47 protein-coding genes and 2 riboswitches are annotated in these 53,128 nt (G+C 72.7%); of the genes, 24 read left to right on the top strand and 23 right to left on the bottom strand.

Features of this window, described 5'->3' with window-relative positions; all coding sequences use genetic code 11:
- Positions 1 to 192 precede the first annotated feature (192 nt).
- Entirely contained in the window at positions 193 to 783 is a 591-nt protein-coding gene (locus tag ACFWIC_RS13165; protein ID WP_329952260.1) for a CGNR zinc finger domain-containing protein, read from the top strand.
- A 10-nt stretch (positions 784 to 793) separates the two neighbouring features.
- On the opposite strand, the gene sodX is transcribed toward ACFWIC_RS13165, so the two are convergent.
- Entirely contained in the window at positions 794 to 1,177 is a 384-nt protein-coding gene (sodX, locus tag ACFWIC_RS13160; RefSeq protein WP_380364793.1) for a nickel-type superoxide dismutase maturation protease, read from the bottom strand.
- Between the two features lie 269 nt (positions 1,178 to 1,446).
- Here sodX and sodN point away from each other — a divergent pair, with 269 nt between their 5' ends.
- The 8 genes from sodN to ACFWIC_RS13120 all read left to right on the top strand — a co-directional run bounded on the left by sodN (position 1,447) and on the right by ACFWIC_RS13120 (position 7,991).
- Positions 1,447 to 1,842, top strand: a complete 396-nt coding sequence (gene sodN, locus ACFWIC_RS13155) for a superoxide dismutase, Ni (RefSeq protein ID WP_030392857.1) — start codon at positions 1,447 to 1,449, stop codon at positions 1,840 to 1,842.
- Positions 1,843 to 1,983: 141 nt separating this feature from the next.
- Positions 1,984 to 2,120, top strand: a riboswitch (cobalamin riboswitch).
- Between the two features lie 101 nt (positions 2,121 to 2,221).
- The gene (locus ACFWIC_RS13150) at positions 2,222 to 3,319 is read left to right on the top strand and encodes an iron ABC transporter permease (RefSeq protein WP_355399368.1); all 1,098 of its coding nucleotides are present in this window, start codon (positions 2,222 to 2,224) and stop codon (positions 3,317 to 3,319) included.
- Positions 3,316 to 4,137, top strand: a complete 822-nt coding sequence (locus tag ACFWIC_RS13145) for an ABC transporter ATP-binding protein (RefSeq protein ID WP_380363224.1) — start codon at positions 3,316 to 3,318, stop codon at positions 4,135 to 4,137. The genes ACFWIC_RS13150 and ACFWIC_RS13145 overlap by 4 nt, the downstream gene beginning before the upstream one ends.
- 28 nt (positions 4,138 to 4,165) lie before the next feature.
- A complete protein-coding gene (locus ACFWIC_RS13140; RefSeq protein WP_329952262.1) occupies positions 4,166 to 5,161 on the top strand; it encodes an ABC transporter substrate-binding protein in 996 nt (331 codons plus the stop codon).
- A gap of 79 nt (positions 5,162 to 5,240) precedes the next feature.
- A complete protein-coding gene (locus tag ACFWIC_RS13135) occupies positions 5,241 to 5,624 on the top strand; it encodes a nuclear transport factor 2 family protein (protein WP_355399372.1) in 384 nt (127 codons plus the stop codon).
- Positions 5,625 to 5,633: 9 nt separating this feature from the next.
- On the top strand, positions 5,634 to 6,110 hold the full coding sequence (locus ACFWIC_RS13130) for a GNAT family N-acetyltransferase (protein WP_329883096.1): 477 nt from the start codon (positions 5,634 to 5,636) through the stop codon (positions 6,108 to 6,110).
- 277 nt (positions 6,111 to 6,387) lie between these two features.
- Positions 6,388 to 6,798, top strand: coding sequence for an anti-sigma regulatory factor (locus tag ACFWIC_RS13125; RefSeq protein WP_329883097.1), 411 nt, complete (start codon positions 6,388 to 6,390; stop codon positions 6,796 to 6,798).
- A 164-nt stretch (positions 6,799 to 6,962) separates the two neighbouring features.
- Positions 6,963 to 7,991 (top strand): RNA polymerase sigma factor SigF, encoded by a 1,029-nt coding sequence (locus ACFWIC_RS13120; protein ID WP_329883098.1) that lies wholly within the window; start codon positions 6,963 to 6,965, stop codon positions 7,989 to 7,991.
- A 67-nt stretch (positions 7,992 to 8,058) separates the two neighbouring features.
- On the opposite strand, the gene ACFWIC_RS13115 is transcribed toward ACFWIC_RS13120, so the two are convergent.
- On the bottom strand, positions 8,059 to 8,487 hold the full coding sequence (locus ACFWIC_RS13115; protein WP_380363217.1) for a hypothetical protein: 429 nt from the start codon (positions 8,485 to 8,487) through the stop codon (positions 8,059 to 8,061).
- Positions 8,488 to 8,537: 50 nt separating this feature from the next.
- On the opposite strand from ACFWIC_RS13115, the gene ACFWIC_RS13110 reads away from it, so the two are divergent.
- Together ACFWIC_RS13110 and ACFWIC_RS13105 are read left to right on the top strand one after the other, a co-directional pair.
- Positions 8,538 to 9,509, top strand: coding sequence for a diacylglycerol kinase family protein (locus ACFWIC_RS13110; protein WP_329883100.1), 972 nt, complete (start codon positions 8,538 to 8,540; stop codon positions 9,507 to 9,509).
- 371 nt (positions 9,510 to 9,880) lie between these two features.
- The gene (locus tag ACFWIC_RS13105; RefSeq protein ID WP_014138019.1) at positions 9,881 to 10,132 is read left to right on the top strand and encodes a WhiB family transcriptional regulator; all 252 of its coding nucleotides are present in this window, start codon (positions 9,881 to 9,883) and stop codon (positions 10,130 to 10,132) included.
- Between the two features lie 438 nt (positions 10,133 to 10,570).
- On the opposite strand, the gene ACFWIC_RS13100 is transcribed toward ACFWIC_RS13105, so the two are convergent.
- The 7 genes from ACFWIC_RS13100 to ACFWIC_RS13070 form a co-directional block, all read right to left on the bottom strand.
- Positions 10,571 to 12,091 carry a PAS domain-containing sensor histidine kinase gene (locus ACFWIC_RS13100; protein ID WP_329883101.1) on the bottom strand — a complete coding sequence of 507 codons (1,521 nt, stop codon included), beginning with the start codon at positions 12,089 to 12,091 and terminating at the stop codon, positions 10,571 to 10,573.
- A gap of 539 nt (positions 12,092 to 12,630) precedes the next feature.
- Positions 12,631 to 13,683, bottom strand: coding sequence for an SIS domain-containing protein (locus tag ACFWIC_RS13095; protein ID WP_329952266.1), 1,053 nt, complete (start codon positions 13,681 to 13,683; stop codon positions 12,631 to 12,633).
- Between the two features lie 293 nt (positions 13,684 to 13,976).
- Positions 13,977 to 15,272, bottom strand: coding sequence for an extracellular solute-binding protein (locus ACFWIC_RS13090; RefSeq protein ID WP_329883103.1), 1,296 nt, complete (start codon positions 15,270 to 15,272; stop codon positions 13,977 to 13,979).
- A 458-nt stretch (positions 15,273 to 15,730) separates the two neighbouring features.
- Positions 15,731 to 17,284, bottom strand: a complete 1,554-nt coding sequence (locus ACFWIC_RS13085; RefSeq protein WP_329883104.1) for a glycoside hydrolase family 3 protein — start codon at positions 17,282 to 17,284, stop codon at positions 15,731 to 15,733.
- Between the two features lie 7 nt (positions 17,285 to 17,291).
- A complete protein-coding gene (locus ACFWIC_RS13080) occupies positions 17,292 to 18,119 on the bottom strand; it encodes a carbohydrate ABC transporter permease (protein ID WP_329883105.1) in 828 nt (275 codons plus the stop codon).
- A complete protein-coding gene (locus ACFWIC_RS13075; protein ID WP_355399385.1) occupies positions 18,116 to 19,144 on the bottom strand; it encodes a sugar ABC transporter permease in 1,029 nt (342 codons plus the stop codon). Before ACFWIC_RS13075 ends, ACFWIC_RS13080 begins: the two co-directional genes overlap by 4 nt.
- A gap of 89 nt (positions 19,145 to 19,233) precedes the next feature.
- Complete coding sequence (locus tag ACFWIC_RS13070; RefSeq protein WP_355399387.1) at positions 19,234 to 20,523, bottom strand: extracellular solute-binding protein; 1,290 nt, start codon at positions 20,521 to 20,523, stop codon at positions 19,234 to 19,236.
- A gap of 336 nt (positions 20,524 to 20,859) precedes the next feature.
- Here ACFWIC_RS13070 and ACFWIC_RS13065 point away from each other — a divergent pair, with 336 nt between their 5' ends.
- From ACFWIC_RS13065 to ACFWIC_RS13050, 4 genes are all read left to right on the top strand, one after another.
- Positions 20,860 to 21,660 carry a GntR family transcriptional regulator gene (locus ACFWIC_RS13065; protein ID WP_329883108.1) on the top strand — a complete coding sequence of 267 codons (801 nt, stop codon included), beginning with the start codon at positions 20,860 to 20,862 and terminating at the stop codon, positions 21,658 to 21,660.
- Positions 21,661 to 22,052: 392 nt separating this feature from the next.
- Positions 22,053 to 22,322 carry a DUF3311 domain-containing protein gene (locus ACFWIC_RS13060; protein WP_329883109.1) on the top strand — a complete coding sequence of 90 codons (270 nt, stop codon included), beginning with the start codon at positions 22,053 to 22,055 and terminating at the stop codon, positions 22,320 to 22,322.
- Positions 22,319 to 23,932, top strand: coding sequence for a monocarboxylate uptake permease MctP (mctP, locus tag ACFWIC_RS13055; RefSeq protein WP_329883110.1), 1,614 nt, complete (start codon positions 22,319 to 22,321; stop codon positions 23,930 to 23,932). Before ACFWIC_RS13060 ends, mctP begins: the two co-directional genes overlap by 4 nt.
- A 163-nt stretch (positions 23,933 to 24,095) precedes the next feature.
- Complete coding sequence (locus ACFWIC_RS13050) at positions 24,096 to 24,869, top strand: histidine phosphatase family protein (protein ID WP_380360874.1); 774 nt, start codon at positions 24,096 to 24,098, stop codon at positions 24,867 to 24,869.
- Between the two features lie 66 nt (positions 24,870 to 24,935).
- On the opposite strand, the gene ACFWIC_RS13045 is transcribed toward ACFWIC_RS13050, so the two are convergent.
- Positions 24,936 to 25,982, bottom strand: coding sequence for a helix-turn-helix domain-containing protein (locus ACFWIC_RS13045; protein WP_380518247.1), 1,047 nt, complete (start codon positions 25,980 to 25,982; stop codon positions 24,936 to 24,938).
- Positions 25,983 to 26,413: 431 nt separating this feature from the next.
- Between ACFWIC_RS13045 and ACFWIC_RS13040 the strand changes: the two genes are divergently transcribed.
- Positions 26,414 to 26,908 (top strand): GNAT family N-acetyltransferase, encoded by a 495-nt coding sequence (locus ACFWIC_RS13040; protein ID WP_380518244.1) that lies wholly within the window; start codon positions 26,414 to 26,416, stop codon positions 26,906 to 26,908.
- 114 nt (positions 26,909 to 27,022) lie between these two features.
- Positions 27,023 to 29,281: an acyltransferase family protein gene (locus tag ACFWIC_RS13035; RefSeq protein ID WP_380518241.1), complete on the top strand. Its 2,259-nt coding sequence runs from the start codon at positions 27,023 to 27,025 to the stop codon at positions 29,279 to 29,281.
- A 22-nt stretch (positions 29,282 to 29,303) separates the two neighbouring features.
- On the opposite strand, the gene ACFWIC_RS13030 is transcribed toward ACFWIC_RS13035, so the two are convergent.
- The 5 genes from ACFWIC_RS13030 to ACFWIC_RS13010 all read right to left on the bottom strand — a co-directional run bounded on the left by ACFWIC_RS13030 (position 29,304) and on the right by ACFWIC_RS13010 (position 35,807).
- Positions 29,304 to 30,680 carry a glycoside hydrolase family 113 gene (locus ACFWIC_RS13030; RefSeq protein ID WP_380518238.1) on the bottom strand — a complete coding sequence of 459 codons (1,377 nt, stop codon included), beginning with the start codon at positions 30,678 to 30,680 and terminating at the stop codon, positions 29,304 to 29,306.
- Positions 30,681 to 30,708: 28 nt separating this feature from the next.
- The gene (locus ACFWIC_RS13025; RefSeq protein ID WP_329883116.1) at positions 30,709 to 32,160 is read right to left on the bottom strand and encodes a glycosyltransferase family 2 protein; all 1,452 of its coding nucleotides are present in this window, start codon (positions 32,158 to 32,160) and stop codon (positions 30,709 to 30,711) included.
- A gap of 73 nt (positions 32,161 to 32,233) precedes the next feature.
- Positions 32,234 to 33,052 (bottom strand): hypothetical protein, encoded by an 819-nt coding sequence (locus tag ACFWIC_RS13020; protein WP_329952277.1) that lies wholly within the window; start codon positions 33,050 to 33,052, stop codon positions 32,234 to 32,236.
- Positions 33,053 to 33,224: 172 nt separating this feature from the next.
- Positions 33,225 to 34,697: a glycoside hydrolase family 26 protein gene (locus ACFWIC_RS13015; RefSeq protein ID WP_380518235.1), complete on the bottom strand. Its 1,473-nt coding sequence runs from the start codon at positions 34,695 to 34,697 to the stop codon at positions 33,225 to 33,227.
- A 165-nt stretch (positions 34,698 to 34,862) separates the two neighbouring features.
- On the bottom strand, positions 34,863 to 35,807 hold the full coding sequence (locus tag ACFWIC_RS13010; RefSeq protein ID WP_380518232.1) for a hypothetical protein: 945 nt from the start codon (positions 35,805 to 35,807) through the stop codon (positions 34,863 to 34,865).
- Between the two features lie 506 nt (positions 35,808 to 36,313).
- Positions 36,314 to 36,456, top strand: a riboswitch (cobalamin riboswitch).
- A gap of 184 nt (positions 36,457 to 36,640) precedes the next feature.
- Between ACFWIC_RS13010 and ACFWIC_RS13005 the strand changes: the two genes are divergently transcribed.
- Complete coding sequence (locus tag ACFWIC_RS13005; RefSeq protein WP_380360891.1) at positions 36,641 to 39,067, top strand: ribonucleoside-diphosphate reductase subunit alpha; 2,427 nt, start codon at positions 36,641 to 36,643, stop codon at positions 39,065 to 39,067.
- Positions 39,067 to 40,080 (top strand): ribonucleotide-diphosphate reductase subunit beta, encoded by a 1,014-nt coding sequence (locus ACFWIC_RS13000; protein WP_329883120.1) that lies wholly within the window; start codon positions 39,067 to 39,069, stop codon positions 40,078 to 40,080. The genes ACFWIC_RS13005 and ACFWIC_RS13000 overlap by 1 nt, the downstream gene beginning before the upstream one ends.
- Positions 40,081 to 40,251: 171 nt before the next feature.
- Here ACFWIC_RS13000 and def read toward each other — a convergent pair whose 3' ends face one another.
- The 8 genes from def to ACFWIC_RS12960 form a co-directional block, all read right to left on the bottom strand.
- Positions 40,252 to 40,893 carry a peptide deformylase gene (gene def / locus ACFWIC_RS12995; RefSeq protein ID WP_329883121.1) on the bottom strand — a complete coding sequence of 214 codons (642 nt, stop codon included), beginning with the start codon at positions 40,891 to 40,893 and terminating at the stop codon, positions 40,252 to 40,254.
- An 80-nt stretch (positions 40,894 to 40,973) separates the two neighbouring features.
- Complete coding sequence (locus tag ACFWIC_RS12990; protein ID WP_329883122.1) at positions 40,974 to 41,963, bottom strand: hypothetical protein; 990 nt, start codon at positions 41,961 to 41,963, stop codon at positions 40,974 to 40,976.
- Positions 41,964 to 42,196: 233 nt separating this feature from the next.
- Positions 42,197 to 43,555, bottom strand: coding sequence for an HD-GYP domain-containing protein (locus tag ACFWIC_RS12985; protein ID WP_380364428.1), 1,359 nt, complete (start codon positions 43,553 to 43,555; stop codon positions 42,197 to 42,199).
- The gene (locus tag ACFWIC_RS12980; protein ID WP_380364426.1) at positions 43,552 to 44,985 is read right to left on the bottom strand and encodes an HD-GYP domain-containing protein; all 1,434 of its coding nucleotides are present in this window, start codon (positions 44,983 to 44,985) and stop codon (positions 43,552 to 43,554) included. Before ACFWIC_RS12980 ends, ACFWIC_RS12985 begins: the two co-directional genes overlap by 4 nt.
- Positions 44,986 to 45,309: 324 nt before the next feature.
- Positions 45,310 to 45,714, bottom strand: a complete 405-nt coding sequence (gene rsrA, locus ACFWIC_RS12975; protein WP_329883125.1) for a mycothiol system anti-sigma-R factor — start codon at positions 45,712 to 45,714, stop codon at positions 45,310 to 45,312.
- Positions 45,711 to 46,454 carry a sigma-70 family RNA polymerase sigma factor gene (locus tag ACFWIC_RS12970; protein ID WP_329883212.1) on the bottom strand — a complete coding sequence of 248 codons (744 nt, stop codon included), beginning with the start codon at positions 46,452 to 46,454 and terminating at the stop codon, positions 45,711 to 45,713. The genes rsrA and ACFWIC_RS12970 overlap by 4 nt, the downstream gene beginning before the upstream one ends.
- Positions 46,455 to 46,757: 303 nt before the next feature.
- Complete coding sequence (locus ACFWIC_RS12965) at positions 46,758 to 47,393, bottom strand: alpha/beta family hydrolase (protein ID WP_380363254.1); 636 nt, start codon at positions 47,391 to 47,393, stop codon at positions 46,758 to 46,760.
- Between the two features lie 173 nt (positions 47,394 to 47,566).
- Positions 47,567 to 48,319, bottom strand: coding sequence for an SOS response-associated peptidase (locus ACFWIC_RS12960; protein ID WP_329952283.1), 753 nt, complete (start codon positions 48,317 to 48,319; stop codon positions 47,567 to 47,569).
- Between the two features lie 147 nt (positions 48,320 to 48,466).
- Here ACFWIC_RS12960 and ACFWIC_RS12955 point away from each other — a divergent pair, with 147 nt between their 5' ends.
- The 5 genes from ACFWIC_RS12955 (at position 48,467) to hisN (ending at position 53,005) form a co-directional block, all read left to right on the top strand.
- Complete coding sequence (locus ACFWIC_RS12955) at positions 48,467 to 49,183, top strand: M50 family metallopeptidase (RefSeq protein ID WP_329883127.1); 717 nt, start codon at positions 48,467 to 48,469, stop codon at positions 49,181 to 49,183.
- Between the two features lie 61 nt (positions 49,184 to 49,244).
- Positions 49,245 to 50,576, top strand: coding sequence for a 3-phosphoshikimate 1-carboxyvinyltransferase (gene aroA, locus ACFWIC_RS12950; RefSeq protein ID WP_329883128.1), 1,332 nt, complete (start codon positions 49,245 to 49,247; stop codon positions 50,574 to 50,576).
- Positions 50,577 to 50,592: 16 nt separating this feature from the next.
- Complete coding sequence (gene rsgA, locus ACFWIC_RS12945) at positions 50,593 to 51,648, top strand: ribosome small subunit-dependent GTPase A (protein ID WP_329883129.1); 1,056 nt, start codon at positions 50,593 to 50,595, stop codon at positions 51,646 to 51,648.
- A gap of 131 nt (positions 51,649 to 51,779) precedes the next feature.
- Positions 51,780 to 52,103, top strand: coding sequence for a multidrug efflux SMR transporter (locus ACFWIC_RS12940; protein WP_329883130.1), 324 nt, complete (start codon positions 51,780 to 51,782; stop codon positions 52,101 to 52,103).
- A gap of 104 nt (positions 52,104 to 52,207) precedes the next feature.
- Positions 52,208 to 53,005: a histidinol-phosphatase gene (gene hisN, locus ACFWIC_RS12935; protein WP_329952286.1), complete on the top strand. Its 798-nt coding sequence runs from the start codon at positions 52,208 to 52,210 to the stop codon at positions 53,003 to 53,005.
- Positions 53,006 to 53,128 lie beyond the last annotated feature (123 nt).

The following is a 53,128-nucleotide window of genomic DNA, read 5'->3' as shown; positions in this document are numbered from 1 at the left end:
CCCCCCACCCCCCCCCCCCCCCCCAACGACCCCCCCCGGGACCCCCCCAAGAACAACCCCCCCCCCCCCGAACCCCACCCCCCCCCCCCGGGGGGCCCCGCCCCGCCCCCCCCGGCGGCCCCCCGACGTTTTCCCCGCACAGGTAATAGGCTGGACGCAGTCAGCCCGTTACCAACCCCTGGAAGGACCCCCGTGGAGCTCGCCTCGTACGCCGATCTGGCCGTCCGGCTGGTGAACACCGAGGAGCCCGAGCGCGGCACCGACTCGCTGACCTCGGTGGATGCGGTGCGCGGACTGTTCTCGGACGCGTCCCGGGCCCGCGACCTCGCCGACGAATCCGACCTGCCCCGGCTGCGGGCCGTCCGCACCCGGCTGCGCGGAGTCTTCGAGGCCGCCGCCGAGGGCGACGAGTTCCGCAGCGTCGACCTGCTGAACAGCCTGCTCATGGAGTTCCCGGTCAGCCCGCTGGTCTCCGGCCACGACTACCTGGACGCCGCCGGCCAGCCCCGCTGGCACCTGCACCTCGCCGACAACTCCCCCACCGCCACCGCGCACTTCAGCGCCGTCGCCTGCATGGGCCTGGCCGTCCACCTGACCGAGACGGGCGCCGACCGGCTCGGCATCTGCCAGGCCGCACCCTGCCGCAACTCCTACCTGGACACCTCGACCAACCGGTCCCGGCGGTACTGCTCCGACCGCTGCGCGACCCGCGCCAACGTCGCCGCCTACCGGGCCCGCAAGCGGCTGGAGGCCCAGGAGGCCGCCACCGCCGGCCAGGGCTGAGGGCCCGGACCTACGCCCGGCTCCCCCGGATCTCCTCCGGGCGGACCCAGACGCCGCAGCGCCGGGCCAGGCCGGGGATCCGGGCCAGCGGGGTGGAGAGCAGCAGGCGCTCCAGCCCGCGGCCGGGGGCCAGCCAGGCCGGGCGCGGGCGCAGCCGCAGCAGCACCCGGCCGAGCACCAGCTCGTCCGGGACCGCGCCGTAGCTGCGGCTGTCGCTGTCGACCGGCCGGTTGTCGGAGAGCAGCCACCAGCCCTTGGGGCGCCGGGCGTCGGCCCGTTTGACCACCAGCAGGTCCTGCTGGAACGGGTGACGGAACACCACCACCGCGCCCGGCCTGATCCGTGCTCCGTACCGGACCAGCAGCTGGTCCCCCTCCCGCAGCGTCGGCACCATCGAGTCGCCCGCCACGTCGATCAGCCCGAACGGCGCGCCGCCCCCCGGGGTGCCGTCCTCCGGTTCCGCGCTCCGTGCCACGACTCGTCCTCCCGGCTCGCGCCCGCGTCCTCGGCTCCCAAGTCTGCCGTACGGACCGTCACCCGCCGGTGTCCGGATTGGCCGGGTTCCGGCTCGGCCTTTTGCCCTAGGCCCGCCGCCCGATCGCGAAACCCCGCGACCGGCGGGGTAATCTCGGCCGCGGGAAGACGATCTAAGGAAGGACTCCCATGTTCTCTCGTCTGTTTGCACCGCGTGCCACCGCGCACGCCCACTGCGACCTGCCCTGCGGCGTGTACGACCCCGCCCAGGCGCGGATCGAGGCCGAGTCGGTGAAGGCCACTCAGGAGAAGTACCAGGCCAACGAGGACGCGCACTTCCGCGCCCGCGCCGTCATCATCAAGGAGCAGCGCGCGGAGGCCGTCAAGCACCACATCTCGGTGCTCTGGAGCGACTACTTCAAGGCCCCGCACTTCGAGAAGTACCCGCAGCTGCACCAGCTGATCAACGACACCCTGAAGGCCGCCTCGGCAGCCAAGGCGTCGACCGACCCGGCCACCGGCCAGGCCCTGCTCGACCTGATCGCCGAGGTCGACAAGATCTTCTGGGAGACCAAGCAGGGCTGACCCCCGGTCAGCACCCCTCGGCCGCCCCCGTCCGCACCGCCGGACGGGGGCGGCCGTGCGTTCTCCGCGGGTCGGGCCCCGCCGCCGCCCAGGCCCGCGTCCGCGGCCTGCCCGGGCGGTCCGCGTCCGCGCCCGCCCCGGTAAGGGTTACCTGACCGGAGCGCTTGTTATGCTGCCTGGGCGTCCCGAGGGGAAGCCGGTGCGAATCCGGCGCTGACCCGCAACGGTGAACGGTGCCCCGCACCGTGAGTCCGACCGCCCCGGGGCGCCGACCTCCCGACAACTCGCCGTGGACTGCGAGGGGATGCCGCCCCGGCGTACCCTCCGCCCGGACGTGCCGCCCCGCGCCGCCCCGGCCCGAGGCGAAGGCGCGCCGCTTGTGAGCACCACCGCCACCGCACCCCCGATACCGGCCGCCGCGCCGCCCGCGCCCGGGACACGCCGGACACCCACCGCGCCGCTGGCCGCCGGCCTGGCCGCGGCCCTGCTGCTCTCGCTGGTCTGCGCCGTGGCGGTGGGCTCCTCCGGACTCGGCTGGGCCCGGGTGCTGCGACTGCTCGGCGCCGGCCTGACCGGCGGCCGGCTGGAGGCCGACGAGGCCGCCGCCTACGCGATCGTCTGGGAGATCCGGCTGCCGCGTGCCGTCCTCGCCGCCGTGGTCGGCGCCGGACTGGCCGCCACCGGGGTCGCGGTCCAGGCGATGGTCCGCAACGCGCTGGCCGACCCCTTCGTGCTCGGCATCTCCTCCGGTGCCTCGGTCGGCGCCAACGCCGTGCTCATGCTGGGCGCCTTCGCCTCGCTCGGCGTCTGGGCGCTCTCCGTCTCCGCCTTCGGCGCGGCCCTGCTCGCCATGGTGCTCGTCTACCTGACGGCCCGTACCGCCTACGGCCTCACCCCGCTGCGCCTGGTGCTGACCGGCACCGCGATGTCCTACGGCTTCTCCGCCGTCACCGCGCTGATGGTGTTCGCCGCCGCCCGCGGCGAGGCCGCCCGCTCCGCCATGATGTGGCTGCTCGGCAGCCTCGGCGGGGCCACCTGGGGCTCGGTGCCGATCGCCGCCGTCACCGTGCTCGCCGGACTGACCCACCTGATCTGCTCCGCCGGGCGGCTGGACGCGCTCGCGATGGGCGACGAGACGGCCGCCTCGCTCGGAGTCGACCCGGACCGGCTGCGCCGCGAACTGTTCGTCGTGACCGCCGCCGTCACCGGCACGGTCGTCGCGGTCAGCGGCGCGATCGGCTTCGTCGGGCTGATGGTCCCGCACGTGGTGCGGATGCTGGTCGGCGCCGGCCACCGCCGGGTGCTGCTGATCGCGCCGCTCGCCGGGGCCCTGCTGCTGGTCTGGGTGGACATCGTCTCGCGCACCCTGCTGGCCCCCGCCGAACTTCCGGTCGGGGTGGTCACCGCGGCTCTCGGGGTGCCCTGCTTCCTGCTGCTGATGCGCCGCCGCGGCTACTCCTTCGGAGGTGGCCGATGAGGGCCGTCCGCACGACCGTCCCCGACCTCACCGCGGACCCCGCCCTGGACCTCGCCGTCGACCGCGTCTCGGTCGAGCTGGCCGGCCTCCGGCTGGTCCACGACGTCACCCTGACCGCCGCCGCCGGGCAGGTGGTCGGCCTGGTCGGACCGAACGGCAGCGGCAAGTCCACGCTGCTGCGCTGCGTCTACCGGGCGCTGCGGCCCGCCGCCGGGGCCGTCCGGCTGGGCGGCGAGGAACTGCACGCGCTCACCGCGCGCGAGGCCGCCCGGCGGGTCGCCGCGCTGCCCCAGGAGCACTCCGCCGAGTTCGACTTCACCGTGGCCGAGGTGGTCGCCATGGGCCGGCTGCCGCACCGGCGCGGCCCGGCCGCCGGGCCCGCCGCCGGCGACGGCGAGCGGTGCGCCGCGGCGCTGCGCCGGGTGGGTGCGGCCCACCTCGCCGAACGGGGCTTCCTGAGCCTGTCCGGCGGCGAGAAGCAGCGGGTGCTGATCGCCCGCGCGCTGGTCCAGGAGCCGAAGGTGCTGGTGCTCGACGAGCCCACCAACCACCTGGACATCGCGCACCAGTTGGAGGTGCTGGCGCTGGTCCGGGAGGCCGGGCCGACGGTACTCACCGCGCTGCACGACCTCAACCTGGCGGCCGGCCACTGCGACCTGCTGTACGTGGTCGCGGCCGGGCGGATCGTCGCCTCCGGACCGCCCGCCGAGGTGCTCGAACCCGGACTGCTCGCCGAGGTGTTCGGGGTCCGCGCGACGCCCGTCCGGCACCCGGGGACCGGCGCCGTCCAGCTGCTCTTCGACCGACTCGCCAAGTGACCCCCCGTTGATCCAGCAAGGAACCGCCATGCGTACCAAAGCCGTTGCCGCCGCCGCCCTGCTCGCCCTCGCCCTCACCGGCTGCGGCGCCGAGATAGCCCCGAGCGGTGACGGCGCCACCGCCTCCGCCCACTACCCGGTGACCGTCCGCAACTGCGGCACCGAGCTCACCTTCCGGCAGAAGCCGGCGCGGACGGTGACCAACGACGTCGGCATCACCGAGCTGATGCTCGCGCTCGGGCTGGAGGACCGGATGGCCGGCTACGTCATGCCGGACGACAAGGGCGACGTCGAGAAGGTCGCCTGGAAGGACGGCTACCAGCGGACCACCTGGCTCTCCAAGAAGCAGATCACCAAGGAGATCGCGCTGGAGGCCAAGGCCGACCTGGTCTTCGCCGGCTGGCACTACGGCTTCGACGACGCGAGCGGCGTCACCCCGCAGGCCCTGGCCGACCTGGGTGTCGCCTCCTACGTGCTCAGCGAGTCCTGCCGCAGCGGCAAGGGCCCGGAGCGCGGCGTGATGGCCCCGCTGGACGCGCTCTACACGGACCTCGCCAACCTGGGCGAGATCTTCGACGTGCGGGACCGGGCCGACAAGCTGATCGCCGAGTTCAAGACCCAGGTGGCCGCCGTGCCGGAGCCGGCGTACCGCCCCGGCGTGTTCCTCTACGACAGCGGCGAGGACAAGCCGTTCACCTCGGGGAGGTTCGCGGCGCCGGAGGAGATCATCTCCAAGGCCGGCGGCCGGAACGTGACGGGCGACGTCGCCGACTCCTGGACCACGGTGGGCTGGGAGAGCGTGGTCCAGCGCGACCCCGAGGTGATCGTGATCAACAACTACGGCACCCCGGACGCCGAGGCCAAGCGGAAGTTCCTGAAGACCTTCCCGCCGCTGGCCGGCGTCTCCGCCGTCCGCAACGACCGGATCTTCGTCCTGGACTACGTCGACCTGGTGGAGAGCCCGCGCAACCCGGCCGCGATCACCGCGCTGGCGGCCTACCTGCGGACCGTGCCGGCCCGCTGAACCACCGCCCCTCCGGCCGGTTCCGCCGGGCGTACGCTCGAAGGTACGAGCCGACGGAACCGACCGCAGGAGCGAGCACATGACCGCCATGGCCGCACCGCCCGCCTTCGACACCGGAGCCCTTCGCCAGGGCATCGAACACGCCGACGCCGCGGCCCTGCTGGCGCTCTACGCGGACGACGCCGAGGTCCGCGTGGTCGACCGCACCACCCAGCCCAGCCACCCCCTGGTCATGCACGGCCGGGACGAGATCGGCGCCCTGCTGGACGACCTCTACGGCCGGCAGACCACCCACCGGCTGGAACAGGTGGTGCTCCAGGACGACCGCCTCGCCTTCCTGGAGTCCTGCCGCTACCCGGACGGCGTCCGGGTGCTGGTCAGCTCGGTCGCGGACCTGCGCGACGGGCGGATCGTCGACCAGACCTCCGTCCAGGCCTGGGACGAGAACGAACCGGCCCAGTAGGCTCGTGCCATGATCCGCACCGCCGTCGCCACCGACGTTCCGCTCATCCGCACCCTGATCCACGAGCTCGCGACGTACGAGAAGGCCCCCGACGAGGCCGTGGCCACCGACGACCAGCTGCACGACGCGCTGTTCGGCGCCGAGCCGGCCGTGTTCGGCCTGATCGCCGAGGACGACACCACCGGCGAGCCGGTCGGCTTCGCGCTCTGGTTCCGCAACTTCTCGACCTGGCGCGGCACCCACGGCGTCTACCTGGAGGACCTCTACGTCCGCCCGGAGGCCCGCGGCGGCGGCCACGGCAAGGCGCTGCTGCTGGAACTGGCGCGGATCGCCGTCGAGCGCGGCTACTCCCGGGTGGAGTGGTCGGTGCTGGACTGGAACGAGCCCTCGATCGACTTCTACAAGGCGCTCGGCGCGGTGCCGATGGACGGCTGGACCGTCTACCGGCTCACCGGCGACGCGCTCGCCGCCGCCGGCACCCGCTGAAACCGGCGCGCGGGGGCGCGCACGGACGGCATGCAAGGCCCGCGTCCGACCACTGCCACCCTGCGTCGCGATGCCTTACCATGAGTGACTCCCGTACCGGGTCAGGAAAGCGGTAACGTCTCGGACGGACGCGCGGCGTCCGGCCACTCCTTGAGGGGTATGACCGGTACGTACCGCACCACCCCTCTGGACAGTTGGGGCGAAGCAGTTGAGCCAAGCAACAGACAGTGCCGCGGCCACCGGCCCGGAAGCACAGCGCGTCACCCAGGAGGTGAGGGTGTCCCAGATCGACGGCGAGCCCGGAGTGCAGGACTTCGTGGAGGTCCGGCTGCCCGCTGCGGGCGCCTACCTCTCGGTCCTGCGAACAGCCACGGCGGGCCTGGCGGCCCGGCTGGACTTCACGCTGGACGAGATCGAGGACCTGCGCATCGCGGTCGACGAGGCGTGCGCCATCCTGCTCCAGCAGGCCGTCCCCGGTTCGGTCCTCTCCTGCGAGTTCCGACTGGTCGGCGACTCGCTGAAGGTGATCGTCTCGGCGCCGACCACCGACGGCCGGGCCCCCGAGCGGGACACCTTCGCCTGGACGGTGCTCTCGGCCCTGGCCGGCGAGGTGGAGTCCACGGTCGCCGAGGACAACACCGTGTCGATCAGCCTGCACAAGAAGCGTGGCGGCCCCGCCACCCACTAGTGCCGCCGCGAGAGATCGCGGCAGCACCGACCGAGAGCCGTCCGCCCGGTACCCACCCGGGCCGGCGGGCGGCTCCCCGTACCGCCCCCACCGGGCGGTACGACCATCGAGACGAACCGGGGCCGGCGGCCCCGGCGCTCCCGGAACGGAACGGGGGAATGGCCGTGAGTGATCTGGACCGTACCGGCCTCGCGACGGCGGGCCCTGCCGTACCGACCCAGGCGAGCATGCCCGGCCTCGCCGCCAACGACGAAGCGCACCCGAAGGACGCCCAGCGGATGAGCCAGCCGACCGAGCCGACGCCCGATCCGTCGCCCACGCCCGAGCCGCAGGCCGCGGACCTCCCGGACGAGGCGGCCACGGCGGCCGACACGGCCGAGCAGGCTGCCGAGGCGCTGCGCGCCGCGGTGCCCGCCCAGACCCCGCACCGCAGCGGTGCACCGGACCGCGAAGCGGCCCGGGCGCTGTTCGTCCGGCTGTCCGCGCTGCCCGACGGCTCCTCGGAGCGCGTCGAGCTGCGCAACCAGCTGGTGCGCATGCACATCCCGCTGGTCGAGCACCTGGCCCGGCGGTTCCGCAACCGCGGCGAGCCGCTGGACGACCTGACCCAGGTCGCCACCATCGGCCTGATCAAGTCGGTGGACCGCTTCGACCACGAGCGCGGGGTCGAGTTCTCCACCTACGCGACGCCGACGATCGTCGGCGAGATCAAGCGGCACTTCCGCGACAAGGGCTGGGCGGTCCGGGTACCGCGCCGGCTCCAGGAGCTGCGGCTCTCGCTGACCACGGCGACCAGCGAGCTCTCCCAGCGGCACGGCCGCTCCCCCACGGTGCACGAGCTGGCCGAGCACCTGGGGATCTCCGAGGAGGACGTGCTGGAGGGTCTGGAGTCCGCCAACGCGTACTCCACGCTCTCGCTGGACGTGCCGGACAGCGACGACGAGTCGCCGGCCGTCGCGGACACCCTGGGCACCACCGACGAGGCCCTGGAGGGCGTCGAGTACCGCGAGTCGCTCAAGCCACTGCTGGCCCAACTGCCGCCCCGGGAGCAGAAGATCCTGGTGCTGCGGTTCTTCCGGAACATGACCCAGTCGCAGATCGCCGCCGAGGTGGGCATCTCCCAGATGCACGTCTCCCGGCTGCTCGCCCGGACCCTCGCCCAGCTGCGGGAGAAGCTCCTGGTGGAGGAGTAGGGCGCGCCCGGCACGCCCCACCGGTGGCCGCCCGACGGGCGGCCACCGGGCCTTCGGCCCTCTGTGCTCAGCCCTCGTGCGGAGCGTAGAGGGCCTCCGTCGCCCTCGGGCTGAGCAGCGCGCCGATGCCGGTCAGGCCGATCGCGGCGACGGCCAGCGCCACGGCGGCCATCGGACCGCCGCTCTGCCACATGTAGTACGCCACCGGCAGGCAGGTCGAGTTGGTCAGCACGGCCGGGCTGCGGCCCCAGCGGCGGCCCTTGAGCAGCGCCCGGGCGGCCAGCAGCGGCAGGACGCCGAGCAGTACGATCACCAGGCCGCCGAACTCGTTCAGGGCGAGCTGCTTGGACTCGCCGGACAGCGCGGCGACCATGTCCCAGACGCCGACGACGGCCAGCGCGGCGCCCTCCAGTGCGGTGATGGCGGCGCCCAGGGTGAGCGCCGTGGGCCGCGCGGAGCCGGGCGCGGGGACGGGTGCGGTGGATTCTGCGGTCACTCCAGCAGGGTAGCCGCCGACCGGTCCGTACCGACCCGTAGGCTGAGCACATGCGCGCTCTCCTGGTCGTCAATCCGAAAGCGACCACCACCAGTGGCCGCACCAGGGATGTCCTGATCCACGCCCTGCGCAGCGACCTCAAGCTGGAGGTGGCGCAGACCGAGTACCGCGGCCACGCACGTGACCTGGCCCGCGAGGCGGTGGACGACGGCGCGGTCGACCTGGTGGTGGCGCTCGGCGGGGACGGCACCGTCAACGAGGTGGTCAACGGACTGCTCTCGCACGGCCCGGGCGAGAAGGTCCCCCGGCTGGCCGTGGTGCCCGGCGGCTCGACCAACGTGTTCGCGCGCGCCCTGGGCCTGCCCAACGACCCGGTCGAGGCGACCGGTGCGCTGCTGGCCGCCCTGGAGAGCCGCAGCGAGCGGCCGATCGGGCTGGGCAAGGCGATGACCGAGGGCCTGCCGGACCGCTGGTTCACGTTCACCGCGGGCCTCGGCTTCGACGCCGGCGTGGTCGGCCGGGTGGAGGAGCAGCGCCGGGCGGGGCGCAAGTCCACGCACGCGCTCTACGTCACCCAGGCGCTCCGGCACTTCGTCACCCAGCGTGAGCAGCGCAGATCGGGCCCGGTCACGCTGGAACTGGCGGGCCGCGCACCGGTTCCGGGCCTGGCGCTGGCGATAGTCAGCAACACCTCGCCGTGGACGTTCCTGGGCAACCGCCCGGTCTATCCCTCACCGCTCGCCTCCTTCGACGCGGACCTCGACGTCTTCGGCATCACCCGGATGACGGCGTTCGGTACGGCTCGAACGGTCCGTCAGATCCTGCGGTCGCACGGGCCTTCGAGCGATGACACCCCGCCGCCCGGCCCCTCCGGGAAGCACGTCGTCACCTATCACGACGTCCGGCACTTCACCTTGGTTTCAGAGGAACCGGCCCCATTCCAGGTCGACGGGGATCACCTTGGATCCAGGAGTCGCGTCAGTTTCACAGGCGTACGGCGGGCACTGCGTGTGATTGTGTGACTGGAAGGGGGCTTCGCCCTTCTTCTCGAACGCACAAGCCCCCTTCACTCCATAGAAGTACTGGCTGTGAGCTAGGCGACACCGAAGAATCAAAAATTCCTTCCTGAAGGGGGTTGTATCCGGGCCCGAGGTTTGCGAACCTCTACATGGCGATCGGGACACATCGCAGCGACGGCAACCTCAGAACCTGTTGGATGCCGACCGCGGAGCGTCCCTCGAACCGCCGAATCCCTCCCCAGCACAGACCTCCCGGGCCCGATGGGCCTTTGGTCTCTTTTGCTGTTGCGGGATTCGTGAAAGCGTTCACATTCACAAACCCCATCGATGACGCCGACCGGGCAGCCCCCGCCGGCAGGAGGAGTTGGACGACCATGGACTGGCGCCACCGCGCTGTCTGCCGCGAAGAGGACCCGGAGCTGTTTTTCCCGATCGGGAACACCGGTCCCGCTCTGCTGCAGATCGAGGAAGCCAAGGCCGTGTGCCGCCGCTGTCCGGTCATGGAGCAGTGCCTCCAGTGGGCCCTCGAGACCGGTCAGGACGCCGGCGTTTGGGGCGGTATGAGTGAGGACGAGCGCCGCGCGATGAAGCGCCGTGCCGCCCGCAACCGCGCCCGCACCGCCTGATCACACGCCGTAGCAGCAGTGACAGCAAGACCGATCAACACATGATCAAAGGCTTCCCTGCACTTCCTGGCGAAGCCTTCCGTACAAAGGACCTTGCTCGACGAGGTCCTGCGACACCGACCCGCCCAGGCACTTGATACTGTTCACTTAGAGCAATATTGTGGAGCTGTGGCGCTCACCGTGTGCAACGCATCGGTGTGGTGTCGCACCACTCAGAGCCCCCGTTCCGGCCGACTCCCCCCGACGGCCGGAACGGGTTGAGAGGCCCTGTCGACCCACCCCCCCCGGTCGACAGGGCCTCGTTTCTGTTTCCCGGTACGGAAAAAGGCGTGCACCCGGCGCGTTCGCCGACTGCACGCCCCCTTCGCGCGTCTCTGCGCTTCCCCCGAACTTCCCCGGCCCTCCCGGGCCCTCTCCCCGCGCCGCTCCCCGCGACTCTCAGCGGACCGGGATCTCCAGCACGACCTTCGTACCCCCGTTCGGACCGGCCACCATGTCGAAGGTGCCGCCGAGCTCACCGGTGGCCAGGGTCCGGACGATCTGCAGCCCGAGGTTGCCCGACTGCTGCGGGTCGAAGCCCTCCGGCACGCCGCGGCCGTCGTCCTGCACGGTGATCAGCAGGTACTCCTCCGGACGGGCCCCGCCGTTCCAACTGTCCGACCAGCCCATGCCGGTGGACGGCGCCCGCCCGCGCAGCGCGCTGACCTCCAGGTTCCCGGAGGAGGACGGGCCGAAGGCGTGCTCCAGCGCGTTCTGCAGCAGCTCGGTCAACACCATCGCGAGCGGGGTCGCCACCTCGGCGGAGAGGATGCCGAAGCTACCGCTGCGGCGGGTCGCCACCCGGCCGTCCTGGGAGAGCTCCATCACCATGGCCAGCACCCGGTCGGCGATCTCGTCGAAGGTCACCTTCTCGTCCAGCGCCTGGGAGAGCGTCTCGTGCACGATCGCGATCGAGCCGACCCGGCGGACCGCCTCGTCCAGCGCGGCCCGGCCGGCCTCCGACTCCATCCGGCGGGACTGCAGGCGCAACAGCGCGGCGACGGTCTGGAGGTTGTTCTTCACCCGGTGGTGGATCTCCCGGATGGTGGCGTCCTTGGTCATCAGTTCGCGGTCGCGGCGCCGCAGTTCGGTGACGTCCCGGCAGAGCACCAGTGAGCCGGTCAGGGCGCCCTTCGGCTTGAGCGGGATGGCCCGCAGGGTCACCACCCCGCCCTGGACCTCCACCTCGGTCTGCCGGGGCGCCCAGCCGCTCGCGAGCTTCACCAGCGCCTCGTGCACGGCGGCCCGGGAGGGCGGCACCAGGTCCGCGGTGGCCCGGCCCAGGTGACTGCCGACCAGGTCGGTGGTGAGGCCGAGCCGGTGGTAGGCGGAGAGCGCGTTCGGGCTCGCGTAGGTGACGATGCCGTCCGCGTCGAGGCGGATCAGGCCGTCACCGACCCGGGGCGCGGCGTCCATGTCGGCCTGCTCGACGCCGGGGTACGGGAAGGTGCCGGCCGCGATCATCTGGGCCAGGTCGGAGGCGCTCTGCAGGTAGGTGAGCTCCAGCCGGCTGGGCGTCCGTACGGTCAGCAGGTTGGTGTTGCGGGCGATCACGCCGAGCACCTTGCCCTCACGGCGCACCGGGATCGACTCGACCCGGACCGGCACCTCCTCGCGCCACTCGGGGTCGCCCTCGCGCACGATCCGGCCCTCGTCGAAGGCGGCGTCCAGCAGCGGTCGGCGACCGCGCGGGACGAGGTGGCCGACCATGTCGTCCTGGTACGAGGTGGGGCCGGTGTTGGGCCGCATCTGGGCCACCGAGACGTAGCGGATGCCGTCCCAGGTGGGGATCCACAGCACCAGGTCGGCGAAGGAGAGGTCGGAGAGCAGCTGCCACTCCGAGACCAGCATGTGGAGCCACTCCACATCGGCACCGGTCAGGGTGGTGTGGCGGCGGACGAGTTCGTTCAGCGAGGGCACATGGCGAGGGTAGCTCCAGGGGGCCGGGGCAGGCCCGGCGCACCCGCCGGTCGGACGCCCCCGAAGGTTGTCCAGACCAATTTTCGGGGAGCCCTGGACAACCCAGATTGGTCTAGTCCACAATGAAAGGGCACCAAGGAGAGGCCCACCGCGCAACTGCCCTGACCGCGCGAGGCCACTCCTCGGTCGGACGCCGCCGAGCGAGGACCCCGCACAGTTCTCGGTCGTCCCCGGTGCCCGACGACAGCTCCGGGCTGCGGTGCCGCATGGGTTGAGGGTCCCGTGTCGGCGCCGTGGCCCGTAGTGCTTTCCCCCTCCGGTCACCCGCGCCCGCGCCCGACGACAGCTCCGGGCTGCGGTGCCATGGGCCCCTCCTGCCCGTCGGCGGGCAAGGAGGGAGGGTTGAGGGTCCCGTGTCGGCGCCGTGGCCCGTAGTGCTTTCCGCAGGCTTCCGCCGCGCCGCGCACCGCACGCGAAACGCCGGTCCCCCGTCCACAGGCTGTGGACGGGGGACCGGCGTTCTTCGTCCGCGGCGGCCGTCAGTGGGTCTCGGTGACCTTGGCGAGCGCGCGGGGGGCGTCCGGGTCCTGGCCGCGGGCGATGGTGACCTCGTAGGCCAGCAGCTGGAGCGGCAGGATCTCCAGGATCGGCTGGACCTCCTCGGGCACGCCGGCCGGCAGCGCGAAGCCCCCGGAGGCGGCGTCCACCTGCGCCTGCTGGCCCACCACGACCAGGTCCGCGCCGCGGCCGCGCAGCCGGTCCAGGACCGGCTGCAGGGCCTCGCCGCCCTTGCCGTCCGGCACGATCGCGATGACCGGCGAGACGTTGTCCACCATGGCCAGCGGGCCGTGCAGCAGGTCGGCGCCGGAGAACGGGGAGGCGGGGATGTAGGTGGTCTCCATGAGCTTCAGGGCCGCCTCGCGGGCGGTCGGGTAGCCGTAGCCGCGCGAGGTGATGACCAGGCGCTGGGCGAAGCGGTAGCGCTCGGCCAGGGCCTTGACCTCGCCCTGGCGGGCGAGCACCCCCGCGGCCAGCGACGGCAGGTCCTTGGCGGCCGCGCCGTCGCCGCCGCGCAGGCCCTCGACGAGCAGGTAGAGGGCCAGCAGCTCGGCGGTGTAGGTCTTGGTGGCGGGCAGCGCCTTCTCGGGCCCGGCCAGCACGTCGATGTGGAACTCGGAGACCTCGGCCAGCGGCGAGCCGGCGTTGTTGGTGACCGCGAGGGTGATGGCGCCGGCCTCACGGGCCGCCTTGGTCGAGGCGACCAGGTCCGGCGAGCCGCCCGACTGGCTGACGGTGATCACCAGCACGTCCGAGAGGTCGGGCTTGGCCCCGTACGCGGTGGTGGTCGACATCGAGGTCAGCCCGGCCGGCTTGCCCAGCAGGATCTCGATCAGGTACTTGGCGTACAGCGCCGCGTTGTCTGAGGTGCCGCGCGCGGTGAGCAGGACGAAGCGCGGGTTGCGGGCAGCGATCCGGGACGCGATCTCGAAGATCCTGGGAGCGCCCTCGTCGAGGATCCGCTGCAGGACGGCCGGCTGCTCGGCCATCTCCGCCGCCATGATCCGGCCAGGGACGGTCTGCGTGTCGGACATCGTGGATGTGCCTCCGATGAGTGGTCCAACCCCGCTGGGCGGGCGTGCCCGGCGGAGACCTCTACGGCGGCGAGTCCGCACACTCGCTGCGGTGAATCTGCGGCAATCCTACGGGGGGCGTCCGCGCCGGGCACATCAGAACTCCGTCCGCGGCAGGTCCGGGCCGGCCCGGGGGCCACGGGGCCGCAAGCGCCGGGAGCCCCTCCCCGCGGTGCGGGGAGGGGCTCCTGCCGGCCGGTCGACCGGCCGGCCCTGTCGATCGGCCGGCCCTGTCGATCGGCCGGCCCGTCCGGTCAGCCCGCCTTGTTGATCAGCTGGTCGATCGCGGCGTCGGCCTCCTTGGCGGCCTGGTCCACCGACTTGCCCTTGAGGATCGCGGTCAGCATGTCCGGCAGGATCTTCTGCTTCTCCACCGCGCCCCAGCCGGGGGCCAGCGGGGTGAACCAGGCGTCCGGCACGGCGTTGGCCGCGGCGGCGGTGGCCGGCTTGTTCTTCAGCGGGTTCAGCTGGGTGAGGTTGTTCGGCAGGATGTCCTTGTCGGCGAGCGCCTGCTGGGACTTGGTGCTGGTGAACATCCGGACCCAGTCGGCGGCCAGCGCCGCCGAGGGCGACTTGGACGTGACGGCGAGGGCCGAGCCGCCGATGAAGGTCGGCAGCGGCTTGCCGCCCGGGCCGGGCATGGTGGCCACCTTGACGGCGTCCTTCAGGCTCGGGTCGCCGGTGACCGGCGCGGTGACGCTGGCGGACTCGAAGCCGTTGCCGTAGAACGCCGCCGCGTGGCCGCGGGCCATCGACTCGAACTGGTTCTGCTCGTTCACCGCGAGGTCGCCCTTGTTGTACTTGCGCACCAGGTCGACGAAGTGGGTGATGCCCTGCTGGGACTTGGGGTCGCTCAGGGTGCCGTGCCAGTTGCCCGCGCTGTCGAACCGGGCGATGGCGCCGCCGTACGCGGAGACGTAGCTCATCGCGGCGTACCAGTACGGGCCCGGCAGGTAGAGCGACGAGTAGGTGCGGTCGGCCTTGTTCTTGTCGGCGACCTTGTCCAGCGCCGTGCGCAGCTCTTCCTCGGTCTTCGGGAACTCGGCGTTGCCGGTGGCCTGCTGGAAGGCGGCCGAGTTGTAGATGGCGACCCGGGCGCCCGCGTAGTACGGCACGCACCAGAGCTTGTCCTGGTAGGTGCAGGTGTTGGCGAGCGCCTTGATCCAGGAGTCGGAGTTGTCGAACGTGTTCCGCTCCACCGGGGCCAGCGCGCCGGACAGCACGTACTTCATGGTCTCGGTGTTGCCGAGCTCCACGACGTCCGGGGCGGTGCCGTCGGCGAGCGCCTTGTCCAGCTTCGTCACCTTGTCGGCCCAACCCTGGTAGGCGAGCTTCAGGGTGACGTTGGGGTACTTGGCGGCGAAGTCGTCGTTCACCCGCTGGACGAGGTCCGGCCAGCTCTTCTGGGCGTCGTCCATCAGCCAGACGGTGACGGAGCCGGTTGCGGTCTTCGGGTCCGTCGAGGCGTTCTTGGCGTCGCTTGACGCGGAGCCGCCCGACGAACAAGCCGTCAGTCCGACCGCGAGCGCCATGATTCCGGCCGTAGCCATGAGCCGACGCATCTTCACGCCATCCTCCGAGGGTGTTAGAGCCTGTGCCCGCCGGCAGCGTGGTGGCGCCCGCCGGGACGGTGTCCGGGGAGGGGCGGCGAAGAGCTTAGGGGTGGGCCTATACCACATCCGGTGAAATTGAAATTCGAACCGGATGAACTGGAGCCTGGCCTAGACCACTGACGGTGTCAACGCCAAATGGCCTGGCAGCCAGGGCCGTTGCAGACCTGTTGTACCGCGTGGCGATCAGTGGCCCCACCGTTACCCTAAGTAGAACTTAAGGGTGCCTTAAGGAGGATTTGAGGGAACACTGTCAGGTTGCGACATCGCAGGTCAACGGGGGGAAACGGCAGCGGGCCCGCCATGCGACATGCGCATGACGGGCCCGCTGGGCGCGTGCCTCCCGGCACCCTGTGTCACGGCCCGGCCGGGACTCCCCGGCCGGAGATCGGACGGTCTCAGCCGACCGCCCCCGGCTGCCCGGTGAGCACCTCCACGGCCGCCAGCCCGCAGACCCGGGCGGCACCGTGGGTGGCGATGTGCAGCGCACCGACCGGCTCGGACTGCGGCAGGCCCATCTCGACCACCGCGGCGTCCGGGCGGGCCGCCACCAGGCGGGCCAGCGCGGCGGACATCCACTCGTGCCGGTGGACGTCCCGGACCACCAGCACCAGGCGGCGGCCCTCGGCGCCGGCCAGCACCTCGGCCACCACCGTGTCCAGCACCGCCGGCTCGGCGGTCTCCGGGCCGACCTCGCGGGTCCGGGTGCCGGGGAAGCGGTCGGCCAGCATGCCGGCCACGCCCCACGGGGTGACGTCGCCGACCGCGATGTTCGGCTCGGCGGAGAACGAGGCCACGTACGGGCGCTCGGTCACCGGCAGGACCTCCCGGCCCGGCGCGCGGACCACGCGCAGCGCCCGGCGGGCCGCCCGCAGGCCGACCGCCAGGTCCGCCTCCGGCCGCTCGCCCTGGGCCGCGATCCGGCCCCAGCTGCCGAGCGCCCGCACCCGGGCGGCCGCGTCCGCGAGCCGCTCCTCGGCGAGCTTGCCGGACTGCACGCCCGCCACGATGGCGTCGCGCAGCATCAGCACGGTCGCCTCGTCGGCCAGGCCGCCGCCCACGCAGATCGCGTCCGCGCCGGCCGCCAGGGCGAGCACGGTGCCGTCGCCCATGCCGAAGGTGTCGGCGATGGCACCCATCTCGATGGCGTCGCTGACGATCAGGCCCTGGTAGCCGAGGCCGCCGTCCTCCGGGGCCGCGCGCAGCAGGTCGCGCAGCACCAGCGGGCTGAGCGTGGCGGGCAGCTTCGGGTCGAGCGCCGGGATCATGATGTGGGCCGTCATCACGGCCTTGGTCCCGGCGGCGATCGCGGCCTGGAACGGGATCAGGTCGCGGGCGCGCAGCACGTCCAGGTCGACGTCGATGACCGGCAGGCCGTGGTGCGAGTCGACCGCGGTGTCGCCGTGCCCCGGGAAGTGCTTGGAGCAGGCCGCGACACCGGCCGACTGCAGGCCCTCCACCCAGGCGGCGGTGTGCCGGGCGCACAGCTCCGGGTCGGCGCCGAACGAGCGGACGCCGATCACCGGGTTGCGCGGGTTGGAGTTGACGTCCGCGGTGGGCGCCCAGTTGTAGTTGACGCCGGCGGCGGCCAGGGCCCGGCCCAGCTCGCGGGCGACGTCCCTGGTCAGCGCCGGGTCGTCGATCGCGCCGAGCGCGAGGTTGCCGGGCCAGGACGAGCCGGAGCCCGCCTCCAGCCGGGTGACGTCGCCGCTCTCCTCGTCGATGGCGATCAGCAGGTCGGGGTTCTCGGCCCGCAGCGCCCCGGTGAGGGCGGCGAGCTGGTCGAGGTCGGCCACGTTGCGGTCGAACAGCGCGACCGAGCCCAGACCGGCCGCCAGGTGGCGGCGCAGCCACTCCGGCGGCTCGGTGCCGACGAAGCCGGGCTGGAGGACGGTCAGCGCGTCGCGGTGCAGCTGGTCGGAGGCCGGGAGGGTGGGTACGAGGATGCTCATGGCGGGATCAGCCCTTCACGGCGCCGTCGGTGAGGCCACCGACCGCCTTGCGCTGCAGGAAGACGAACAGGATCAGCACCGGCAGGGCGAACAGCGTCGAGGCGGCCATGGTGGCGCCCCAGTCGGTGCCGAAGTTGGTCTGGAAGGAGGACAGCCACAGCGGCAGCGTCTGGCCCTCGGTCTTGTTCAGGATCAGGACCAGGGGGAACTCGTTCCAGGCCGTGATGAAGCCGAACAGCGAGGTGGACATCAGGCCCGGCGCCAGCAGCGGGAAGATCACCTTCACGAAGGCCTGGGTCCGGGTGCAGCCGTCCACCATGGCCGACTCCTCCAGTTCCTTCGGCACCGCCGCGATGAATCCGCGGAGCGTGAAGATGGTGAAGGGCAGCACCATCATCATGTAGAAGGCGGTGAGCGGGACGAGGCTGTTCAGCATCTCGTTGTCGCGGGAGATCAGGTAGACCGCGATGGTCATGACCTCCCAGGGCGCCATCTGGGCCGCCATGACGACCAGCACGAAGCCCTTGCGGCCGCGGAACTTCATCCGGGCGATGGCGAAGGCCGCCAGGGTGGCGATCACCAGCGAGAGCAGCACCGCGAGGATCGTGACGATGAAGCTGTTGGCGGTGTACGTCCAGAACTTCGGCGCGTCGATGGCGGTCTTGAAGTGGTCGAAGGTCGCGTTGAGCGGCAGGAACACCGGCGTCTTGCTGACGATGTCCTTGTCCGGCTTGAACGCCGTGACGATCATCCAGTAGACGGGGAACACGAAGAAGACGAAGAGGACGACCGCGATCACGTTCGGCCAGGTGCGTCCGATGAGCGAGCGCCTCACAGCTCGTCCTCCTGCTTCAGAATGATGCGGAAGTAGTACGCCATGAGCGCACCCAGCATCAGGATGGTGAGGACCGCGATCGCGGAACCGGTGCCGTAGTGCTGGCGGCCGGTGCCCTCCAGGAAGGCGTGGATCGGCAGGGTCCGGGTGAGCCCGTCGGGACCGCCGGCCTTGATCGCGTAGATCTGCGTGAAGGCCTTGAAGATCCAGATGACCTCGAGGAAGGTCGTGGCGAGGAAGAACGGCTTGAGGTTCGGGAAGACCACCGAGGTGAAGATCTTGACCGCGCCGGCGCCGTCCATCCGGGCAGCCTCGTAGAGCTCCTTGGGGATGGTCGTCAGGGCCGCGTACATGTTGAACGCGACGAACGGGATCGAGCCCCAGACGAGCAGCAGGAGGATCACGAAGAACGTCGAGTACTGGCTGCCGGTCCAGTTGAAGGTGGCCATCGAGTGCCAGCCCAGGGTGTCCAGGAACCAGTTCACGACACCGAACCGGGTCTCGAACAGCCAGGTGTAGACGGTGGTCGCGGCGACCACCGGCATCGCCCAGGCGAGCAGCAGGCCGATCGACAGCAGCAGCCGCATCTTCTTGCCGAGCCGGTTGAGCAGCAGACCGACCAGCGAACCGCCCACCATGATCAGGAAGACGTTGAGCGCGGTGAAGGCGACGCTCCGGCCCGCGACCGACCAGAACTCGGGGTCGCTGAGCTGCTCGGTGTAGTTCTCGAAGCCGTTCCACTCGGTCAGGTGCTGGACGAGCTGGCGCGCGTTCAGGTTCTGGAACGAGACCAGGACGGTCTTCAGCAGGGGCCAGCCGAGCAGGGCCAGGGTGGCCACGGTGGCGGGCAGGAGCAGCAGGTACGGCGCGAACCGGGAGCCGAAGCTCGGACCGTCCGCCGGTCTGGCGCTCTTCTTCGGGGTGCCGGCGCCGCCACCGCGGTGGGCGCTCGTCTCAGTAGTGGCCACAGCAGCCTTCCCCGATGCCGGGGACTGTGTCTGCACCCGCTCCGAATGCACAGCCATCGTTCTCTCTTCCTGACAACCTGACCACGACGGACAGGCGTCGCCCACCGGCTCCCCGCCGGGAGTCGGTGAGCGACGCCGCTCGACTGTTACTGCTTGGCGTTCAGACGCTTGGCGATCTCGTCGTCGGCCTTCTTGGCCGCCGCCGCGTAGTCACCGGTCAGAGCGTTGGTCAGGAACTCCTTGATCGGGTTCGGCTCGTTCTCGACGGCCGCCCAGTTCGGCGTGGTCGGGGTGATGCCACCCACGACGGCCGCGTCCTTGGCGGCGGTGGCGAAGTCACCGACGACCTTGTCGTTGAGCGCCTTCTTGTTCGGGATGAGACCCGCCGCGGCGACCAGGCCCTCGTTCTTGTCGTTCAGGGCGACGGCCAGGAAGTCCTTGGCCATCTCGGAGTTCTTGCTCGCCTGGGCGATGGCCAGGTTCGAGCCGCCGAGGAACACGCCGGAGGGCTTGTCGGCGGTCTTGCCCGGGAGCGGGAAGAAGCCGATCTTGTCCTTCGGGATGGCCTTCTCGTCCGGGAGCTCCCAGCCGAGGCCGATGATCGAGCCGACGTCGCCCTTGCCGAAGACGTCCTTCTGCTGCGGCTTGGCCTCGTCCTTGTCCTTGGCGCCGGTGACCGACTTGCCCTGGATGGTCTTGTAGGTCTCGAAGGCCTTCTGCGCCTCGGGGGACGACAGGCCGCCGACCCACTTGTCGCCGTCCTTCTTCGCCAGCTTGCCACCCTCGGTGGTGAGCAGACCGAAGTAGACGTACCACTCCTGGCCCGGCATGTACAGCGGGTCGGCGACACCGGGGGTGGCCTTGAGCTTGTCCAGCGCGGCGTAGAACTCGTCCAGGGTCTTCGGGGTGGCGGTCAGACCGGCCTTGGCCCAGAGGTCCTTGTTGTACGCGACGACGCGGTTGGTGACGTACCACGGGGCGGCGTACTGCTTGCCGTCCAGGATCGCCGACTCGCTCTGGTTGGCGGCCCAGTCGGCACCGCCGATGGCGGCCTTGTCCTTGGTGATGTCCAGCAGGCCACCGGTGGCGGCGTACCCGGCGGTCTGGGTGTTGCCGACCTCCAGGACGTCGACGGAGCCCTCGGAGAGCGCGGCGGTGACCTTGGGGCCGATGCCGGTCCACTCCTGGACCTGGAACTCGACCTTGGAGCCCGCGTACTTGGACTCGAACTCGGTCTTCACCGAGTCCTCCCAGCCCTTGGGGGCCGAGCCACTCATCAGCCAGACCTTGAGCGTCTTGCCGCTGTAGTCCTTCTTGCCATCGGCCGCGGTGGACGAACCGGTCTTGGTGTCGTCCTTCTTCGCGTCCGAGCCACAAGCCGCGAGACCAACAACCATGGCCGCGACGCCGACTGCCGCAATGAGCTGACGCTTCACGCCATCCTCCTGAGGGATGCCTGGGTTACCCCCGTCGGGTGGCTGCGGCGGACCCACACAATGCGGGAGGAAAGGTGCCGCGGACCCCAGCGAACGGGTGGGGGGATTCATAGTGACCGGCCTAGTGGTGTAGACCAGATGCCTGGAGCTTGGCCTAGACCAATGGGCCTGTCAACGGCTGTTCGACCGATCAGGACCACCCGTTATCAAGCCGACACCGCACATCGTTCATCGCGTGATGAGGTATTCGTTCCGTAGCCATACATGCAACGATGTGAGTTGTTAATGATGCGGCGGGGCCCCCAAAAGCCCCGCGAGAAGCGGGAGACAGGTCCGATGAGCAGCGACGGGGGCAGCACGGCCCAGGTCAACGACCCCCAGGTGAAGAACCTACCGACGCAGGGCGGCGCAGACCCGACGGCCCGGGTGCCCAAGTACTACGGCCTCAAGCGCCACCTGCTGCAGCTCACCGAGACCCAGCCCGCGGGGACCCCGGTTCCGCCCGAACGGGCACTGGCGGCTCAGTTCGACACCTCCCGCACCACCGTCCGGCAGGCCCTCCAGGAGCTGGTCGTCGAGGGCCGGCTGGAGCGCATCCAGGGCAAGGGCACCTTCGTCGCCAAGCCCAAGGTGGCGCAGGCCCTCCAGCTCACCTCCTACACCGAGGACATGCGCGCCCAGGGCCTGGAGCCCACCTCCCGGCTGATCGAGATCGGCTACATCACCGCCGACGACCGGCTGGCCCCGCTGCTGGACATCAAGCCCGGCGGCCGGGTGCTGCGGATCGAGCGCCTCCGGCTGGCCAACGGCGACCCGATGGCCATCGAGGTCGCCCACCTCTCCGCCAAGCGCTTCCCCGCCCTGCGCCGCAACCTGGCCAAGCACAACTCGCTGTACACGGCCCTGCGCGAGGTGTACGGCGTCACCGTGGCCGAGGCCGAGGAGACCATCGAGACCACCCTCGCCGACCCGCGCGAGGCCGGACTGCTCGGCTCCGACCTCGGCCTGCCGATGCTCCAGCTCGCCCGGCACTCCTTCGACGCCGAGGGCAACCCGGTGGAGTGGGTCCGCTCGATCTACCGCGGTGACCGCTACAAGTTCATCACCCGCCTCAAGCGGCCGGAGCTGCCCGAGTAGCCGCACCCCTCCTCCGTGCTTCCGGGCATCGGCGTGCACTCCCCGCACACGCCGGTGCCCGTTCCGTTTGCCCGGCGCGCGTACCCCTCCTCCGCGCCCGTCCGCCTACCGGCGCGCGTTCCACTGACCAGGCGTGCGGGGCACCCACCCGGCGTGCGCACCACCGGGGTGGCGCGCACATCGCCCGGATGGCGGGAAGTTGCGCGAACCCAGTGACACGGGTCACTCCATGCTCTAGATTCCGCATCCGTACTGACTGTCGATCACCACTGGTGCTGCTCGGCGGACCCGCGGGGGGTGTGCGACTCCTCGGGGTTGCGGCGCCGACGAGGTGAAACCCTCCGAAGCGGAGCCGAACCATGTCGTCAGACCTCGATACCGACCAACCTGTCATGCCCGAGCCAGAAGGCCCCCCGGACCTCCCGGCGGTCACCCCCGAGCGGGTGCTGGCCGCGCTCGCCCTGCTGGTGCCGATCGTCGCGATGCTCTGGGTGGGCTCGTACGACAAGCTCGACCCCGAAGCCGGCGGAGTCCCCTTCTTCTACTGGTACCAGTTGCTCTGGGTCCCGGTCTCGGCCGTCTTCACGGTCGCGGCCTACCTGCTGATCAACCGGGACGAGAAGGCCCGCCGGGCCGCCCGGAAGGCGGGTGGCGCCCGATGAACGGGGTCAACGTGCCCGCGCTGGCGGTCTTCGTCCTCTTCTTCGCGCTGGTCACCGTGATGGGCTTCCTCGCCTCCCGGTGGCGCCGCGCCGACAACGCGCTCCACCTCGACGAGTGGGGCCTCGGCGGGCGCAGCTTCGGGACCTGGGTCACCTGGTTCCTGCTCGGCGGCGACCTCTACACCGCGTACACCTTCGTCGCCGTCCCGGCCGCCGTCTACGCGACCGGCGCGGCGGGCTTCTTCGCCGTGCCGTACACGATCGTCGCCTACCCGCTGGTCTTCCTCTTCCTGCCCCGGCTCTGGTCGGTCTCCCGGGTCCACGGGTACGTCACGCCGGCCGACTTCGTCCGCGGGCGGTACGGCTCCAAGCCGCTCTCGCTGGTGGTCGCGCTCACCGGCATCCTCGCCACCATGCCGTACATCGCCCTCCAGCTGGTCGGCATCCAGGCGGTGCTGGACGTCCTGGGCGTGGGCGGCGGCGAGAACGCCAACTGGTTCGTCAAGGACCTGCCGCTGTTCATCGCCTTCGGCGTGCTGGCCGCGTACACCTACTCCTCCGGGCTGCGGGCCCCCGCGCTGATCGCCTTCGTCAAGGACGCCCTGATCTACGTCGTGATCATCGTCGCGGTGATCTACATCCCGATCCGGCTCGGCGGCTTCGGTCACATCTTCGACGTGGCGGGCGAGAAGTTCGCCGCGCCGAAGGCGACCGGCTCGCTCACCGTGCCGGAGAACAAGCAGTGGACGTACGCGACGCTGGCGCTCGGCTCCGCGATGGCGCTGTTCATGTACCCGCACTCGGTGACCGGCGTGCTGGCCTCCAAGTCCCGCAACACCGTCCGCCGGAACATGGCGATCATGCCCGCCTACTCGCTGATGCTGGGGCTGCTCGCGCTGCTGGGGTTCATGGCGATCGCGGCCGGGGTCGGCAAGGGCGACAAGACGTTCAACACCCAGCTGTCGGTGCCGCAGCTGTTCGAGAACATGTTCCCGGACTGGTTCACCGGCGTGGCCTTCGCGGCGATCGGGATCGGCGCGCTCGTGCCGGCCGCCATCATGTCGATCGCGGCGGCCAACCTCTTCACCCGCAACGTCTACAAGGAGTACCTGAAGCCCGACGCCACTCCCGCCGACGAGACCCGGGTGGCCAAGTTCGTCTCGCTGCTGGTGAAGGTCGGCGCGCTGGTGTTCGTGCTCGGCATGGACAAGCAGGCCGCGATCAACCTGCAGCTGCTCGGCGGCCTCTGGATCCTGCAGACCTTCGTCGCGATCGTCGGCGGCCTGTTCACCCGCTGGTTCCACCACTGGGCGCTGCTGGCCGGCTGGGCGGCCGGCATGGTCTACGGCACCTGGAAGGCGTACAGCATCGCCAGCCCGGCCACCAAGCACTTCGGCGGCAACTCGGCCGAGATCCCCGGCATCGGCGAGATCGGCTACATCGGGCTCACCGCCTTCGTGCTCAACCTGCTGGTCTCGGTCGCGCTCACCCTGGCGCTGCGGGCCGCCAAGGCCCCGGAGAGCCCGGACGAGACCCGGCCGGCCGACTACGGCGCCGAGAGCGGCGACGAGGAGCCGAGGAACGCGCCGGAGCCCGTGACGGCGCACTGACGCACCCCGTGCGCGCCCTGTGATCGCGCCGTCTCCTCCGTCAACACTGGAGAGGCGGCGCGATCATATGTATGAACAGCCGCACGGACAGGGCACCAACAGGGCACCACCAGACCGGACCGGAACCGGCCGGCAACTGACCGACCCACGGGGAGCAGCGGCGATGGCAGAACTCGGCACCACGCTCAACGGTCAACACCTCTCCACCACCACCCACCCACCCGGCGCGACGGCCACCGGCCTGCCGTCCGTCCTGATCGCCACCCGCCACGGCGAGTCCACCGCCAACGTCGAGTTCCAGCTCGCCGAGGCCGTCGGCGCGCTCAGCGTGCCGATCAGCTGCCGGGACGCGGACATCCCGCTCTCCCTCCACGGCCAGCAGCAGGCCCACGCCCTCGGCCGCTGGTGGGCCGGCCTGCCCAGCGCCGACCGCCCGCGCAGCGTCTGGTGCTCGCCGTACGTGCGCACCGCCGAGACCGCCCGGATCGCGCTCGCCCAGGCCGCCGGGCTCGGCGCCGTCCCGGTCTCCCTCGCCGTCCGCTACGACGAGCGGCTGCGCGACCGCGAACTCGGCATCCTGGAGATGCTGCCCAAGGCCGCCATCGAGGCCAAGCACCCCGAGGAGGCGGCCCGGCGGCGCAAGATGGGCGAGCTGTACTACCGCCCGCCCGGCGGGGAGTCCTGGGCGGACGTGGCGCTGCGGGTGCGCAGCGTGCTGCGCGACATCTGCGCCGAGGAGGCCGGCCGGCCCGTCCTGCTGGTCGCCCACGACTGCACCGTGCTGATGCTGAGGTACGCGCTGGACCGGCTCACCGAGGCGCAGCTGACCGCGCTGGAGCCGGTGCGGAACTGCTCCACCAGCCTCTGGCGGGCGGAGGGCGACCGGCTGCGGCCCGGGCACTGGAACGACACGGGGCACCTGGGCGACGGGGAGTGACCCCCGCGGCCCGGGCCTGAGCGGCGCCGGCCCGAGCGGCACCGGCCGGCGGGGCGCCCGGGCCGCTCAGGCCGGCGCGGGACGGCCGGGTACGGGACGGCCGGGTACGGGGCCGCCCGCGCGGGCGGCCGGCACGGACGGCCCGGTGGCCCGGACGGCGGACGTCTCGGGCTCGGCGAAGCAGCGGCGGTACGCCAGCGGGGTGGTCCCCAGCCGGCGGCCGAAGTGGTGCCGCAGGGTGGCCGCGTTGCCGAAGCCGCAGCGGGCGGCGATCGCGTCCACCGGCTCCGTGGTCGACTCCAGCAGCCGCTGTGCGAGCAGCAGCCGCTGCCCGGTCAGCCAGCGGTGCGGGGTGGTGCCGGTCTCCTGCTGGAAGCGGCGGGCGAACGTGCGCGGCGACATGTGGACCCGGGCGGCCAGTTGCTCGACGGTCGACTCCCGGTCCAGGTGGTGACGCATCCAGTCGAGCAGCGGCGCGAGCGAGTCCCCGTCGTGCTCCGGCATCGGCCGGTTCACGAACTGCGCCTGGCCGCCCTCCCGGTGCGGGGCCACCACCATCCGCCGGGCGATCCCGCGGGCCACCTCGGCGCCCTGCATCCGGCGCACCAGGTGGAGGCAGGCGTCGATGCCGGCCGCCGTCCCGGCCGAGGTGATCACCGGGTCGTCGTCCACGTACAGGACGTCCGGCTCGACCGTGGTCAGCGGGAAGCGCGAGGCCAGCTCCGCCGTGTGCCGCCAGTGCGTGGTGGAGCGGCGGCCGTCGAGCAGGCCGGCGGCGCCGAGCACGAAGGCTCCGCTGCAGATGGAGAGCACCCGGGCGCCGCCCTCGACGGCCGCCCGGACCGCGTCCACCAGCGGAGCCGGGTACGCGGGGCGGACGCCGGTCGCGGTGACCACGACCAGGTCGGCCTCGGCGAGGCGTTCGGGGCCGTGCGGGACGTCGACGGAGAAGCCGGCGTGCGTCCGGTGCAGGCCGGGGCGGGCGCCCGCGATCGCGAAGTCGTACCCGGGCAGGCCGTCCGCGCTGCGGTCCAGGCCGAACACCTCGCAGGCGACACCGAGCTCGAAGGGGTGGAGCTCTTCGAGGACCACCGCGACCACGTTCTTGAGCATGCCCCCAGGATAGGACGACCGCTGGCAGTTTTTCGATGCATTAAGGCATTCCTGCCACTCGTAGGCGTCCGGCGACGCGAGCAGAGTGGAGTCATGGATTCCGACACCATCGCCAGCGCACTCGCCCTGGTCGGGGCCGTCGGCGGAATCGGCCTGCTCGGCGCCCTGATCGGACGCGAGGTGGCGCAGCAGGACGCCGCCGGACGCGACAACTGGCACCGCCCGGGCGGCTACCCCGTCGACCCCGCCCTGCCCGACCGGCTCTACGGCACCATGCCCGCCGCCTCCCTCCGCCCGTCCGCCGACCCCGTCACCGCCCCCTCCGCTCCCCTCACTGCCACCGGAACCGCCGACACCACCGGCGACCGCGTCGGTCCGTCCACGGCCGACCCGGCGACCGGCGCCGGCAGCGGTTCCGGCACACTGACCGGATGGACATCGCCATCCGCCCGGCCCGCGCCGAGGACTTCGAGGACGCCGGCCGCATCACCGTCGAGGCCTTCGTCGGTGACGGGCACACCTCGCCCGAGAGCGACTACGTCCACCTCCTGCGCGACGCCGCCCGCCGGGCCCGGGAGGCCGAACTCCTCGTCGCGGTCGACGCGGCCGAAGGACGGGTGCTCGGCTGCGTGACCTTCGCGGTCGGCGGCACCGAGTGGGCCGACATCGCGACCCCCGAGGAGGGCGAGATCCGGATGCTCGCCACCTCGGCGGCCGCCCGCGGGCGGGGCGTCGGCGAGGCCCTGGTCCGCGCGGCGCTCACCCGCAGCCGCGAGCTCGGCCTGGCCGGGATGGCCTTCTCCACCCGCCCGGAGATGACCACCGCCCACCGCATCTACCGGCGGGTCGGCTTCCGCCGGTCCCCGGACCGCGACTGGTCGCCGCACCCTGGCGTGGATCTGATGGTGTACAGCCTGGCGTTCTGACGCCCGGTCCGGCCCCGGTTCCGGGTGGCCGGCCGACGATCAACCGGGGTCTTTTGATATAAACCTCTGATCGAGACACCTCGCGGCAGCCCATCGATCGGGGGAGAACAACCCATGCACGACGGGCCCAGCCTCGGCGCGCCCTCGGCGGCGAGCGGACCCACGCTCCAGGACATGCGCGAGGCCCGGGGTATCCCGGCCCCGCGCGGCAGCCGGTACGCGGTACCGGCGCCCCCTCCGGAGCCGCCCCGCCCCCTCCCCCCGTCCGTGCGCTTCGCGTCGGTCGACGGCCTGCGCGGCCTCGCCATCGCCTCCGTGCTGCTCTACCACACCAACTGGTTCCAGAACGGCCTGTTCGGCGTGGACGCGTTCTTCGTCCTCTCCGGCTTCCTGGTCACCCTGGTGCTCATCCGCGAGCTGGACCGCACCGACCGGATCGCGCTCGGCGTCTTCTACCGCCGCCGTGCCAAGCGGCTGCTGCCCGGCCTGCTGGCCACCGTCTTCCTGGTGGTCGCGCTCTCCGCCCTGGTCAGCCCGCTCAAGGACGTCAAGGAGCTGCGCCCCCAGGCCCTGGCCGCCCTCGCCCAGGTGGCCAACTGGGCCCAGCTGGAGCGCGGGGACGCCTACTGGCAGCACTACGCGGGGATCGACCCGCTGGCCGCCATGTGGTCGCTCAGCATCACCGAGCAGTTCTACGTGGTCTGGCCGCTGCTGCTGCTGCTCATCCACGCGGTCTGCCGCCGCTCGCTCACCGCGACCGGGATCGCCACCGGCGTGCTGTTCGTCCTCTCCGCCGCCGTCGCCCCGCTGATGTGGAGCGGCTCCAACGCCGACCGCCTCTACCTGGGCACCGAGACCCGCGCGGTCGGCTTCGCCGCCGGGGCCGCCGCCGCCTTCGTGGTCTACCTGCGGCTGCGGCGCAAGGCCGCGGACGGCGCCGGGGCCGGCCCGCGCACCCAGCGACGCTTCCGGGCCGCCTCCGGACCGGCCGGCACCGCGCTGCTCACCCTGCTGGGCACCGCCACGCTCGGCGGGCTGGTCGCGGCCAGCCTCACCGTCCACGACTACAAGCAGCCGTGGCTCTACCAGGGCGGCCTGGCCGCGGTGGCCGCGCTCTCGGCCGTCCTGGTCGCCTCGCTCTGCCACGACCGCGGCCCGCTGGTCCGGCTGCTCTCGCTGCCGCCGCTGCGGCTCACCGGCACCATCTCGTACAGCCTCTACCTGCTGCACCTGCCGGTCTACTGGATGCTCCAGCGGTTCGTCGACGACATCTCGCCGCCGATGCTGCTGGCGATCGGCGCACCGCTCTCCTGGGTGCTGGCCTGGCTGCTGCACACCGCGACCGAGCGGGTGCGGGTCATGCGCTGGCGGCCCTTCCCGACCGTCCCGATCCTCGCCGCCACCACCGCGGTCGCCACCGTCGGCGCCTGGTACCTGCCGGCCTGGGTCTCGTACGACATGCGCTCCGGCTCGGCGGGCCGGCCGCTGGTGCTCGCGCTGGGCGACTCCTTCTCGCAGGACCTCGCCACCGGCCTGTACCGGCACGGCGACCGCTTCCGGGTGGTCGACGGCGGGATCAGCGGCTGCGGCGTGTTCGGCGCGGAGAGGGTGCGCGGCACCTCGAAGGAGGAATTCGACACCACCGACGAGTGCCGCGACCGCACCGGGCGCTGGGAGCGGGACCTGGGCCGGACCGGGGCGCAGGCGGTCGTGCTGCACCTCGGCTGGGACGCCGCCGAGCAGTACCTGGACGGCACCTGGCTCAACCCGTGCGACGAGTACTACCGCACCCGGTACGGCACCCAGCTCGCCGAGGCGGTCGGCCTGATCCGGCAGCGCGCGGGCGACGCCAAGGTGCTGCTGATGAACGAGCGGGTCGAGAACGGCGCGATCAACAAGACCTGGGGCACCTGCTACAACCAGCAGGTCGCCGAGTTCGTACGGGGCTCCGCCGGCACCGTCCAACTGCTCGACCTGAACGCCTTCTACTGCCCGGACGGCACCTGCCTCTGGAAGGACCGCGACGGCCACCTGGTCTCCCCCGCCACCGACGGCGTGCACCTGACGCCGGCCGGCATGCGGGTGGTCACGCCGTGGCTGGAGCAGCAGATCTCGGACGCGCTCGCCGGGGTGCGGGCCGACGGGCCCCCGCCCGCGACGCCGCAGGCCACCCCGGGGGGACAACCGGGCACTCCGGCCCCGGCACCCGCCCAGGCACCCGCCCAGACGGCGTCGCCGGCCGCCACCGGCCAGCCCACGCCCACGCCCACCGGCCAGAGCACGCCGACGGGCCGGGCGACCGGGACGACCCAGCCGCCGACGGCCGGGAAGCCGTCGACGAGCACGAGCCCGTCCGCCAAGCCCCAGCCCTAGCCCCAGCCCCAGCCGGGTCCTGCTAGGGCTTGCGCGTGGCCTGCGGGCTGCCCGGGGCGGAGCCGCTCGGGGCAGGACTGCTCGGGGCAGGGCTCCCCGGGGCGGAGCCGCTCGGGGCCGGCGTGGTGGCACCCGGGGCCGGGCTCGCCGTCGTGCCCGGGGCGGCGGGCGCACTCGCGGCGGCGGTGCCATGGCCCTCGGGGGCCGCGGGCACCTCGTACGTCTGCGCGAAGCAGTCCCTGATCGCCTTCTCCGAGGCCGGCCGCCCGGCGAAGTCCATCCGCGGGGTGTCCTCGGTGGTCGGCAGGGTCGGGTCGATGCCGAAGTACAGCGACCAGAAGTACACCCCGGCGAGCTTCCGCTCCCGGGCGACCTGGCAGACCGCGGTGAACCAGGTCGCCTGCACGGGCTCGTTCAGCTCGCGCCTGGTGTAGAAGTCACCGGGCGTCTTGTACGCGCCCTTCTGCGCCGGGATGCCGACCTCGGTCAGCTTGGTGGTCGGCTGCACGCCCTTGCCGCGCTTGTCCAGCCAGGTGTTCCAGCTGGCCACCAGGTCCGCCGCGGAGGCGTCGTCCCCCGCCGACTTGGCCGGGAAGTAGGCGTCGACGCCGGTCTGCTCCACCGGCACCGGGATCGCGCCCTTGGACCAGTTGTCCCAGTTGGCGTCGTAGGCCAGCTCGCCGCGGAAGGTCTTCCGCGCCTGCTCCACCAGCCCGGCCCAGTGCGGGTCGCTCTCCAGCGAGTTGAACTCGGTGCCGATGGTGAACTCGGCCGCGCCGTGGTCCTGGGCGGTCTTCAGGTACGGCGTCAGGAAGGCGGCGTAGCTGGCGAACCAGGCGTCCCGGTCGGCCGGGGCGATGTTGCCGCGCCAGTTCCCGGTGGTGGTGTACTTGAGCGCCTCCTCGTCCAGGAGCGGCCGGACGGTGGTGCGCAGGCCCGCGCGGTGCGCGGCGTCCAGCAGCAGGGCCAGCCGGTCCGGGCCGGGCGTGGTCGGCCGGGCCGCGACCGCGTTGGCCTTGGCACCCACCGTGTAGTACGGGAACGTCACCGAGAGCGCGTTGGCGTTGAGCCCGACCACGTAGTCGACGATGCGGTCGACCTTGCCCCGGACGAAGTTCTCCGGGTCGTTCGGGTCGTCCAGCCAGTACACCTGGACGCCCCACTCGGGGCTGCCCTCGGTCCACGGCCGGACCACCTTGGGGCCGGTGTCCACTGGCTCCTGCGGCGTGTCCTTCCCGAAGCCCCAGACGCGGCCCTGCTCCTCCGCGACGCCGGCGAAGTGCACTTCGGTCGGCCGCCGGTGGTCGAACTTGACCGGGTGGTCCCCGAACAGGATCGGGACGCCCACGGTGATGCCGAGCACGGCGGTCGGCAGGATGAAGATGACGAAACGTTTCATGGCTCTGGCAGCAGTCCCGTGTGATCCGTCAGGCCGGCTTGGCGATGACGACGAACTTGTTCTCCTCGCGGCGAAGGAACTTGATCAGCCCCCGCAGACCGCCCCAGCCCTCCAGGAAGGAGAAGAGCGGGATGGCCGCGACCACCACGATCGGCTCCCACCACTTGCGCCGGTGGTTGGCCGAAGCGACCACGTTCAGCCGCAGGCCCTCCCAGTACGTCCAGATCACGTAGGCGAAGTTGATCGACCAGACCAGCACCACCGACTGGGTCACCGGCGAGGTGTTCATCGTCCCGGTGAACCACGCGACCAGCAGCACCAGACCGACGTGCTGCAGCGGGCCGAGCACCCAGCTGACCATGCCCATCCCGATGAACAGCCGGAACCGCAGCGGGATGGACTTGTTGAAGCAGAGCGCCACCAGGCCCCAGGCCCAGCGCTCGCGCTGCTTGAGGAAGTCCTTGACCCCGGCCGGCGACGCCCCGTAGCAGCGGCCGTTGAACCAGTCGCTGCGGCCCGGGTAGCGCAGGCAGAAGTTGAGCGCCATCTGGGCGTCCTCGACGATGGTCTTCGGGCCGAAGTCCCAGCCGATGGTGGCCTCGACCGAGGACCGCACCAGCAGCAGCTCGCCGTGCACGCCGGCGATGGGGGTGCCGGTGCCGGTCATCGCGCGGAACCGGGCGATGTCGTCGGCCGGGCGGATCGCGTCGGCGAGCCAGGTGAAGGTGGAGACGGCGTTCTCGCGGGGGTACGTCAGGATGCCCTGCGCCATGTGCTTGGCGTCGTCCCCGGCCCGGCGCTGCCGGTTGATGAACTGGGCCACCGCGGCGGCGGTGTCCGGCCCGACACCGGTGTCGTCGTCCATGTGCAGCACCCAGACGTCGTCCTCGGCCTCGCCCTCGTCGATCCGCAGTTCGTGCGAGTAGTGGTTGGCGCGGGCCTTGAACTTGGTGCCGTTCGGCGTCTCGTACGCCTTCGGGACGGTCACCACCCGGATCAGCGGGTGCCGGGCGGCCAGGTCGTCGATCTTCTCGCCGGCCGCGCAGCCCTCCTCGGTGAGGATGTCCACCCGCATCCACGGGAAGTAGACCGGCAGGTGTTCGACGTACGAGAGGACCGAGCGCTCCAGCGCCGGGTAGGTGTCGTGCCGGCCGATGGTCGGTACCAGCACGATCAGGTAGTCGTCGTCGACCGGCACCGGCGGGGTCATCCGCCCGGCCTTGCGGATCCGGCGGCGCACCATCAGCACACCCTGGAACCCGATCAGCACGCCGAACACCGGCATGCCCCAGAGGATCGTGATCACCCAGCCGAGCGGGGTCGGGTTGGGCACGTAGGCCCAGGTCGAGAAGCCGAAGATGACCAGGAACGAGAGGTAGAAGGGGACGACCCGGGGCTTCCACGACATCTGCCGGTCGGCGAGCCTGGCCGCCTCGCGGGACGTGGTCAGGACCGTCCGCACCGGTGTTGCTGAGGTCATGGTGAAAGGGGTTCCTCGTCGTCTTCGGCTGAGCGTTCATCCGTCCGGCCCAACGGCCGGAGCATCCAGCAGGCTACCCCGGGTAGGGCGGGGTGTCCTGGGGAGGCCGGACCTGACCGGGCGCCACCGGGCCCGGCGTGACCGGTCCGGGCGCCACCGGCGGGGCCGGCCAGGGCTGCTGAGGGGCCGCCGGACCGGACGCGTACGGCTGGGGCTGGGGCTGGGGCCAGCCGGTCTGGGTCGGCTGCTCGTGCGGGTAGGGCTGGGGGTGCGCCTGCGGCTGGGGCTGGGGGTAGGGCTGGGCCTGCGGTGCCCAGGCGGCCGGCGCCTGCTGGGCATGCGGCTGGGCATGCTGGGCGTGCTGCTGGACCGGCCCGCCGAACGGCGGCTGCCCCGGGAACGTCTGCCCGGGGAACGGCGACTGCGCCGCCCACGGGCCGGGCGCCGGCTCCCGGCCGGTCTCCGGCCGCCGCAGCGAGCGGACCAGCAGCAGGACCAGCACCGCCGTCACCAGCACGCCGAGCCCGAAGGTCACCAGCTTCAGCCAGCCCTCGGTCGTCCCGGTGAACCAGCGGCGCTGCGGCTCGTCCAGCAGCGCACCCGTCAGGCTGCGCACCCGGTTGTAGCCCTCGACCAGCGCCACACCGACCGCCACCCCGCGCGCCCAGCCGTGCCCGCGCAGCAACAGGACGCCCGAGACCAGGTACAGCAGGCCGTAGTTGAGGCTGCCGGTCTCGGCGGTCACGGCGTCGCTGCCGTAGTAGAAGATGCCCTTGACGAAGGTGGCGACACCGGCCTGCCAGAAGCAGTTGTACGCCGCCCAGCCGAGCAGGACGGCTCCCCAGGCCACGGCGATGCCACCGGCCGGGCGGTCCGGACGCACCTGTGTCATCTCCCGTACCCCCGCCCGCCGGGTGTCCCCCGGCATCAGCCCGCTCGATTCCGGGCCACAGGATGCCACACGGGTCGGCGGCCCGGAATTCCGGGCGGCCCGGGGCCGCCGACTTGTTACCGAAGCCCGCCGCCGAAGCCGGTGCCCCGGCCCGGTGCGCCGCCGACCGGTATCACCGCACGTGCAGGCCGCTCCAGTCCACGTTCGCCCCGAACGCCGCCGAACCGCCGGTGAGCGCCAGGGCGTCGTCGTAGGTGGCCTTGACGTCGGCGTTGGAGTTGCGCGGCTGGTCCGGGGTCAGGTTGTCCGCCGTCAGCGACTGCCCCCAGACCGTCCAGATCGTCCACGGGGTGCGCCGCAGGGTGTCCGGCTGGCGGGAGTTGACCGGGACGGCGAAGGACTCGGCCAGGATCCGCGGCTTGCCGTACCCGGCCAGGCCGTCGTAGTAGCGCTTGGTCCACACCTCGCCGGTGCCGATCGGGCGCGCCGGGCTGCCGCTGTAGTCGTCCACCCCGACCAGGTCCACGTACTGCGCACCCGGGTAGTAGTTCCACGGGTCGACGCCCGGGGCGCCGTCCCAGGAGACCGGCGTCCAGGCGAACAGCAGGTTGTGCAGGCCCCGGGTCTCCACCAGGTAGTGGTAGGTGATCCGCCAGAGCGCCTGGTAGTCGGCCGGCTTCTGGCCGGACCACCAGAAGCCGCGGGCGCAGTCGGCCGCGTTCATCTCGTGGTACGGGCGCAGCAGCACCGGCACGTCGTGGGCGGCGAGGTACTCCAGGTGGTCGGCGAGGAAGGACAGGTCGGTCAGCAGCGCCCGGTACTCGGGGGTGCCGCCGGTGCTGTCCACGACCCGGCCGAACCAGCCCGGGTCGCCGGCCGCGGGCGAGGACGAGCAGAGCACCCGGTCGAAGGACTTGACGTCCGAACCCGGGTACGGCTGGTGGAAGGACATGCCGACCAGGCCGGCCGGGGCGCCGCCGTTGTCGGGCAGCTCGGTGGCGGTGCCGTCGCAGTTCTTCTGGACGCCGGCCGCGCCGTACGTACCGTCCGCCGCACGCGGGTGGCCGGACCAGACGGCGGCCATCAGGTCCACCGCGTCGTCGGTGTACTGCCAGCCGACCGCGCAGGCGGGCCAGCGCCCTTCGGAGTAGGAGCGCGGGTTGCCGACGCCCCAGCCGCTCTGGCCGTAACCGGGGCCGAGGTCGGTCTCGACGAAGCCGGGCAGCTTGCCGGTGATGTCGGCGGCCTTCTTGTAGTAGTAGCCGACCGGCTTGGTGCCCCGGTAGTCGCCGTACTCGGGGTTGTAGCGCTCGTTGTGCCCCTCGATGTGCTGGCCGATCACCGTGCCGCCGGAGCGGCCGGACCGGGCCGTGGCCTCCAGGTCGGCGAGCAGTTGCTGGACGGCCCGGGCGTTCGGCGAGGCCTGCGGATCACGGGCCAGCAGGTCGCGGCCGACCTCGGGGGGCAGGGCGCGGCCGGCGCCGTTGAGGGTGAGTTCGCTGCGTCCGGTCGGCCCGGCGGGGCCGGGCGGCGGCGGGGCGGAGCGGTCGTCCCGGCCGCCGAGCACCAGCGCGCCGGTGGCGAGCACGGCGGCGGACACGGCCAGGGCGGCCGGCTTGCCGTGCAACGGGCGGGGCAGGGCCACGGGGCACTCCTCCGGAGACCGGGGTCGGCCGGGGGGCCCGGCGGCGACGCCCGGGCCGCCACGACCGGACACGCGTACGACTGACAGCCCGCGAGCCTGCCACACTCCCCCGCGTCCCGGCGAGCGGGCACGCGGGGGACGGCCGGCCGGGCCGGCGGCGGGCGGTCAGCCCGCCGGGGCCGCCGGCGGGGCCGCGGGCGTCTTGGCCCGCTGGAGCAGCTGGTTCTTCACGTGCTCGCCGAAGCCCGTGGCGGCCGCGGTCGCGGCGGCGTCCGCGGTGTTGCCGCCTTTGGCGGAACCCTCGACGGTGAAGTAGGCGTAGCGTCCAAGGATGCTCTTGGTGTTGGTGCAGCCCGGAGTGGCGCAGAAGACCGGCGCCCCCGGGGCGGCGGCGCCCTTGAGGTGGCCGACGTAGTTCTTCAGGGCCGTCTCGGCCTGGATCTTGTGGTCGAAGACGGCGACGCCGAGCGTCACCGCGCTGTCGCCGGAGACGTAGGTGGCCCGGAGGACCTGGCGGCAGCCCTGGTCGCCGAGCGCCCGGCCGAGACCGCCGACCGTGGAGTTGCCGTCCCAGCAGGGCGAGTCGAGCGAGACGACGGTCCGGTTCCAGGTGGCGCCGTTGACGGTCACGGTGAGCGCCGAGAAGAGCGCCGCCGCGTCCTGCGGGGCCGGGTCGGTGGAGGCGTCCCAGAGCGGCTTCGACGGGTCGTCGGGGGTCGCGCTCGGAGTGGGGGTCGGCGTCGGGGTGGACGTCGGGGTCGGCTTGGCGGAACCGGTCGGAGACGGCGCCGGCTGCTGGGTGGCCCCGGTCGCGGTCGACGTGGGCCCGGCGATCGGCTTCTCGTCGCCGTCCTTGCCCAGCAGGAGCAGGCCGCCGGCGACGGCGCCGCCGATGATCAGGACGGCGACGGCCGCACCGATGATCTTCAACCGGGTCTTGCGCCGGTGCTCGGCCGCGTTGCGGTCGGCGAGCGCGGCCCAGTCCGGCTCGGTCTGCTGCGGCTGCTGCGGCGGCGGTAGGTGCTGCGGCTGCGGCTGCGGAGGATGCTGCCAGTGGTGCGAGGGCACCGGCATCGGCGGCTGGGGCTGCGGCGCCGGCTGGGGCTGCACCGGAGGCTGCGGCGCGGGCGGCTGAACAGGCGGCTGAACGGGCGGCGGCACCTGGATCGACTGCGGCGGCTGCGGCGCCGCGGGCGCCGGCGGCCGGGCCGGCGGCGGCGCGGGCGGTCCGTACGACGCCGGAGGCGGTCCGAAGCCGCCCGGTGCCGGCGGCACGGCCTGGCCGCCGGAGGGCTGCTGCCCCGGCGGCACCGGTCCGGGTCCACCCGGCTGCTGGTTCTGTGCGCCCCCCGCACCGGCGGGAGGGGCCGGCTGCTCCCCCGGCGAAGCGGGCTGTCCAGACCACTCCCCGGGCACGCCCGTTCCGTCGCTCATGAGGCGAGATCGTAGGGCATGGCCCTGACCGGCGACCGCCCCGGTCACCATTCCGTTTCCGAATCCTGACAAGCCCCGGGGCGTCCGGAACCCCGGCCCGCGCCCCTTCCCGGCTCCCGCCCCGGTACCAGCGGTCATCGCGCCAACACGCCGCGCTGCACAACATGTGGTGTCGCATCGAGAGAGCACCACTAGATGTATGCTCGACCCTGCTGTCGACGCAGGGGAACCCGGTGCAAGTCCGGGACTGCCCCGCAGCGGTGAGCGGCCGTCTCCCCATGGGAGCCCGCGAGTCCGAGTACCTGCCGACGGTGTGCGAGCGCCTCCCCGCAGAGGCCCCAGCACGAGCACCACCTTCCGGGCCTCGCGGGCGGGCCGGGGACGACACGCCGCGCGACGCCACGGGCGCCCGCGCCGTCCTCCCCTGCCCCGAACGGCCCGGCCCCCCGATCTACCGACGCCGATCGCCGCCAGGAGAGAGCGCCTTGACCACCGCTGCCTCAGTCACCCTGCCCGCCCAGGGTTCCAGCTCCGCCCCCGCCGACCGTACGGTCTCCGACCCCGGCGGCGCGCTCCTCCGCGTGCTGACCGACCGCAGCGTCGACCTCCCCCAGGTGGACCCGGGTCACGTCGCCGCCGCCGCGCTGCGCGGCCGCAACGCCGGCTCGGACTTCGCCGAGCTGCGCGGCCTGGCCATCGACGCCGCCGCGTCGATGATCGCCGAGGACCCGCAGTACTCGAAGCTGGCGGCCCGGCTGCTCGCGCTGGAGATCGTCGACGAGGCGGCGACCCAGGGCGTGGTCTCCTTCTCCACCTCGATCACCGTCGGCCACGCCGAGGGCCTGATCGGCGACACCACCGCCGCGTTCGTCGCCAAGCACACCGAGGCGCTGAACGCCCTGGTCGACCCGGCCGGCGACGACCGCTTCGAGTACTTCGGCCTGCGCACCGTGCAGTCCCGCTACCTGCTGCGTCACCCGATCACCCGCAAGGTCGTCGAGACCCCTCAGCACTTCCTGCTCCGCGTCGCCTGTGGCCTGGCGGTCGGCGACAACGAGCAGTCGGTGCGCGAGGTGGCCGAGCTGTACCGCCTGATGAGCCGGCTGGAGTACCTGACCTCCTCGCCGACCCTCTTCAACTCCGGCACCCGGCACCCGCAGATGTCCAGCTGCTACCTGCTGGACTCGCCGCTGGACAACCTGGACTCGATCTACTCGCGGTACGCCCAGATCGCCCGCCTCTCCAAGCACGCCGGCGGCATCGGCCTCTCCTACTCGCGGATCCGCTCGCGCGGCTCGCTGATCCGGGGCACCAACGGCAAGTCGAACGGCATCGTCCCGTTCCTGCGCACCCTCGACTCCTCGGTCGCCGCCGTCAACCAGGGCGGCCGTCGCAAGGGCGCGGCCTGCGTCTACCTGGAGACCTGGCACGCGGACATCGAGGAGTTCCTGGAGCTCCGCGACAACACCGGTGAGGAGGCGCGCCGCACCCACAACCTCAACCTCGCGCACTGGATCCCCGACGAGTTCATGCGCCGGGTCAACGCCAACGCCGACTGGTCGCTGTTCTCCCCGGCCGACGTCCCCGAGCTGGTCGACCTGTGGGGCGCCGACTTCGACGAGGCCTACCTCAAGGCCGAGCTGGCCGGCAAGGCCGTCCGCACCATCCCCGCGCAGACCCTGTACTCCCGGATGATGCGCACCCTCGCGCAGACCGGCAACGGCTGGATGACCTTCAAGGACGCGTCCAACCGCGCCGCCAACCAGACCGCGCTGCCCGGCCGCACCGTCCACTCCTCCAACCTCTGCACCGAGATCCTGGAGGTCACGGACGACTCCGAGACCGCCGTCTGCAACCTCGGCTCGGTCAACCTCGGCGCCCACGTCGCCGCCGGTGCCACCGCCGCCGACCTGCTGAACGCGATGGACTGGGAGCGTCTGGACGCGACCGTCCGCACCGCCGTGACGTTCCTCGACCGCGTGGTGGACATCAACTTCTACCCGACCCCCGAGGCCGGCGCCTCCAACTCCCGCTGGCGCCCGGTCGGCCTCGGCGTGATGGGCCTGCAGGACGTCTTCTTCCGGCTCCGCCTGGACTTCGACTCCGCCGAGGCCAAGCAGCTCTCCACGCTGATCGCCGAGCGCATCATGCTCACCGCGTACGAGCGCTCCGCCGACCTGGCCGAGCAGCTCGGCCGCCACGAGGCGTACGCGGAGACCCGCGCCGCCCGCGGCGAGCTGCACATCGACCACTTCCCGAGCGCCGCGCCCGAGTGGGCCGACCGCTGGGAGGCCCTGCGCACCCGCGTCGCCTCCACCGGCCTGCGCAACTCGCTGCTCCTGGCGATCGCCCCGACCGCGACGATCGCCTCGATCGCCGGCGTGTACGAGTGCATCGAGCCGCAGGTGTCCAACCTGTTCAAGCGCGAGACCCTCTCCGGCGAGTTCCTCCAGGTCAACCCGTACCTGGTGCGCGAGCTCAAGGAGCTGGGCGTCTGGGACCAGCAGACCCGGGACGCGCTGCGCGACGCCAACGGCTCGGTCCAGGAGCTCGGCTGGCTGCCCGCCGGGGTCCGCTCGCTGTACCGCACCGCCTGGGAGCTCCCGCAGCGCGCGCTGATCGACCTGGCCGCGGCCCGCATGCCGTACATCGACCAGAGCCAGTCGCTGAACCTGTTCATGGCCGCCCCGACCATCGGCAAGCTCAGCTCGATGTACGCGTACGCCTGGAAGGTCGGTCTGAAGACCACCTACTACCTGCGCTCGCGCCCGGCCACCCGGATCGCCCAGGCCGCCTCCGGCGCCGCCCGCACCGCCGCCCCGGTCCCGGCCGGTCCCGTCGCCGTCACCGTCGGCGCCCCGACCCTCACCCCGGAGGAGGAGGCCGCGCTGGCCTGCTCCCTGGAGAACCCCGAGTCCTGCGAGGCCTGCCAGTAATGTCCGACGCCCAGAAGATGCTGCTCGACCCCGGCTTCGAGCTGACCCTGCGCCCGATGCGCTACCCGTCGTTCTACGACCGGTACCGGGACGCGATCAAGAACACCTGGACCGTCGAGGAGGTGGACCTGCACTCCGACGTCGCCGACCTCGCCAAGCTGAGCGAGGGCGAGCGGCACATGATCGGCCGCCTGGTCGCCTTCTTCGCCACCGGTGACTCGATCGTCGCGAACAACGTGGTGCTGAGCCTCTACAAGCACATCAACTCCCCCGAGGCCCGGCTCTACCTGTCCCGGCAGCTGTTCGAGGAGGCCGTGCACGTCCAGTTCTACCTGACGCTGCTGGACACCTACCTGCCCGACCCCGAGGACCGCAACGCGGCCTTCGCCGCGGTGGAGAACATCCCCTCCATCCACCAGAAGGCCCAGTTCTGCTTCAAGTACATGAACGCGGTCGACCACATCGACTCGCTGCAGACCAAGGAGGACCGCCGCGCGTTCCTCCTGAACCTGATCTGCTTCGCGGCCTGCGTCGAGGGCCTGTTCTTCTACGGCGCCTTCGCGTACGTGTACTGGTTCCGCAGCCGCGGCCTGCTGCACGGCCTCGCCACCGGCACCAACTGGGTGTTCCGCGACGAGTCCATGCACATGGACTTCGCCATGTCGGTGGTGGACACCGTCCGCGCGGAGGAGCCCGACCTCTTCGACGAGAAGATGGCCCAGCAGGTCACCGAGATGCTGGAGGAGGCCGTCGAGGCCGAGCTCCAGTTCGCCCAGGACCTGTGCGGTGACGGCCTGCCCGGCATGAACACCGAGTCGATGCGCGAGTACCTGCAGGCCGTGGCCGACCAGCGGCTCGCCCGCCTGGGCCTGCCGGTCCGGTACGGCTCCACCAACCCGTTCGGGTTCATGGAGCTGCAGAACGTCCAGGAGCTGACCAACTTCTTCGAGCGCCGGGTCTCCGCCTACCAGGTCGCCGTCGAGGGCTCGGTCTCCTTCGACGACGAGTTCTAGGCCCCTCCCGGCCCCGGCCCGCCGGGGCCGACGCCCGCTGCCCCGTACGGAACCTCCGCGGAGGTTCCGTACGGGGCAGCGGCGTTCGGGGCGCCCGCGCCGCGCCGGACACGGCGAAGGGCCGGGGAGCGGTCGCGGCTCCCCGGCCCTTCGTCAACTCCCCGGGCTGCGTCAGTCGTTCGAGACCGTCGCGTACCGCGGCGTGCCCTCGGCCATCTGCCGCAGCGCGTCCTTGCGGTCCCGCTTCGACAGCTTGTCGATGTAGAGGAACCCGTACAGGTGGTCGGTCTCGTGCTGGAGGCAGCGTGCGAAGAAGCCGGTGCCCTCCACCCGGACCGGGTTGCCGTCCTTGTCCCGGCCGGTCACCGCCGCGTAGTCCGGGCGGGCCAGCTCGGCGTACGCGGTCGGCACCGAGAGGCAGCCCTCGTTGCCGTCGTCCAGCACGCGGCGGCGGTCCGCCGGGTACTCCTCCAGCACCGGGTTGATCACGTGGCCGACGTGGCGGACACCCTCGTCGTCCGGGCAGTCGTAGACGAAGACCTTGAGGTCCACGCCGATCTGGTTGGCGGCCAGGCCCACGCCCTCCGCCGCGTACATCGACTGGAACATGTCGTCGATCAGCCCGGACAGCTCGCCGTCGAAGGCGGTCACGTCCTTCACCTCGCGGTGCAGAACCGGGTTGCCGAAGACGGTGATCGGGCGCGCGGTGCCCCTGGAGAGGTCCGGCTCCTCGCCGACCACCTTCACCGGCTGGTCCCCGCCCTGCTCGGGCTCGTGATCATGGTCGTGCTGGTGGTCGTGCTGCTCCGCCATCGCTGCTTTCCGCTTCCGCTTCCGTCGACTGCCGTGCCCGTGGACTGCCACGCTGTACCGGTCAAGGGTAAGCGGCCCGGTCAGCAGACTTCTTCGAGATCCCGATATGCCCGGGTTCCGGGCGCAGCGGCCGCCCAGCGGTCCAGCAGTGTCCGCACCAGACGGGCCGGCGCGGCGATCCCGCACTCGCGCTCGACCAGCCACGACATCCCGCCCGCGCCCTGGCTCAGATGGCTCAGGTGGCCCGGGTGCGCGGCGTCGCCGTCGTCGTGCGGGTCGTGGTGGGCGGTGTGCCCGTCGTCCGAGGCCATCCGGCTCTCCGAACAGGCACGGCACAGCAGCCGCACCGAGGACGTCCAGTCCTCCGCCGCGTAGCCGGCGTCCGCGACCAGCCGCTCCAGGGCGTCCCGGTCGGCCGCCGTCGCCGCCTGCAGCAGCACCACGTAGGTCGGCACCGGGGACGGCGCCCACAGCTCGATCTCGTCGAACACCGGGTAGGCGACCCCGTCGGTGACCCGTTCGCCGTGCGGTGCGCCGTCGTGCAGGACCACCTCGCCCCAGCGCCGGCCGGAGGACGGCAGCGGGATCGACAGGACCTCGATCCGGGCCGGGTCCAGTCGGCGGCCCCAGACCACCTCGGACTCGCCGTCCGGGGAGAGCCGCACCGGCGTCGTCCCCAGGTCCAGGCTGACCGGTCCGTCCGGCTGTCCGCCGGGACCGCCGGGCAGCCGCAGCCCGTACGCCTGCCAGGCCCGCCGGGCCAGCGCCCAGTCCTGCAGTGCCGTCGCCGTGATCCCGAGGTTCCACCAGTCCGGGGCGCCCTGTTCGCGGTCGAGCAGCGCCACCGCCCGCAGCCCGGCCGCCCGCGCCTGCTCCCAGTCGCGGCGGAACTTGTGCAGCAGCGCGAGGTTGAACCACGAGTCCGACAGCCACGGCTCCAGGTCGGCCGCCATCACCAGCAGCGCGCCGGCGTCCTCGTAGCGGCCGTCACCGATCAGCGTGAAAGCCCGGTCCGTCGTCTGCCGCCAGGTGGCGGACGGCCGGTGTCGTGCCCGGTGGAAGATCCTCACGTTCGTCCCTGCCGTCGTCGTCCGCTCAAGTCCCGTGTCCGCTCCCGCGTCCGGGGCCCGGTGCCCCGGGTCGGTGTTCCACGCTACGACCGCATCCAACCACGCCCACCGCCGCGCGCGCTTCCCACCGCCGCGGTTGCCCGGCGCCGGTCCCCACCCCCAGCCTGCCCGCACCGCCCCGCCGGCTCAACCCCGGACGGACGCCGTCCCCGCCCGGCGGCCCCGTGCCCGGGCTACCCGCGCACCCGGACCAGCGCGTCCACCACCCGGGCGTCGTACACCCGCCCGCGCCCCAGTCGCAGCACCTCCAGGACCTCCAGCCGGCCCACCGCCTCGCCCGCCCCGCGCCCCCGCGCCGCCGTCAACAGGTCGTCGTGCGCGTTCGCCACCCGGATGATCCTCGCGGCCAGCGGCACCGCCCGGCCGCCGCCGTCCGGCGCGGGCCACGGGTCGGCCAGCCGGGCGACCTGCTCGGCGACCTGCCGGGGTACGCCGGTCCGGCGGATCACCTCGCTGCCGAGCCGGGCGATCCGCTGCTGTTCGTCGTCCGGCAGCAGCGCCGTCGCCCCGCCGGGCACCGGCTCGACCAGCGACAGCTGCCCGACGTCGTGCATCAGCGCCGCGTACTCCAGCAGCGCGAGGTCCCGGGTGCCCAGGCCCAGCTCGCGGCCGAGCGCACAGGCGGTGTCGGCGACCCGTCGGGCGTGCCCGGGGGGTGTGTACCCGGCCACCTCGGTGGCCTTGGCGAGGCTGGCGATGGTCTGCCCGGTGGTGGCCCGGACGGCCGCCGCCCGTCGGAACGACACCTGCGCCAGCAGCAGCGGCGCGCAGAACAGCGGCAGCGCCCAGAGCCCCACCTCGCCGGCGGCCAGGCTGACCAGCATGCCGGTGGCGACGATCGCCGAGCCGATCCCGAACAGCGAGCGCAGCTCGTCCTCCAGCACCGCCGGGAACCGCAGCCCGCTGCGGGCCCGGCGCAGCAGCGCCGCCAGGGTGACGTCGCAGAGCGCGGCGAGCGCGGCGACCGCGGTCAGGAACGCCCCGTACGCCGGGCCGTCCGCGGAGTACCGGTCGACCACCCCGCTGTTGTAGAGCGGCTGGAACACCGCGGCCGCGAAGGCGGCGCCGAGCAGCCGCCGCGCCGCGCCGTCCCAGCGTGCGCGGTCGCCCCAGGGCCGGCGCCGGTGCCGCCGGTCGCCGCGCGGGCCCGGCGCCGCCGCCCGTACCGCCGCCCGGAGCGCGGCGGGCAGCAGGGCGAGGAGCAGGCCGACGCCGGTCACGGCCACCACCTGGAGGACCCCGTGCGCGGTCGGCAGCCCGCGCAACGGCCCGAGCAGCGCGTACGCGAGCGCGCCGGCGGCCCCGATCGGCGCCTGCTCGCGGTCACCGGGGAGGGTGATCCGGACGCACTCGCCGAGCGCGATCAGCACGGTGAAGGCCAGCGCCACACCGGGCTCGGCCACCCCCCGGACCGCCACCGCACCCAGTGCGGCGGCCAGCAGCGCGAGCGCCCCGGCGTGCACCACGCGCACCGGGCCCGTGCTCGGCGCCCGCACGCCCGCCACCCGCGCCCGGTCGGTCGCCGCGCTCACGGCTGCCCGGTCGTCGGCACGGTGCCGCCCTGGGCGGGGACGCCGCGCGGGGCCGCCCGGACCGGCTCGGGGACGCCGAGCGGGATGTCCGGCACCGCCCGGATGCAGTCGGCGGGCGGCGGCAGCACCGGCTGCCAGTCGTGGACGGCCAGCGCGGAGACCAGCGCCCGCACCATCACCGGATCGAACTGGCTGCCCGAGCAGCGCTCCAGCTCCGCCACCGCCTCCGTGACCGGCCTGCCCCGCCGGTAGGAGCGGGTGGACGTCATCGAGTCGAACGCGTCCGCGACCGAGATGATCCGGGCGAACTCCGGGATCTGCCGGCCGGCCAGCCCGCTGGGGTAGCCCCGCCCGTCCATCCGCTCGTGGTGGTGCAGGATCCCGGCGTGCGCCTCGCCCAGGAAGGCGATCCCGCGCACCAGCTCGTACCCGTGCACCGGGTGCACCTCGACGGCCCGCCGCTCGACCTCGGTGAGGGGACCGTTTCTGCGCAGAAGCTCGGTGGCGACCCCCAGCTTGCCGACGTCGTGCAGGACGCCCGCGTACCGCAGGGTGCGCAGCCGCTCGGACTCCATGCCGAGCTGACCGGCGATCAGCACCGCCGCCTTGCCGACCCGTTCGCTGTGCCCCCGGGTGTAGGCGTCCTTGATCTCCACCGCCTGGACCAGGGCCTGGACGGTGGCCTGGTGGGCCTCGCGCTCCCGGTGCCCCTGGGCGAACACCCACGCGGAGATGGTCAGCGGCAGTAGGGCCAGCAGCGCGGCGAACGCGCCGTACGGCCCCTGCCAGAGGACGGCGACCATCAGCCCGCCGGCCGCGTGCACCACCACGGGCAGCCCGACCGCGGCGGCCGGCCCGCGCAGCAGCACGGTGGGCCGACGCCCCTCCGCCAGCACCAGCATGCCGCCCACCAGCACCCCGTTGACCAGGCAGAACGTGCCGAGCGCGGCGAAGCCCGGGAGCAGCGCGGCGGGGAAGCGGGAGCCGAGCAGCAGTTGCGGGCCGGCCAGGAGGTGGAAGACCAGCGAGGCGGCGAAGGCGGAGAGCGCGAGCTGGGAGCCGTTCCACAGCTGCCGCCGCCGGCAGGCCGGTTCGGCGGCGCCCACCAGCGCGGCCGGCGCCGCCACCAGGGCGGCGGCGGCCGGCGGCAGCATCAGCACCCCGGCGAACAGCACCGGGAAGAAGGCGTTGACGCTGGGCCGGGCCGGCACCCGGGCCGCCGACGGGGGGCGGCGCAGCACCGCCCGGACCAGCCGCAGGCACGGCGTGGGCAGCCCCTGGGCGAGCGACTCCCAGCACCCGTGCAGGAAGGCCAGCAGCCCGACCTTGGGCCAGTCCACCGGCGCGCCGAGCCAGTGCGGCGGGTCCAGCGGGGCCGGTGCGGGCAGCAGCGGCAGCAGGCAGCAGAGCGCCGCCACCGGGACGGCCACGAGGTAGCGCGTGGCGCCCTCCGGCAGGTCCGTGTCTCCACTGTCGGTAGCGATCTCGACCTCCCCGCCGTCCTGGCCCGCGCGGCGCCCGGCCCGCCGGGCCGACCGGCGGTGAGTGCCCGTCAGGAGGATAGGGCGCCGTTCCGGCGTGGGGACGCATGATGGCGCAATGCCGCAGCTGGCACACCGCCAACTCACTCGAACGAGTGACGGCGCATACGAGCAGAACGGGAGCGGCCCCGGGAGCTCAACGCTCCCGGGGCCGCCCGGCGCGCGCCGTTCGGCGCACAGGTCGTTCCGTGCCCGCAACCGGCGGGCCTCCGCTCACTCCGCCGGAGCGCCGGCCTCGACCGGGGCACCGGCACGGGCCGACGGCTCCGCCGCCTCCCCCGCCGACCGGGCCTGACCGGCCGTCTCGGCGTGCACCTCGATCGTCGTCTCGACGGCGACCACCACCGTCTCGCCCGAGCGCTGCCCGGCCCGGATCGAGTCGATCCTGGCCAGCACCTTGCCGCGCAGGTCGGCCGGGGTGTCGTCGCAGCCGCAGGAACGCTTGATCAACGCCTTGATCGCCTGCTCCAGCCCGTACTGCTTCAGGCACGGCGAGCACTCCTCGAAGTGCTCACGCAGCTTGGCGCAGTCGCCCTCGGCCATCTCGTTGTCGAGGAATTCGTAGAGGTGGTCGAGGACCTCGCCACACTCGGTGTCGTTCGGATCGCCGCAGCTCATGAGCCCGAGCCCTTCGCTTCCTGCCCTGCCCCACTGCCGGCCGGGACCAGCCCGCGCTCACGGGCGTAGTCCTCCAGCATGCCGCGCAGCTGACGGCGGCCGCGGTGCAGCCGGGACATCACCGTACCGATGGGAGTACCCATGATGTCCGCGATCTCCTTGTACGCAAAGCCCTCGACGTCCGCGAGATAGACGGCGATACGGAACTCCTCCGGGATGGCCTGGAGGGCGTCCTTCACGTCGCTGTCCGGGAGGTGGTCCAGGGCCTGGGTCTCCGCCGAGCGCAGACCGGTCGACATGTGCGACTCGGCCCGGGCCAGCTGCCAGTCCTCGATCTCCTCGGCGGCGGTGCGCTGCGGCTCCCGCTGCTTCTTGCGGTACGAGTTGATGAACGTGTTGGTGAGGATGCGGTACAGCCAGGCCTTGAGGTTGGTGCCCTCGCGGAACTGGTGGAACGACGCGTACGCCTTGGCGAACGCCTCCTGGAGCAGGTCCTCCGCGTCGGCCGGGTTGCGGGTCATCCGCAGCGCCGCCGAGTACATCGGATCCAGGTAGCCCAGGGCGTCACGCTCGAAGCGGTCCCGCCGGGCCTCCTCGCTCTCCTCCGCCGACACCCGGAAGGTGTCCTCGCCGATCGCCTCGGCCAGCTCCTCACCGGTGAGCGCCTCGCCCGTGGGCAGGCCCTCATCCGGGCCCCGGCCCGGCTCGGCCTCGTGCTCGGTCCCGACGACCGGACCCACCTCCTCGGCATGACGGGCACGACCCACGGCGGGCCGCCCCGAAATGGAGGATATCGGGCTGACGGGCTTCTCGCCCGCGGCAATCCAGTCCGACCACGAGGGGGCGAACGTCGCCGCGGCCTCGCGCTCGTCCGGCCGCTCGGGGCACGCGATCGAACCCATCTGCCCTGCCTTCCATCGGGACTCAAGCTGACGAGGGTGTCAACCACTGGAATCACTCCCGCATTCCCGCCCCCCGCCCGCAGTTCGCTCGAACGGGTGAACAGAGCGTGACAGCCCGCGCACGGGGCCCCGGGAACCCCCTCAGACCAGCCCCAGCACCCAGTCCCCGACCGCCGACGTGATCAGCTCCAGCACCTCGCCCTGACCGACCGGCGCCCGCTTCGGCACCTCGAAACCGTGACTGCCGTACTCCAGCGCCACCAGCGCGTGCGTACCGGGCAGCTCCGGGAACTCCGCAGGCCCACCGAACGGGTCGGCCGCACTCTGCACCACCAGCGTCGGCAGACCCGAGCCCAGCAGTTCCCCCGCCCGGCTCTTCTCCGGCCGGCCCGGCGGATGCAGCGGGAACGCCAGCGCCACCACCCCGACCGCCCCGGCCGCCGCGCCCGTCCGGCAGGCCACCCGGGCCCCGGCGCTGCGCCCGCCCACCACCAGCGGCAGACCGGCCCCGGCCAGCCGTTCGGCCACCGGCGCCCACCCCGCGTCCAGCGTCTTCGGCGCCGGCCCGAGCCGCTTCCCGGCCACCCGCCAGGGCTGCTCCACCAGCGCCACCGAGATCCCCCGCGCCGGCAGCGCCGCGGCCAGCGCCACCAGGTCCCGCGCCTCGATCCCGCCGCCGGCGCCGTGTCCCAGTGCCAGCACCGCCCGCGGTGCGGCCGCCGGGTGCAGGGTGATCCGGGCGTCCCCGACGGGCGTCGGGACGAGTTCCCTCGTCACGGCCTCGCGGTCGGCGGTTTCCCGGTCGACGGTCTCCCGGTCGGCGGCTTCCTGGTCGGCGGCTTCCTGGTTCACGGCGGCTCCGGTACGAACGACGGGGAAGGACGGGGAGAGGACAAAGGACGGGAGAGGACAGGGGAAGGCGACGGCCGGGAGGCAGGGCGCGGCGGAGCTCAGAAGAGCGTGGTCTCGTACTCGACCTCGGTGTACGGCTCGGTCAGACCGGGCTCGTCGTTGCGGATGCTGCCGACCGCCGGCGACACCGGAGTGGCCCGCAGTGCCCCCGGCGGCGGGGGTATCAGCAGCCGCCGCAGCTCCTCGGGGTCGTCCCGCCGCGGATCCAGCCACTCGTCGAACGATCCCGGATCGAGGAAGAGCGGCATCCGCTCGTGGATCGGCGCCAGCAGCTCCTCGGCCTCCGTGGTCACGACGGTGAACGTCACCAGCCAGCCCTCCGGGTGGTCCGACGGCACCGTCCGGTTCCGCCAGAACTCGTACAGCCCGGCCAGGGCGAGCGGCGAGCCGTCCGTCCGGGAGACGAAGAACGGCTTCTTCCTCGCCTTCCCGCGCTCACCCGGCACCGTCTGCCACTCGTAGTAGCCGTCCACCGGCAGGATGCACCGCCGGGACGCGAAGGCCTGCCGGTACGAGGGCTTCTCGTGCACCGTGTCCGAACGGGCGTTGATCATCTTCACCGCCGTCTCCGGCGACTTCGCCCACTGCGGCACCAGCCCCCAGCGCAGCACCCGCAGCTGCCGCACCGGAGCCCGTTCCCCCTTCGGCACCCGTTCCAGCACCACGAAGGCGCTCTGCGTGGGCGCGACGTTCCAGCTCGGAGCCAGCGTCTCGGCCGGATCCCACTGCCGGACGCCGAACAGCTCGACGATGTCCTCGGGCCTGGTGCTCGAAGCGAAGCGACCGCACATGCCGTCAGCTTGCCACGACCGCGACCCCCGCCGGGTTTCTCACCCCCTCCTCACGCCCGCCGGAGAACCACCCGCCCCCGCCCGGCCGTCCCCCGCATGGCAGGCTGCCACCCCGGGACGGCCGAAACCGAGGCGGAGGAGACCCCCATGGACGCCAGGACCATCGACGAACTGTGGACCGCCGTCACCGGCACCCAGCCCGCCCCGCCCGGCTGGCTCGCCCTCGCCACCGGCGCCGTCGCCCTGCTCGCCGTCCTCACCCGCCCGCTCTGGCGGATCACCCGCAACGCGGTGACCATCGCGCACGAGGGCGGCCACGGACTCGCCGCCCTCGTCACCCGCCGCAGGCTGGCCGGCATCCGGCTGCACTCCGACACCTCCGGCCTCACACTCTCCTACGGCCGCCCCACCGGCCCCGGCATGGTCCTCACCGCCGCCGCCGGCTACCTCACGCCCGCCCTGCTCGGACTCGGCTGCGCCGCCCTGCTCGCGGCCGACCGGATCACCCTGCTGCTCTGGCTCGCCATCGTCCTGCTGCTCGCCCTGCTGGTCCGCATCCGCAACGCCTTCGGCTTCCTGAGCGTCCTGCTCACCGGCGCCGCCTTCTTCCTGGTCTCCTGGTTCGGCACCCCCGAGGTCCAGGCCGGCTTCGCCTACCTCGGCAGCTGGTTCCTGCTGTTCGGCGCGGTCCGCCCGGTCCTCGAACTCCAGCACCAGCGCCGCCGCGGCCAGGCCGGGGACTCCGACGCCGACCAGCTCGCCCGCCTCACCGGCGTCCCCGGCCTCGCCTGGACGGCGCTCTTCCTGGTCACCGCACTCGCCGCCCTCGCCCTCGGCGCGAGCTGGCTGCTCCGCCCCCTCTGAGCAGGAGCCCCCGCCGACGCGGGCGAAAGGACAGTTCCGGTACGGCCCCTAAACTTGCCCCATGACCGAGACCCTGTGGCCCGCCCCCGTCGCGACCAGCCCCGTTGACGCCACCGTCACCATCCCCGGCTCCAAGTCGGTCACCAACCGGGCCCTGGTGCTGGCGGCCCTGGCCGACGAGCCCGGCTGGGTGCGCCGACCGCTGCGCAGCCGCGACTCCCAGCTGATGGCCGACGGCCTGCGCGCGCTCGGCGTCGGCATCGAGGAGCAGGTCAACAACGACTCCGGCGGCACCGGGGGCGGCGAGGCCTGGCGGGTCATCCCCGCCCCCGCGCTGCGCGGCCCCGCCTCCGTCGACGTCGGCAACGCCGGCACGGTCATGCGTTTCCTCCCCCCGCTCGCCGTCCTCGCCGACGGCCCGGTCCACTTCGACGGCGACCCGCGCAGCCACGAGCGCCCCCAGCACGGCGTGATCGACGCCCTGCGCGCGCTCGGCGCCCGGATCGAGGACGGCGGCCGCGGCGCCTTCCCGCTCACCGTGCACGGCACCGGGGCCCTGGAGGGCGGCCCGGTCGAGCTCGACGCCTCCTCGTCCTCGCAGTTCGTCTCCGCCCTGCTGCTCTCGGGCGCCCGCTACAACCAGGGCGTCGAGGTCCGGCACGTCGGCGGGCCCGTCCCCTCGCTGCCGCACATCCGGATGACCGTCGAGATGCTCCGGCTGGCCGGCGTCCAGGTCGACGCCCCCGGGGACGGCGGCGAGAAGGACGTCTGGCGGGTCACCCCCGGCGCCCTGATCGGCCGCGACATGGTCGTCGAGCCCGACCTCTCGAACGCCGCACCGTTCTTCGCCGCCGCCCTGGTCACCGGCGGCCGGGTCACCGTCCGCGACTGGCCCCGCCACACCACCCAGCCGGGCGACCAGCTGCGCGACCTCTACACCCGGATGGGCGGCAGCTGCGAGTTCACCGACGAGGGCCTCCAGTTCACCGGCACCGGCCGGATCCACGGCATCGAGGCCGACCTGCACGACGTCGGCGAGCTCACCCCGGTGATCGCCGCCGTCGCCGCCCTCGCCGACTCCGAGTCCCACCTCTACGGCATCGCGCACCTGCGGCTGCACGAGACCGACCGGCTGGCCGCGCTCGCCAAGGAGATCAACGACCTCGGCGGCGACGTCAGCGAGACCGAGGACGGCCTGCGGATCCGCCCGCGCAAGCTGGGCGGCGGCGTCTTCCACACCTACGAGGACCACCGCCTGGCCACCGCCGCCGCGGTGATCGGCCTCGCCGTACCCGGCGTCCAGGTGGAGAACGTGGCCACCACCGCCAAGACCCTGCCGGACTTCCCCGCGATGTGGGACGAGTTGCTCACCGGAGTGGTGGCGGGCGGCTGAGCGGGAGACTGGGGACATGCGCCGTTACGGCAAGGACGCCGACGAGGACGACATCCGCAACCGGCCCGGACGGAAGGGCTCCCGCCCTCGCACCCGGATCCGGCCCAAGCACGAGGACGCGGCCGAGGCGATGGTGCTCACCGTCGACCGCGGCCGGCTGACCTGCCTGATCGACCCGGGCACCAAGCAGGAACGCGAGATCGTCGCGATGAAGGCCCGCGAGCTGGGCCGCAAGGGCGTCGTCGTCGGCGACAACGTCTCCATCGTCGGCGACCTCTCCGGGGACGCCGACACCCTGGCCCGGATCGTCCGGGTCGAGGAGCGCAGCTCGGTCCTGCGGCGAACCGCGGACGACGACGACCCGTACGAGCGGATCGTCGTCGCCAACGCCGAGCAGCTCGCCATCGTCACCGCCCTGGCGGACCCGGAGCCCCGGCCCCGGCTGATCGACCGCTGCCTGGTCGCCGCCTACGACGCGGGGATGGAGCCGCTGCTCGTCCTCACCAAGGCCGACCTCGCCCCGGCCGAACCCATGCTGGACGCCTACGCACCGCTCGGCATCCGGTACGTGGTGACCCGCCGGGACGAGCTGGCCACCACCGGCGCCGAGGTCGTCCGGGAGCGCCTGCGCGGCCTGCGCACGGTGTTCATCGGCCACTCCGGCGTCGGCAAGACCACCCTGGTCAACGCCCTCGTCCCGGAGCACCAGCGGAGCACCGGGCAGGTCAACTCGGTCACCGGCCGGGGCCGGCACACCACGGTGTCGGCCCTCGCGCTGCGCCTGCCGCCGCCGCCCGGGGCCAAGCCGGGCTCGAAGAAGGCACTGGACACCGGCTGGGTGATCGACACCCCCGGCTTCCGGTCCTTCGGCCTCTCGCACATCGACCCGTCCCGGGTGATCCTGGCCTTCCCCGACCTGGAGCCCGGCACCGCCGAGTGCCCGCGCGCGTGCAGCCACGACGAGCCGGACTGCGCGCTGGACGCCTGGGTGGCCGAGGGGCACGCCGATCAGGCCCGGCTTTACTCGCTGCGCCGTCTGCTGGCCAGCAAGGAGGCCCGCGAGGACGACTGACCCGCCCGGGTGCGCGGGCGGAGTCCGGGGTTTTCGCGCGTTCGAGGTGTCGGAGCACCGCTGCCTGGTGATCATAGGAAAGTCGGGCCGGATCACGGCCCGTTTCCGGCGATCGACAGGGAGAGCACGCGATGGCATGGGCCCTGGTGATCCTGGCCGGTCTCCTGGAGACCGGCTTCGCGATCAACCTCAAGCTCAGTGAAGGCTTCACCAAGCTCTGGCCCACCATCAGCTTCTGCGTCTTCGCCCTCGGCAGCTTCGGTCTGCTCACGATCTCCCTGAAGACCCTCCCGGTCGGCCCCGCGTACGCGGTGTGGACCGGGATCGGCGCGGCCGGCACCGCGATCTACGGCATGGTCTTCCTGGACGAGACCACCTCGGTGCTCAAGCTGGTGTCGATCTCCCTGGTGATCGCCGGGGTGATCGGCCTCCAGCTGAGCGGTTCCGCGCACTGAGCCCCTGCCCGCCCGGGGCGGGTCCGGCCCGGGGCCCGGCCCTTCCCGGTCCGGTCCGCGAGCCCGACTGTCCCGATCGGGGAGGGCTCGCTAGGGTTTCGGACATGGCCGACTACCACGACGACCTCCGACTCGCCCACGTCCTCGCCGACTCGGCCGACTCGGTCACCCTGGAGCGCTTCCGCGCACTCGACCTCCGGGTCGAGACCAAGCCCGACCTCACCCCCGTGAGCGACGCCGACAAGGCCGCCGAGGAGCTCGTGCGCAGCATCCTCCAGCGGGCCCGCCCGCGCGACGCGGTGCTCGGCGAGGAGTTCGGCCTCCAGGGCACGGGACCGCGCCGCTGGGTGATCGACCCGATCGACGGCACCAAGAACTACATCCGCGGCGTGCCGGTCTGGGCGACCCTGATCGCGCTGCTGGAGGACGGCCCGGACGGCGTCGAACGGCCGGTCGTCGGCATCGTCTCGGCCCCCGCGCTGAACCGCCGCTGGTGGGCCGCCAAGGACCTCGGCGCGTTCGCCGGCCGCAGCCTGGCCAAGGCGAGCCGGATCCGGGTCTCCGGCGTCTCCCGGATCGAGGACGCCTCCTTCTCCTACTCCTCGCTCTCCGGCTGGGAGGAGCGCGGCCGCCTCGACCCGTTCCTCGACCTCACCCGGGCCTGCTGGCGCACCCGCGCCTACGGCGACTTCTGGTCGTACATGATGGTCGCCGAGGGCGCGGTCGACATCGCGGCCGAGCCGGAACTGTCCCTGTGGGACATGGCGGCCAACTGCATCATCGTCGAGGAGGCCGGCGGCCGCTTCACCGGCCTGGACGGCGTCCCGGGCCCGGGCGGCGCCGACGCGGTCGCCTCCAACGGCCTGCTCCACGAGGAGGCGCTGGGCCGCCTCGGCGTGTGACCCCGGCAGTGCCCCGCGACATGGGTGCGGGCCCGCCGCGCCTTCTCCGTCCGTTCGGCGGACGGTCCTTGACACGGTCAATTGGTCCAGTCCATTTTGGGCTCCTCACAGCACCTCCCCCCC

The sequence above is a fragment of the Kitasatospora sp. NPDC127035 genome (assembly GCF_042726075.1).
Lineage (GTDB): Bacteria > Actinomycetota > Actinomycetes > Streptomycetales > Streptomycetaceae > Kitasatospora.
This window is presented reverse-complemented; position numbering and strand designations above follow the sequence as displayed.

Excerpts from the sequence above, each read along its gene's own strand:
- sodX (WP_380364793.1), bottom strand. The coding sequence starts at position 1,177 with ATGGTGCCGACGCTGCGGGAGGGGGACCAGCTGCTGGTCCGGTACGGA.
- sodN (WP_030392857.1), top strand. The coding sequence starts at position 1,447 with ATGTTCTCTCGTCTGTTTGCACCGCGTGCCACCGCGCACGCCCACTGC.
- ACFWIC_RS13145 (WP_380363224.1), top strand. The coding sequence starts at position 3,316 with ATGAGGGCCGTCCGCACGACCGTCCCCGACCTCACCGCGGACCCCGCC.
- ACFWIC_RS13140 (WP_329952262.1), top strand. The coding sequence starts at position 4,166 with ATGCGTACCAAAGCCGTTGCCGCCGCCGCCCTGCTCGCCCTCGCCCTC.
- ACFWIC_RS13135 (WP_355399372.1), top strand. The coding sequence starts at position 5,241 with ATGACCGCCATGGCCGCACCGCCCGCCTTCGACACCGGAGCCCTTCGC.
- ACFWIC_RS13130 (WP_329883096.1), top strand. The coding sequence starts at position 5,634 with ATGATCCGCACCGCCGTCGCCACCGACGTTCCGCTCATCCGCACCCTG.
- ACFWIC_RS13110 (WP_329883100.1), top strand. The coding sequence starts at position 8,538 with ATGCGCGCTCTCCTGGTCGTCAATCCGAAAGCGACCACCACCAGTGGC.
- ACFWIC_RS13105 (WP_014138019.1), top strand. The coding sequence starts at position 9,881 with ATGGACTGGCGCCACCGCGCTGTCTGCCGCGAAGAGGACCCGGAGCTG.
- ACFWIC_RS13095 (WP_329952266.1), bottom strand. The coding sequence starts at position 13,683 with ATGTCCGACACGCAGACCGTCCCTGGCCGGATCATGGCGGCGGAGATG.
- ACFWIC_RS13090 (WP_329883103.1), bottom strand. The coding sequence starts at position 15,272 with ATGGCTACGGCCGGAATCATGGCGCTCGCGGTCGGACTGACGGCTTGT.
- ACFWIC_RS13085 (WP_329883104.1), bottom strand. The coding sequence starts at position 17,284 with ATGAGCATCCTCGTACCCACCCTCCCGGCCTCCGACCAGCTGCACCGC.
- ACFWIC_RS13075 (WP_355399385.1), bottom strand. The coding sequence starts at position 19,144 with ATGGCTGTGCATTCGGAGCGGGTGCAGACACAGTCCCCGGCATCGGGG.
- ACFWIC_RS13065 (WP_329883108.1), top strand. The coding sequence starts at position 20,860 with ATGAGCAGCGACGGGGGCAGCACGGCCCAGGTCAACGACCCCCAGGTG.
- ACFWIC_RS13060 (WP_329883109.1), top strand. The coding sequence starts at position 22,053 with ATGCCCGAGCCAGAAGGCCCCCCGGACCTCCCGGCGGTCACCCCCGAG.
- mctP (WP_329883110.1), top strand. The coding sequence starts at position 22,319 with ATGAACGGGGTCAACGTGCCCGCGCTGGCGGTCTTCGTCCTCTTCTTC.
- ACFWIC_RS13050 (WP_380360874.1), top strand. The coding sequence starts at position 24,096 with ATGGCAGAACTCGGCACCACGCTCAACGGTCAACACCTCTCCACCACC.
- ACFWIC_RS13045 (WP_380518247.1), bottom strand. The coding sequence starts at position 25,982 with ATGCTCAAGAACGTGGTCGCGGTGGTCCTCGAAGAGCTCCACCCCTTC.
- ACFWIC_RS13040 (WP_380518244.1), top strand. The coding sequence starts at position 26,414 with ATGGACATCGCCATCCGCCCGGCCCGCGCCGAGGACTTCGAGGACGCC.
- ACFWIC_RS13035 (WP_380518241.1), top strand. The coding sequence starts at position 27,023 with ATGCACGACGGGCCCAGCCTCGGCGCGCCCTCGGCGGCGAGCGGACCC.
- ACFWIC_RS13030 (WP_380518238.1), bottom strand. The coding sequence starts at position 30,680 with ATGAAACGTTTCGTCATCTTCATCCTGCCGACCGCCGTGCTCGGCATC.
- ACFWIC_RS13025 (WP_329883116.1), bottom strand. The coding sequence starts at position 32,160 with ATGACCTCAGCAACACCGGTGCGGACGGTCCTGACCACGTCCCGCGAG.
- ACFWIC_RS13020 (WP_329952277.1), bottom strand. The coding sequence starts at position 33,052 with ATGACACAGGTGCGTCCGGACCGCCCGGCCGGTGGCATCGCCGTGGCC.
- ACFWIC_RS13000 (WP_329883120.1), top strand. The coding sequence starts at position 39,067 with ATGTCCGACGCCCAGAAGATGCTGCTCGACCCCGGCTTCGAGCTGACC.
- def (WP_329883121.1), bottom strand. The coding sequence starts at position 40,893 with ATGGCGGAGCAGCACGACCACCAGCACGACCATGATCACGAGCCCGAG.
- rsrA (WP_329883125.1), bottom strand. The coding sequence starts at position 45,714 with ATGAGCTGCGGCGATCCGAACGACACCGAGTGTGGCGAGGTCCTCGAC.
- ACFWIC_RS12960 (WP_329952283.1), bottom strand. The coding sequence starts at position 48,319 with ATGTGCGGTCGCTTCGCTTCGAGCACCAGGCCCGAGGACATCGTCGAG.
- ACFWIC_RS12955 (WP_329883127.1), top strand. The coding sequence starts at position 48,467 with ATGGACGCCAGGACCATCGACGAACTGTGGACCGCCGTCACCGGCACC.
- aroA (WP_329883128.1), top strand. The coding sequence starts at position 49,245 with ATGACCGAGACCCTGTGGCCCGCCCCCGTCGCGACCAGCCCCGTTGAC.
- rsgA (WP_329883129.1), top strand. The coding sequence starts at position 50,593 with ATGCGCCGTTACGGCAAGGACGCCGACGAGGACGACATCCGCAACCGG.
- ACFWIC_RS12940 (WP_329883130.1), top strand. The coding sequence starts at position 51,780 with ATGGCATGGGCCCTGGTGATCCTGGCCGGTCTCCTGGAGACCGGCTTC.
- hisN (WP_329952286.1), top strand. The coding sequence starts at position 52,208 with ATGGCCGACTACCACGACGACCTCCGACTCGCCCACGTCCTCGCCGAC.